Origin of the sequence: Streptomyces sp. LUP47B (assembly GCF_001746295.1) — a bacterium.
GTDB lineage: Bacteria > Actinomycetota > Actinomycetes > Streptomycetales > Streptomycetaceae > Streptomyces.
In genome coordinates this window covers 114,317-171,987 of record NZ_MJAH01000012.1, presented here as the reverse complement: position 1 = coordinate 171,987, position 57,671 = coordinate 114,317, and the positions used below count along the sequence as shown (strand labels likewise).

Genomic DNA, 57,671 nt, shown 5'->3' with positions numbered 1-57,671 from the left:
CTTCCTCCAGCGCTGGCTGGTCCAGGGGATCGCGCAGACCGGCATCAAGGGCTGACGCCTCTCTCAGGACCTGGAGACCGATGTCTTTCCGCACGACCAGCGCTTTCGACTACGTCGAGGACGTCTCACCCGGCAGCGGGGCCCTTCCGCCCCGCGCCTGGTACGCCTCCTCCGACGCGAAGGCCCTGCCCCTCGACGGCGCCTGGCGCCTTAGGCTCTCGGCGACCGCCGACGCCGAGGACGACTCCTTCGCCGAGGAGGGATACGACGCCGACGGCTGGGCCGAGGTCACGGTCCCCGGGCACTGGGTCCTCCAAGGAGACGGGGCCTTCGGGCTGCCCATCTACACCAACCACCTGTACCCCTTCCCGGTGGACCCGCCGCACGTCCCGACCGAGAACCCGACCGGTGACCACCTGCGCGTCTTCGACCTGCCGGAGGACTGGCCCGCCGACGGCGGTGCCGTCATCCGGTTCGACGGTGTCGAGTCCTGCGCCCGGGTGTGGCTCAACGGCACGGACATCGGCGAGTTCAAGGGTTCCCGCCTCGCGCACGAGTTCGCCGTCGGTCATCTGCTGAAGCCGAAGGGCAACGTCCTCGCGGTCCGGGTGCACCAGTGGTCGGCCGGGTCCTACCTGGAGGACCAGGACCAGTGGTGGCTGCCCGGGATCTTCCGCGAGGTGACCCTGCTGCACCGCCCGGCGGGCGCCGTCCTCGACTTCTTCCTCCACGCCTCCTACGACCACCTCACGGGCGAGGGCACCCTGCGTGTCGACTCCGACGTCGACGGACGGGTGCTCGTGCCCGCCCTCGACATCGATGTCGCCACCGGAGAGTCCGCCACCACGCTGGTAGCCCCATGGAGCGCCGAGAGCCCCCGGCTCTACGACGGCGAGCTGGTCACCGAGGGCGAGCGGGTCCCGCTCAGGATCGGCTTCCGTACGGTCGTCCTCGAGGACGGTCTGATCAAGGTCAACGGCAAGGCGGTCCTGTTCAAGGGCGTCAACCGGCACGAGTGGCACCCGGAGAAGGGCCGCACGCTCGACCTGGAGACCATGCGCGAGGACGTGCTGCTGATGAAGCGGCACAACATCAACGCGGTGCGCACCTCGCACTACCCGCCGCACCCGGCCTTCCTGGACCTGTGCGACGAGTACGGCCTGTGGGTCATCGACGAGTGCGACCTGGAGACCCACGGCTTCACCGAGCAGGAGTGGCGGGACAACCCCGTCGACGACGACCGCTGGACCCCGGCCCTCCTGGACCGCGCGGCCCGCATGGTCGAGCGCGACAAGAACCACCCCTCGATCGTCTTCTGGTCGCTGGGCAACGAGGCCGGCACCGGCCGCGGCCTGACCGCGATGGCCGAGTGGATCCACGGCCGGGACTCCTCGCGCCTGGTGCACTACGAGGGCGACTGGAACTGCCGGGACACCGACGTGTACTCGCGGATGTACGCCAACCACGCCGAGGTCGAGCAGATCGGCAAGGATCTCGACGGCGGCACCCACAAGCGCCGCGGACTCCCCTTCATCCAGTGCGAGTACGGCCACGCCATGGGCAACGGCCCCGGTGGCATCGCCGACTACCAGGAGCTCTTCGAGAAGTACGATCGTCTCCAGGGCGGCTTCATCTGGGAGTGGATCGACCACGGCGTCAAGCACGCCGAGCTCGGTTACGCCTACGGCGGCGACTTCGGCGAGGAGCTGCACGACGGCAACTTCGTCTGCGACGGCCTGATCTTCCCGGACCGCACGCCGTCCCCCGGTCTGATCGAGTACAAGAAGGTCATCGAGCCGGTCCGCATCGACGGCGCCGACGGCACCGTACGGATCACCAACTCGTACGACTTCGCCGACCTGTCCCAGCTCGCCTTCGAGTGGTCGTACCAGGTGGACGGCGAGACGGTCGAGGCCGGCACGCTCTCGGTGCCCGCGCTGGCACCCGGTGATTCGGCGGACCTGAAGCTGCCGGAGCCGCCCGCGCACGAGGCCGCGGAGGCGCAGTGGACGGTGCGGGCGCTGCTGGCGTCCGACACGGCCTGGGCGCCGAAGGACCACGTCGTCGCGTGGGGCCAGTTCCCGGCGACCGCGCCCGTACGGCCCTCCGTCGCGCCCACCGACCGGCCGGTGCGCGGCGAGCGGCTGATCACTCTGGGCCCGGCCACCTTCGACGCCCGTACCGGTGCCCTCAAGGCCATCGGTGAGTTCGCCGTCGAGGCTCCGCGGCTGGACGTGTGGCGGGCGACGACCGACAACGACGAGGGCACGGAGTGGGACTCCGGCATCCGCTACAGCACGCTGTGGCGGACCCTGGGTCTGCACCGGATGCGGCACCGGCTCGACTCGGTGGAGCTCGGCGAGGACGCGCTGACCGTCCGCACCCGGGTGGCGCCCGCGGCCCGTGAGGTGGGCCTGGGTGTGGACTACCGCTGGACCTCGGACGGCTCGCGGCTCCGCCTGACGGTGTCCGTCGGACCCGAGGGCGAGTGGACCCAGCCGCTGCCCCGGCTCGGCGTCCGGCTCGGACTCCCCGAGGCCGACCAGGTGAAGTGGTTCGGCGGCGGCCCCGGCGAGGCCTACCCGGACACCAGGAAGGCGTCCATGGTCGGGCGCTGGCAGGCGAGCGTGGACGAACTGCAGACGCCGTATCTGCGCCCGCAGGAGAACGGCGCCCGCGCCGACGTCCGCTGGGTGGAGCTCGGCGGTCTGCGGATCGAGGGTGACCCGGAGTTCTCCTTCACCGCCCGGCGCTGGACGACCGAGCAGCTGGACGCGGCGAAGCATCTGACGGATCTGCGGGCCGGTGACACGGTGTGGGTCAACCTCGACCACGGCCACCACGGCATCGGGACCGCGTCCTGCGGTCCGGGCCCGCTGCCGCAGTACCGCCTGCGGGCCGAGCCCGCGGAGTTCTCGTTCGTCTTCTCGGTGCTCCCCCGATGACCTCCTGGTGATTGATTAGTCCAATTCACCAGTGGATTAATCCATTGCCAATGTGATCGGGATTCTGCGACGGTCATGGTGTACCCGCGGCCGGTCGGCCCTCCAAGCCGACCGGCCGTAACTCTTGTTCCCAACAAGGGAGTTCACAGCGTGCCCGGAAGCATCGAGGTTCGCGGCCTGTCCCGCACCTTCCACACCACCGTCCGTCGCCCCGGCCTCGCCGGCACCCTTCGCTCCCTGGTCAACCCGGAGCGGGTCGCCAAGCACGCCGTCTCGGACATCACCTTCGACGTGGCGCCCGGCGAACTCCTCGCCCTGCTCGGCCCGAACGGCGCCGGCAAGTCCACCACCATCAAGGTGCTCACCGGCATCCTCACGCCCACCTCCGGCGAGGCCCGGGTGGCGGGCGTGGTCCCGTACCAGGATCGCGAACGCAACGCCCGTAACATCGGCGCGGTGTTCGGGCAGCGCACCCAGCTGTGGTGGGACCTGCCGGTGCGCGAGTCGTTCTCGATCCTCAGGGACATCTACGAGGTGCCGAAGGCCGAACACGCCGCGCGCCTCAAGGAGTTCGACGACATCCTGGAACTGTCCACGTTCTGGGACACCCGGGTGCGCCATCTCTCCCTCGGCCAACGGGTGCGCTGCGACCTTGCCGCCGCGCTGCTGCACGACCCGCCGGTCGTCTTCCTCGACGAGCCGACCATCGGCATGGACGTGGTGGTCAAGGAGCAGGTGCGGGAGTTCCTGCGCCACCAGGTGGAGGAGCGCGGCCGTACGGTCCTGCTGACCACCCACGACATGACCGAGGTGGAGCGGCTCGCGGAGCGGGTCGTCCTGATCAACCACGGCCGGCTCGTCCTCGACGGCAGCCTCGACGAGATCCGCCGCAAGTTCGGCTCCACCTGGCAGGTCCGCGCGACCCTCGCCGACGCGCACACGGACGTCGTCCCGCTGCCGGGGATCGCGGTGCTGCGCAAGGAGGGCCCGCAGGTCGTGTTCGGCCCCGAGAGCCCCGACGGACCGGACTCCCCCACCGTGCACCAGGCCCTGAAGGCGGTCATCGAGCGGTACGAGGTGACGGGCGTCGCCATCGACGAGGCCGACCTCGAAGACGTGATGCGGGCGGCCTACGTCCACGTCGGGGCGGTCTGACATGGCCGTCCTGCACGCCTGGCGCGCCGCCCGCGTCACCCCGCTCGGTGAGCTGCACGCGCCGCCCCGGATGACGGCCGTCCTGGTCCGCCTGGCCGTCCAGGTGGTCCTGGTGGCCTCCCTGTGGCACGGTCTGTACGCACACACCGGCACGACCGCGGGCCTCACCGAGGGCCAGGCGGTCACGTATGCCGTGCTGGCCGTACTCGCCTCCCGGCTCAGGGAGTTGGACCAGTACGCGGGCCGGGACACCGTGCTCCAGCACATGCACTTCGGCACGATCGTCTACTGGTATCTGCGCCCGCTGCCGCCCCAGCGCTACCACGCGCTGCGCGCCCTCGGCGAGCAGGTGTACGGCTTCGCGTGGGCGCTCGGCGGCTATCTGGTCTGCCTGGCGGCCGGGGTGGTGGACCCGCCCAAATCGGCGGCCGTGGCAGGGGTGTTCGCGCTGAGCCTGCTCCTGGGCCAGTGCGTCCTGTACTTCGTGCTGCTCGCCCTGGACCAGCTGTGCTTCTGGACGGTCCGCAACAACGCGGCGATGCTGATCCTGATCTTCGCCCAGAACCTGCTGTCCGGTGTGTACGCGCCGCTGTGGTTCTTCCCGGACTGGTTCATCACGCTGAGCGGATTCCTGCCGTTCCAGGCCACGTTGAGCGTGCCGCTCTCGATCTACATCGGGCGCATCCCGCTCTCCGACGCCTTCGGGCAGCTGGCGATCCAGGCGTTCTGGGTCGTGGCGCTCTTCCTGTTCACCCGTTTCCTGTGGCGGCGGGCCGCCCGCCGCGTCATCTCCCAAGGAGGCTGAGGCCAGTGAACGGCATGCGGATCGCGTGGCGCGTCACGCGTCTCAACTTCCGTGCCCAGCTGGAGTACCGCACCGAGTTCCTGCTGATGATCGCGATCGGCGCGATCTGGCAGGTGTCGGTGATCGTGTTCGCCACGGTGCTGCTGACCCGGTTCACCGGGATGGGCGGCTGGGACAGCTCGGAGGTCCTGCTGATCCCGGCGACGCGGATGCTCGCGCACGGACTGTTCGTCCTGCTGCTCGGCCGGGTGCACGGCGCGGGCCGGCAGATCCAGGAGGGCAGGATCGACATCTATCTGACCCGCCCGATGCCGGTGTACCGCCAACTCCAGCTGGCCTTCTTCCCCACCAACGCGATCGGCGACCTGACGGTCGCGGTGGGCCTGATGATCGGCGCGCTGAGCCGCAGCCAGCTGGACTGGACACCGGGCCGGGTCTCTTACCTGATCGCCGCGATCATCGGCGGCATGTTCCTGGAGGCGGCCCTCTTCACGGCGATCACCTGCGCGGCACTGCGCTTCCCCGCCGCCGACTACTGGAGCCGCTGGCTGGAGGAACTCCTCGGCACCTTCGGCAGCTATCCCCTGAACGTCCTCCCGAAGGCGGTCGGCGGCCTCCTCACCTTCGGCCTCCCCCTCGCCTTCGTCGCCTACTTCCCGGCAGCGGTCCTGACCGGCCACGGCCACGACACCGGCGTCCCGTACTGGCTGGCGGCGGTGTCGCCGCTGCTGGGCCTGGTGGCGTACCTGGGGTCGCGGGTGCTGTGGCGGTGGAGTCTTCGGCATTACGCGGGGGTCAACGGGTGACGTCGGCCCCTGACCGGCGGACGCGGTCTCAGGCCCGCCGGACGGGGGTGAACAGAGCCGTGACGGCGATCAGTACGCAGCACGCGCCGGCGGCCACGCCGACCGGGGCCGTGCCCTGGTGTTCGGCGGCCCAGGTCAGGACGGCCGCGCCGATCGGGGCCGCTGAGTAGTGGAGGGTCCAGAAGGCGGCGGTGACCCGACCCAGGAGCGGTTCCGGGGTGACCTCCTGGCGCAGGGACATGGAGCAGGTGCCCGCCACGGCGACGCAGGCCAGGAAGGCGGCGCTCAGGGCCGCGACGACAGGCACGTCCCGCGCCCAGCCCATGCCTGCGAAAGCGAGCCCGCACACCGCGACCGCGGCCGACCAGGTCACACCAAAGCCGAGTCGGCGGCGGGCCCGGGCCACCAGCAGGGCGCCGGTGATCGTTCCGAGGGCGCCGACGGCCATGACGGTGCCGACCACGTCGTCGCCGTGGCCCAGGTCGTGCTTGAGGTGGTAGATGATCAGGTCGTTCAGGCCGAAGGTGAGGAAGCTGAAGACGAACAGCAGCGCGGTGAGCGTACGCAGGACGGGATGGCCGCGCAGGAAGCGCACTCCGGTGCGCAAGTCCCGCCACAGGCCGGTGCGTTCACCGTCGGCTCCGACGGGCCGCGCCCGGAACCGCACGAAGGCCGTGCACAGCGCCGACACCCCGAAGCTCGCGGCGTTCACCCCGACGGCGGCGGCCGGTCCGGTCCAGGCGGCCACCATGCCCGCGCACAGCGGGCCCAGTACGCCGGCCGCCGCCGCGGTCGCGTTCAACCGCCCGTTGGCCTCGGTCAGTTGCGCGGTCCCGACGAGACTCCGTACGACGGTGACGTAGCCGACGGCGAACAGTGTGCCGACGGCCTCGCACAGCGGCAGGACCGCGTACAGCAGCCAGACCTGCGGCCCGAACAGCCACACCACCGGGATCACGCCGTACAGCACCAGGCGCACGAGGTCGCAGCCGATGAGCAGCCGGCGCCGGTCGACCCGGTCCACCACGACCCCGGCGAACACCGCCGCCACGACCGCGGCGGCCCCGCCCACCGCCGTCAGCAGCCCCATCCGCGCGAGGGAGCCCGTGGCCTCCAGCACCAGCAGGGGCAGGGCGATCAGGGCGAAGGAGTCACCGAGGACGGAGAGGGTCTGGGCGGCCCAGAAGACGCCGAAGTCCCGTTGCCGCCACAGCGGGGGCGGCTGGTCGCCGGACTTCGGGGAAGCCGTACCGGCATCGGACTCTCCGTCCCGCCGCGCCTCGTACGCCATGCCCCTCCCCGGGTCCCGGACAACCTGGGCAACCTTAGGGCCGCGGACACCGGCACGGAAACGAGTTTCGGCGTCCGCGTCCCGTGCCCTGACATAGCAGGATGTGGTGCGACGGGAGCCCGCCTGGTCCGTCCGCCAGAAAGAATGTCTTCTTTCGTGCAAGGACTTTCACGGTCATGTCAGTGATCTGTGCTGGGCGCCGGTGCCGTAGACGAGCGCACGATCAGCTCGGGCGAGAAGAAGAGTTCCGTTTCGGATACGTCCCGGCCCCGGATGAGGCCGATGAGCATCTGGACGACCGCCGCCGCGATGCGTTCGGTGGGCTGTCTGACGCTGGTGAGCGGCGGGTCGAAGAACTCCAATGGCAGGGCATCGTCGTAGCCCACGACCGACAGGTCGGCGGGGATCTGCAGTCCTGTCCAGCGGGCGGAGCGGATGGCGCCCAGGGCCATTTCGTCGCTGGCTGCCACGATCGCCGTGACCGCAGGGTCCTCACACAGCCGGGAGGCGGCTGAGACGCCTCCCTCGACGCTGTATTCGTGCCGCACGACCGGGGCGTCGGGGCCCGTGGCACCGCGCGACTTCATCGCCGCCAGGAAGCCGTCGACGCGACGGTCACTGGGGCGGTTTCCCTTGGGTCCGGCGATCAGTCCGATCCGTCTGTGGCCGAGCCGCCACAGGTGATCGACCGAGATTTCGGCGGCCAGCCGGTCGTCGGTGGACAGGACGGGAGCGTTGCTGCCGCCGGCTGCGCCGTTGATGCACACGTAGGGCACGGCCCGGCTTTCCAGGAGTCGGTAGACACCGGGATCGGCGTTCTCCAGCGTGTTGCTGGCGGACACGAAGATCGACCCCACGGCGCCGGCGTCCAGCATGGCCGAGGCGAAGTCGAGCTCCTGGGCTCCGCCGACGGGAGCGGAACAGACCACGCCGCGCAGGCCGTGCATGCCCAGTCCCACCACGATCCGGTCGGCCATCTGCGCGAAGAACGGATCGACCAGGCCGGGAGTGACGAGCATGACCAGGCTGCCGGCGTGCGCGCGGACGTACCCGACCGTACGCATGGCCTCTTCGACGGCCTTGCGCGTGCCGGTCGCGACCGTTCCGCGGTTGTTGATGACCCTGCTGACGGTCGCCTCGCTGACGCCCGCCGCCTGGGCCACGTCTGCAATACCGATCCGCGCCATCCACTTCCTCCACCAGCATCAACGTTCGTCCGCGCGGCGATTGTCCACCGCGTCGAGCCCTCACCTGCATGCAGGCAGGCTGCGGGGGTTCTGCCGTGCGGGGTGCGCCGACGCCGACCGCAGCACATATTTCCAGCATGCTCGATCAGTGAAAGTTCTTGCACTCAACACGACACAAGATTACCGTCCTCGCCATGAGTGCAGTGCGCTGTCCGGGCCTTGCCGAGGGCATCCGCTTCCGCTGCTCCGACCCGCACCTGGAGCAGAGCTCCGACTGGGTCGTCTCCTCGACGGCGCCGACTGGTTCCGTACCTGGTGGTCGATCTACCTGCCGCTGTCCAAGCCCATCGTCATCGCCTCCGCCGTCCGGCAGTTCATGGCGTCCTGGAACAACTTCCTGGCACCCGCGATCTGCATCTCCAACGACCAGCTGAAGACGCTGCCGCTCGCGCCGGCAGGCTTCTCGTCCGTCAACGGAACCAACGCCCCCCTGCTTCTGGCCACTTCGATCGTCGTCGTGCTGCCCTGCATCCTCATCTTCTTCCTGGCGCAGCGGCACATCGTCGGCGGCATCTCCTTCACAGGATCCAAATGACACGCACGCTCCCCGCCGAGGACACGCCCTGGCTGCCCGGCGTCCCCCGGCATCAGACCGCCCGACGCCTGCCCCTGCCCGACGGCGCCGCGCAGGGCCTTCGCGCCCACACCGTCAGCGCGGACGAAACAGCCATGGTTTTCGCCGACTGTCTGCTCGAGGACGAAGACTCCACCCTGCGGATCCGCCTGCGGGGCAGCGGCCCGACGACTGCCACCCTCCTGATGCCCGCACCCGACGCGGTCGCCCTGTGGCTGCCCGGCAGTTCCCGCGACCAGTCCACACTGCCCCCCTCATGGGCGGACGCCCTGCCCATCACCCCGTTGACCGGCTCGGCGCTCGGCTGCCTGCTGGGCCGCAACGACCGCCCCCTGGTCACCTTCGGAGCCCGTTCAGGCAACGGACACCTGTCCATGCGGGCCGGAATCGTCGAAGAGACGGCCGAGTTGCTGCTCTCCTTCGAGGCCGACCTGGCCGACGGTCCGCTGGAGATCGTCCTCAATGCGACAAGCGACCCCTTCGAGACCGCCGTCGCCGGCGTCGGCCACGCCCTCGGCCTGACCCGTCCCCCGGTGAACGCTTCCGAGTACGCCCCGGTGCTGAGTACGTGGTACGCCTTCCATCAAGGCCTCGACGCACAACGCCTTCTCCACGAAGCCCGAACCGCGGCGGACATGGGCTTCGGCACCCTGATCATCGACGACGGCTGGCAGAACGACGACTGCGACCGCGGATACGGCACCTGCGGAGACTGGACACCCCACCCAGCCAAAATCGCCGATCCCGCCGCGCTCGTCCGCTCCGTCGCAGAGATGGGGATGCGCACCCTCTGGTGGATCGGCACCCCCTTCCTCGGACACCGATCCGATGCCTACACCACCGGCCTTCCCGTCCTGTACGAGGAGCCGGACATGGAGGCAGCCGTACTCGACCCCCGCTCGCAACGCGCCCGCCACCACCTGACCCACCGGCTCACACAGCTCATCCGCACCACCGGTGCCGCCGGGCTGAAGCTCGACTTCCTGGAGCGGTACGCCAAAGACACCGCCGCGGCACCTCCCGACGACGCGGTGGACACATCCGTCCCGGCAGCAGCACTGAGTCTCCTGGACGACATCCGCAACGCCCTGACGCCGTACGTCCCTGCACCGGCGTTCGAGTTCCGGGAACCCTACATCTCCGCCGAGACCGTGGAGCGCGCCACCATGCTGCGCGTATCGGACTGCCCCCTGAGCCCCGTCATCAACCGCGTGGGCATCGTGGACCTGCGCCTGACAACGAACGGGATCGCCATCCACAGCGACCCCATCATGTGGGGCGACGCGGACAGCCCGGAGCGCGTCGCACAGCACCTGCACAGCAGCCTGTTCGGTGTGCCACAAGTCTCCGTGGCACTCACCCGCCAGACCACCCGACAACTGGCCGCGCTTCGTTCCTGGATGCGTCTATGGACGGAACACAAGGACGTGCTCCTCCACGGCACGCTGCGCGTGACCGGGATCGCCGGCAACTACTCCACCGTCGAAGCGAGCCGAGACGGTGTCACCATCACCGCCCAGTACGCTCCCGCCTTCTCCGACGCCCCGCCCTCGGCTCACGCCTGGACCGTGGTCAACGCCCACGAGGGTGAAGTCGCCGTCCGCTCCGCCCGGGCCCGCACCGCACGGTTCTCCATCAGCGACTGCACGGGCAACACGACCGAACAAGGCACAGCCACGCTGGCCGGTCTGTCCGTCTTCGACGTGCCGGCCGGCGGGATCGTGCAGTTCTCATTCCTGTCGTAGCACCGCCCCTGGCCTTGGCCTCAGCGACGAGGCGACCGGCCGACCACGAGATCACCCGACCGAGGCGCCGACCTCGAACTCACGCCCGCCAACCTGCGGCCCCAGGCCTGGCCCGGTGCTTCGACGTAACGGTGGGTCAACAGGCACACGGGCAACAACGCCGCGAAGAAGGCCACTTCGAGCACGACACTGTCCTGCCGCCGTCGGCCGATCGTGCCGTCGATCACCGCCAGCAGGACCGGATGCACCAGATAGACCGAGTAGCTGATCGTTCCCAGTCCGGTCAGCACCGGCGGTACGCGTCGACCGCGCGCCGCCAGTCCCACGCCGAAGGTGAGCACAGCCAGCAGGAACGCGACGATCCAGCCGCGCCGCACGAAGTGGTCGTCGCTGCCGGACCAGTACGCGCTCCCCACGGCACAGACGACCACCAGGACGGCGGCGCCGGCTGTACGGCGCCAGGTGCTCTGCCCGTTCTCGGCACGGTGGACGGCGGTGCCGAGGAACATCACGGCGAGGATCACCAGGCCCTCCCACAGCGGGACCGTGCCGTTGAACGGGACCAGGACGAGCGCCGGCACCCCGCCCAGCACACCCCCGAACACCCGGAGCCCGGGTGAGCCGGCGCTCGCACAACAGATGGCGACCCCCATGGTGATCGAAGCGCACACGATCAGCGGGCCGTGGGGCGGTACAGCTCTGGGATGCCGGGACCGGCGATCGCGAGGCCTCACTGCCGCTCGACACGGACCGGGCTCCCACAGGAATGCAGCCCCCGTCCCGATTGGCCACCTTGCGGCCGTGGGGTTCGACCCGACCGGCCGCGCCCTGGCTGCCAGGTCCGTCAAGAGGGGGGCGATCGAGGTCCGGGACGTCGCCACGGGCCGACTTCGCCTGAGCCGTGCCCTGGGCGCCGACGACACGGCGCTCTTCAGTCCCGACGGGACACGGCTCGCCGTCGTCGATTGGCAGGGGACGGTACACCTCTTGAGCGCCCCGCTACCTGCACGACAAGGCCACGAAAACCGGCTGTCGGCGGGCGGCGCCATAGGAGGAGTCAGTCGGGCGCATGCCCCCACTCGGAGCGCCGACCCACAGTCTTGTACGCCCCGCCCTCCTTCGTCCGCGTCAGTGATCGGCGCAGCACGGTGTCGGGTCCGGCACCTCGAAGGGGACGAGAGTGCCGTGCGCGGCGGGCATCGCGGTCAGCACGAGGGCGCTGTCCTGCCATTGGGGGCGTACGTGGCTCCTCGTCACTATCCGTGCGTTGGGGTCGGGTTGGCCGGGGGCGCCGAGGACCGCCACACGGTCGATCGCCGAGCGGGCGAGCAGTTCCATGATCGTCAGTGTGCCGGTGAGGGACTCGACGCCCGGGTAGATCACCGCGCGGCCGATCGCGTCCGGGGCGCCGTCGGACACCTCGTGCCCTCGTGCCGTCAGCCGCTCCCGGGCGGTGCGCAGGAGCGGCGACGGCGGCAGGGCGAGGGAGACGGCCACCCGCGGACGGTCCCCGCGCACGAGGTGCGTGCAGCCGAACACGTCGTTGGGAAGGGCGAGTTCGGCAACCAGCTCGTGGAGCAGGTGATCGGCCGCGCGCAGGTCGCGGATGCCCGCGTCCACGGTGAGGACGTACGGAGTCACGAGGGCAGGACCCACACCGGGTTGGAGTAGAACCACAGATCGCGCCACGGGTCGGCATCGCCGAGGACGTCGATGGCCGGGCCCGCCGGGTCGACCGCCGCACCCATCGGACCGACGCCGGACCGGTTGCCGTCGGTGCCGCGCAGACGGACGTACAACGGGCGGTCCACTCGGCCGAGTTCGTACGTCAGGCGGACTGTGCCGGCCGTCTTGTCGATGTCGTACGACTTCACGACCTTCGCCGTCGGAGCGGTGAACGTGTCCTGGTCGGAGACCGGGCCGGTCACATCGCCCCGGATGACGTCCACGCGGGCCAACGTGGGGGTGAACCCAGCCCAGTTGGGGCCGCCGGCGAGGGCCACGTCGACGCTGAGCGTGACAGCCGCACCCTTCTTGACGTGCAGCGCGCCGCCGAGCGTGGCCCAGCGACTGCCACCCGAGACGCGTACGTCGAGGCCGCTGATCAGCTGACCGTGGTCGACCCAGACGCGGCCGGCGCGAATGCCGTCCATGACCGCGGCGTACGAGAAGCCGTCCGCACCGACGTGTGTACGGCTGTACTGGCCGGGCCAGTAGTCGCCCTGGGTGATGTCGATCCGCCCGCCGTAGACCGGGTCCTGGTAGCGGCCGTCGGTGTTGAAGTCACCGCCGGGGCCGCGTACCGCGGTGTCCGCGTACACCTGGTGGGAGTCGGAGTTGGCGGTGATCCACCAGGGCTTGCCCTCGGCGAGGAGGCTGTCCCACAGGCCGCCGACGGTGGCGGTCATCCAGTCGAAGCCGCCCCACGTGCGGTAGCTCTCCAGCGGGTAGCCCGCGAAGGAGTTGGCGCCGGGGCTGTTGTCGTAGATGCCGCGGGCGCGGGCCATGCCGAGCGGGGCGGGCAGGCCGGCGGCCTGGTGGCCGGGTGCGCCCTCGAAGCCGACGGCGATCTGGAGCCCGGGGTCAGTGGCGTCGCGCCAGGCGCGGATCTCGTGCGGGGAGTCGACACCGCGCCGCGCCGGGTGGTTGGCGAGCATCAGCGCGTCCCTGACCTTGCGGCGGCGGACCTGATCGCCGAGGAAGGCGAGTCCGGCGACGGCGAGGGCCTCGTTGGCGGGCGTCGAGTCGGAGGCGTTCTTCACGCTGCCGTCGTAGTCGGTCTCGAACTGCTTGAGGACGGACACCTCGTTCCGGCCGGGGTGCACGAAGACGGTGCCGTGCTCGGCACCCGGGATGTTCCACTCCAGGCCCTGGAAGACGAGTGTGTCCTCGTAGGCGTCCCGGGCCGCCCTGATGTCCGGGTTCACCTTGTCCACACCGATCTTGGCGTGCGTCGCGCTCCCGTGATCGGTGATGACCAGCCAGTCCATGCCGTGCCGGGCGCCTTGGCGGACCTGGTCGACGACGCGGTACTTTCCGTCGCTGCTGTACTGCGTGTGGATGTGATGGTCACCGGCCAGCCAGAGGAAGCCGCCCGTGCGACGGCCGTTGGTGGCCGCGTAGGCCGGCGTGGCCGCCGTCGTGCCGAGGACGCTCCCGGCGGTCAGCCCCGCCCCGAGGAGTCCGGCGCGGCGCAACAGCGAGCGGCGCGACTGCTGTTCCGGGTTGAGGGCGTCGTCCGGAACGGACGGGTCGAAGGCGGCGGGCAGGGGTGCGGTGGACGTGTGTCCGTGGTCGTGCTCGTGGTCGTCGTGTCTGTGATGGTGATGCCCGTGCCCCATGAACGCCTCCTGGATGCCACGCCTGCTACGGCACCTCTGCGCCGCCTGTGGAGGATCGAGGCGAGACATGAACTCGGAACGTCCTGAAGGTGATCAGAGTCCGACCCGGGCACGGCGGCTCACATCGCGAGGGATGACGAGTGCGGCCCGCAGCGTCACCGGGCCGTGCCGTGAGGCGGTCACGGAGCTCGTCAACCGGCCGTCACATTGCTCGTGATCAACCGAAGCAGCTGCTTCACCACGGCATCCTGCTCCGGCGTCAGCCCCATCGCGTCCCCCATCGCGGACGGGCACCGACCGAGCCCTCTCCCGCCGCCGCCGAGGCCGCCATCGCCCAGGCGGTCAGCACACTCCGCACGGCTTTCGCGGCTTCCTGATCTCCCGACCGCCGCCGCACACCAAGGCCCCGGACTCGAAAGTCCGGGGTCTTTTCCTATGGAGCCCAGTACCATGCCTAGGAACCCTAGGTTTACGGAGCACGCATGACCCCCCGCGCAGGTCTCACCGCCGACCGCCTCACCGAGGCCGCCGCCGACCTCGCCGACGAGATCGGCTTCGAGAACATCACCCTGGCCGCCCTCGCCAAACGCTTCGGCGTGAAGGACGCGAGTCTCTACTCGCATGTCAGGAGCCTCCAGGACCTGCGCACCCGGCTCGCCCTGCTCGCCGGCGGGGAGTTGATCGACCGGATCGCCGTCGCGGTGGCGGGGCGGGCCGGGAAGGACGCGCTGGCCGCCTTCGCCGGCGCCTACCGGGCGTACGCGCTGGAGCGGCCGGGGCGGTACGCGGCCACACAGATCCGGATCGACCAGTCGCTGATCGCCGGCACCCCCGCGCTCCACCGGACCGCCGAGATCACCTACGGCATGCTCCGGGCCTACGGCCTCGCCGAACCCGATCTCACCGACGCGGTACGCCTGTTGCGCGCCACCTTCCACGGTTTCTGCGCCCTGGAGTCGGCGGGCGGCTTCGGCGCCCCCCGCGACGTACAGACGTCCTGGGACAGGGCGGTCGACGCCCTGCACGTGGCACTCGAGAACTGGCCCCAGAAGGAGAGCACCGATGACTGACCCGCACTACGACATCACCGGCCACGGCCCCTTACTGCTGCTGCTCCCCGGCGGCGCCGGACACCCGATGGGCCTCGGCCCGATGACGGAGTCGCTCGCCGCCCACTTCACCGTCGTCACCTACGACCACCTCGGCCTCGCCCACGGCCGCCTCGGCGAACCCGTCGAGGACCAGCGGGTCCAGGACTGGAGCGACGGTGCGCGGCGGGTGCTCGACGCAACGCTTCCGGAGGGCGGGACGGCGTACGTCCTCGGCACCAGCGCCGGGGCCATCGCCGCGCTCGATCTGCTCGCCCGGCACGCGGAGCGGCTGCGGCACGTGGTCGCGCACGAGCCGCCGTGTGTGGGGGTGCTTCCGGACGGGGCGCGGCAGCAGGCCGCGTTCCGGGAGATCTGCGACGTCTACCGGGCCAAGGGGCTCGCGGCGGCGGGCGCCCTGATGACCGCCGTACTGGAGGACCGGGCGGTGGGGGAGCTTCCGGAGGGCCAACCCCTCAGTCGCGAGATGGAGTTGGTGAACCCGATGGCGCTCGCCCTCGCGCATGTCCTCGGTCCCTTCACGGCGTACGTCCCCGAAGCGGACCCCTCGCAGGCCCGCCTCACCGTCGCCGCCGGGACCGACTCCCGCGGTCACCTCCTCCACCGAACCGCCGAGTTCCTCGCGAAGGCGCAACAGGCCGACTTCGTCGAGTTTCCCGGTGGTCACCTCGGCATACTCCAGCACCCGTCGGACTTCGCCGACCTGCTCACGCGGACGTTGCTCGGGACCGGCGTCCGGTCATGACAGGTCGCCGAGCGCGTCGGCATAGTACGTGGATTCACTGAGGTGCAGGGCGAGTTCGCGGAAGGTCCAGCCCGCACCGGGTGAGTGGTCGAGCTGGTGCTCGGTGAGGGCGTCGAGGCGGTTGGCCCAGATGCGGGCGAGCCGGGTGAGACGGCTGCGGGCCTCGTCCAGATCCTCCTGGGTGAAGGGCGCGAGGTCGGCCGCGGTGGTCGTCGTGGAGGCGTGCCAGTGGTCGGGCTGCGGGGTCTCGCCCGCGAGCCGCGCCTCCAGCTCGGCGAGGTGGTCGATGAGATGGTCGGCGACCCGGCGGATCGCCTTGTGCGGGGTGTGGACACGGTCGTCGGCATGGACGGGCCTGCCGTCCCAGGCGGTCCAGGTCTCGGCGAGGACCAGCACGTGGTGGACCATGCCGGTCACGGCATGGTCGGGCGTCTGCTGCGGGTGTTCGGTCATGCGGGCACGCTAGGCGGGTGTCGCTTCGGTGCCGGCCGAAGTGTGGTGCCCCCGACGGGCACGGGGCCGGCCTCGGTCCTCCCCGACGCCACGCCGACCTGGGCGTACGTCCTGGTCTTACCGTCGTACGCGAAGCCGCTGACGGGCGCGTCACCGACCTCGACGGGCTTGCGGATCGCCCGCCTCAAGCCCTGAGCGGTGCGAGCCGCTCGACCATGCGCCGCATGACCTCCGGCGGCAGTGCCGGGTTCCGGGCGGCGGTCTCCGCGGAGCCGTTGCCCTGCCGAAGCAACCGGACCAGGAGGCGGGCCGGCAGGTGGGGGTGGCGAGCGGCCGCGCTACGGATGTGTTCGTGCGGGTCCTCCAGCAGTCGTGCCGCGGCCGTTGGAGAGAGCCGCGGGTCGGAGACGGCCCGGCGGCGCACTTCCTCACTCCTGTCCCGGCTGAACCGTTCGACCAGCTCGGGCGTGGACTCCGGGTCGTCGAGGGCCAGTCGGCGCATGCGGGGGTTCGGGTCGTCGGCGTACCGCAGGAGGTCGTGGCGGGGGAAGTTGGGGTGGCCGCGCGGCCGGTCCGGGCTGGTGAGGCTGCCGTCCCACCACTGCCACACCCGCATGAGCATGTCGGCGGGCGCGTCGTCGCAGGACTCGGCGAGGAAGAGCTGGACGACACGGTCCTCGTCGTCGGCGAGACGGGCCACGGCGTCCGGGGGGAGATGCCGTGCGCGGGCGACGCTTCTGCGGACCAGGGGGTGGGAGGAGGCCGCCAGGCGGCGCATGGCGTCCCGGTCGTCGTGCAGGGCGACGACCCAGTCGAGCGGGAAATAGTGGCCGCCCGGATCGAAGTCGTAGAGGATTCGGGCCCGTTGTTCCTCGGTGAGGTCGGCTCGCGTCGAGATCTCGAACCGCACGCCGGCGTCGGGATCCTCACCGAGGAGACCGATCAGGTCTTGGGCGAGCCCCGGGTTGCGGGCCAGGGAGCGGCGCTCGGCCGACTCCCCGTGCCGTGCCACGTGCTCGGCGAGCTCGCGCTCCAGGAGGCAGGTCCCCAGTGCGTCCGTCTTGACGTCCAGTGTTTCGAACACCGACCGGGGCATCGGGTGCTCCTGATGGTGCATCAGTAGCGCCCGCGCCCGCGCCAAGTCGTGGGAATCGGCCAGGAGCGCGCCCCGCGCCCGGGCGTCGAGGTGCGGCCAGGCCGCCGTGCAGGCCGCGTAGCGCACGCGGCCGTCGGGGTCGGCGGCCAGGGCGACCGACAGGGAGGCGGGCAGACCCTTGAGGCGGGCGGTCTCGGAGCGGACGCGCGGGGACGGGTCGGCAGCGAGTCCCCGGCACGCGTCCTCAGGAAGTTCTGCCGAGCAGTCGGCGGCCAGCATGGTGAGGATCCACCGCTGTCGTTCATCCCGCTCCGCGAGGATCGCGCGGCCCCACTGCTCGGGCGTGATGTTCGGCTGAAGCTCGAGCGCCCGCATCCGCAGCTCCCGGTCCGGGTGGTCCAGGAGGGCGTCCACGGCGTCCGCCGGCAGCACGCGGTACAGCGCGTACGACGACCGCCCCACCAGAAGGGGCCACAGATCCCTCGGGGTTTCGGGATTGAGCGAGAGTCCGTCCGCCCATGCGTCCAGCAGCTTCCCGAGGGGCTTCGGCCCCTCGAACAAGGACACCCACGCGGCCGCCCGCTCCTCCGGTGTCTCCGCTCCGGCCGCCCGCGCGGCCTCCTCGTGGCGCTCCCTCAGCCGGTCGACCGCGACGAGCCAGACCGCGTACTCCTCGGTGGTGGCGCCCACCATCGTCTCCCCGTCCAGGGACAGCGTGAGGAACTCCGGCTGCCCGGGTCGCGGCCCCAGGACTCCGGCGAGATCCCAGCCGTCGGTGAGCCGGACCCGCATCCAACTCCGGTCCTGGTTACCGGAGAAGTCGATGAGGAACACCCCGTCGCCACCGAGGATCCCCGCATCGGTCGCCAACCGGTGCCATTGAGCGTTGAGTTCGGCGACCAGATCCGGCCGGTCGTCCGGGACCGCCACGGTCGGCTCGGTCTCCGACCCGATGACATGCCGCCACAGGACCGGAGGCGGCGACACCTCCTCGACCCGCCGCTCCCCCACGACCTCCAGCCCGGCCCGGCCCAGCAGTTCGACCAGTTCGTCTGCGCCACTCATGATCCTCATACTGCCCGAGACGGCTCAGTCCCCGGCGGTGATTTCCACTCCGGAGCCGTGCAGCCGAACCCGTGCCTCGGTGCCCCCGCTCCACGCCACCGTCAACTCACCGGTCCCTACTGCCCGTACGGTCACCGTCTCCTCCAACGGCACCGCATCCGCGTCGCCGGTGAGCCGGGCCAGCGCGACGAACAGCGTGTCCCCCTCACCCGTCACCCCGCTCAGTTCCGCGTCGAGGCCCACGGCGGGCAGCAGTTCGGCCCGCACACCATCCCGCACGCCCTCCCGCGCGGCCCACCCCGTCACCCGCACCGACGTTCCCGGCTCGGCCCCGGCCACGAGGAAGGCGCGTACCTCCACGGCTTCCCGCGCGAGCACGACGCTGGAGACCCGCGTACCCCCGGCCGCCGTGTGCCGGGAGGCCGCCCACCCCTCCCCCACCCCAAGCGGCTCGATCTCCGTACGGCTCGGATCGCCGTCCACGATCACGCTGTTGTCGTGCGACGTCGAGGGCTCCGTCACCGTGGAGTAGGCGAGGCGGGTGTAGTACGGGTCGTAGCGGACGTCCTCGCTGCCGTGGTTGTGGAGGCGGACGAGGCCGTCGGAACTCGTGGACTGCAGGAGCCAGTTGGGGGCGGTGATCGAGGTGACCGCGTCGGTGCGTTCGGCCGGGCCCGGCTCCTCCACCGCCGTCCACACCTCGTGGTCGGCCGGGAGGAGCAGGCCGAGGAAGCCCTTGCTCGCCCAGTACGGGGACGCCGGACCCGAGTAGCCCTGCAGGACGGCGGGGTCGGGGCCGTGCCAGCCGAGGGTGAGCAGGCCGCGGGAGTCCACCGCGCCCCGGTCCAGGAAGTACTTGAGGGCTCCGGAGGCCAGCCGCCGGGTCTCGCCGGGGGCCAGCGGGGTGTGGCCCGTCAGCGCGCCCAGCCAGAGCGGGGCGGTCGTCGCGAAGCGGTACGTCAGGGAGCGGCCCTGGTGCATCGGGGCACCGTCGGCGCCGAACAGGCGGGCGTAGTCCTCGAGATGGCGGGAGAGGCGGTCGCCGTACAGCGCCGTCAACCCGTCGTCCTGGGCCAGCCAGGCGTGCAGCACCGGGTAGAGGTGCATGGCCCAGCCGTTGTAGTAGTCGAACTTGCGGCCGTCGCCGTCGGTGTACCAGCCTTCGCCGACGTACCACTGCTCGATGCGCTCCAGGCCGCGGTCGATCGCCTTGCGGGAGGCCTCCGGCTCGTACCCGATGGACGACAGGAAGCCGGCGACCGTGACCGGGAACAGCTCCCAGTTGCAAGGCCAGGCCTCGGCGGTGAGGGCGTCGCCCAGCCAGGCCGCGGCGCGTTGCCGTACGGCGTCGTCCAGCCGGTCCCAGAGCAGCGGCTTCGTGATCCGCAGCGCGAACGCGATCGACGCCGCCTCCACCAACGGCTGGCCACGGTCCTCGATGCGGGGCCACACTCCCGAGACTCCGGCGGCGAGCCCGTCCGCGTACCGCTCCAGTGCGGGCCCGTCCTGACGGAGGGCCGCCAGCAGCAGCGTACGGGCGTAGCCCTCCAGCCCGTCGGAGAGGCGGCCGGACCAGCTCTGCCGGTCGCCGGGGAGGTGGTAGAGGGCGCGGTCCTCGGTGGCGTACGGCTCCACCGCGGCGAGCAGGGCGTCGGCGGCGGCCTCCCAGTGGGCGCGCGTGTAGCCGGTGTACGGACTGAGGGTGCGGTCCTCGGGGGGCAACTGCATCGGTTCTCTTTCTTCGACTCGCAGGCTCGCAGGCTCGCAGGCCGGGAGGCTCGCGGCTCACGTCACAGACCTGGGGCGCCCCGGTTCCGGTCGGGACGCCCCAGGCGTCTATCCCACCCGCACCAGCCCTGCGGGCACCAGCCTCTGCGCGACAAGTTCGTCGCGGACCAGGCCCGCGTACACGGTGGCGCCGTGTACGGAGGTGTGGGTGTTGTCCCTTTTCTCGTTGTAGAGATAGATCGCCTTCGAGCCCTCCACTCCCAAGGACTCCACCAGCGACTTCGTTTTTGCCGTCAGATCGATCAGCGGCACGTCCGCTGCCGCGGCCACCGAGCGGATCACCGCGGGATGGTCCACTCCGAGGCCGTTGACCAGCAGGGCCGTCCCGTTGTTCAGCGTGCCGTCCGAGTTGAACCAGCGTCGCACGATGGGCGTCACGAGGACAGGGTTCCCGCCTTTCTCCCTCACACCCGCGACCAGTGTCTCCAGGTTCGCCCGGTACGTCGCCTCGTCGGTCGTCTTGTCGTTGTGGGCGAGCTGGACGAGGACGAGGTCGCCGGGACGGATCAGCGGCTGGACCGTGGCCCACAGACGTGGCTCGGACAGATACGTCACCGTGCTCTCGCCGGAGTCGGCGTAGTTGGCCACGGACACGCCCTTGCGCAGGTACTGGGGCAGTTGCTGGCCCCAGCCGGAGTACGGGTCGCTGGGCTGGTCGCAGACCGTGGAGTCGCCGACCAGGAAGATCTGGCGGGTGTGCCGGGCGGGGGTGACCTTGATGCCGGCGAGCGCGGGGGCCGAGCCGCCCAGCGCGAGGTCCAGGCCGGGCGTGCCGTCCGGGCCGGTGGGCTCGCCCTCCGGGGTGCGGACGTTCACGGTGAAGCTGCGGGAGGCCCGTTCGCCGGCCGCGACCGCCGTCTCCGGCAGCAGTGAACGCCGGGTCTCGCCGCTGATCGCGGTGTGCGACTCCGCGTCGCCACCGAGCAGCACCTTCACGTCGTACGTGCCCGGCGGAACGTCGAAGTGGCAGCCGGCCGCGGTGCAGTTCTCGAGGCCCGGCGGACGTCCGGTGTGCGCCTGCGCGGGTACGGCCGTCAGGCCCGAGGCCAGCGCCACCGCGGCCAGCAGGGCCAGGTTGAAACGTCTCATTCGTGGTTCCTCCGTCAGGGGGACAACACCTGGCGCCGGACCGTACCGCCATCTGCAAGCGCTTTCTAGACCTTGGACCGTTTTCACAAGATTGCCAACTTCCAGCAAGCGAAAGCCCTTTCGCGAAATCGATTCAACTGTCACTCTCCAAAGCACCCGCACCACCCCCACACCTCCCGGAGGAGGCACCCCCACATGTCCGAATCCACCGTGAACAGACCGGTCGGACGCCGTACCTTCGTCCTCGGCACCGCGGCCGCCGCAGGGACGGCCGCGCTCGCCGGGCCGCTCGCCGAGACCGCGTCCGCAGCGACCTTCGGCTGGAGCGACGACGGCTCCAACTACGTCGTCGACACCGGCGCGAGCCTCGTCTTCAAGGTCAGCAAGACCAACGGCGATCTGACCTCGCTGGTCTACAAGGGCACGCAGTACCAGGGCTACGGCGGCAAGAACTCGCACATCGAGTCCGGCCTCGGCACGTCCACCGTGAGCATCAAGCAGTCCGGCACGACGATCCTGATCTCGGTCGCGTACGGCACGCTGAAGCACTACTACGCGGCCCGCAGCGGCGAGAACAACGTCTACCTGTGGACCAACAAGGCCGACGACTCGGTCTCGGCGACCCGCTACATCCTGCGCGTCAACGCGGGCAAGTTCCTCAACGACGAGCCCGACTCGTACACCTACGCGCCCACCACCATCGAGGCCTCCGACGTCTTTGCGAAGTCCGACGGCCAGACCCGCTCCAAGCACTACGCGAAGGCGCGGGTCATCGACTACAACTACGTCGGCTGGACCACCGGCAGCGTCGGCCTGTACATCGTGCGCTCCAATCACGAGAAGGCCTCCGGCGGCCCGTTCTACCGCTCTCTGCTGCGCCACCAGAGCGCGGACGGCGGCGGCCTGTACGAGATCCTGTACTACGGCGAGAACCAGACGGAGGCCCAGCGCTTCGGCCTCCAGGGCCCCTACGTCATCGCCTTCACCGACGGCGGAGCCCCCTCCTCCGCGCTGTACCCGGGGACCCTCACCACCTCGTGGGCGGACTCCCTCGGCATCTCCGGCTACGTGCCCGCGAGCGGCCGGGGCAAGGTCGCCGGCGTCGGCATCACCGGGCGGAACACGGCGTACGCGTACACGGTCGGACTCGCCAACTCCGCCGCCCAGTACTGGAGTTCGGCGCGGTCGTCGGACGGCTACTTCTCCATCGGGGGCGTGCTGCCGGGGACGTACACGCTGACCGTCTTCAAGGGTGAACTCGCCGTCCACACCGGCTCGGTGAGCGTCAGCGCGGGCGGCACGACCACCCTCAACTCCATCGCGATCCCGACCTCGAACGATCCGGGCAACGCGAGCGCGATCTGGCGCATCAACAACTGGGACGGCACGCCCGGCGGCTTCAAGAACGCCGACCTGATGACGTACGCCCACCCGTCCGACGTCCGCGCCTCCTCCTGGACCGGCAACGTCGTCATCGGCAGCGGCACCGAGACCTCGGCCTTCCCCTGCTATCTGTGGAAGGACGTCAACAGCGGGATCATCGTCTACTTCAAGCTGACGGCCGCCCAGGCCATCGCCGCGCACACCCTGCGCATCGGTGTGACGACGGCCTACGCCAACGGCCGCCCGCAGGTCGTCGTCAACGACACCTGGACCTCCGCCGTCCCCTCCCCGCCCACCCAGCCGAGCACCCGGTCGCTGACCGTGGGCTCGTACCGGGGCAACAACTACACGTTCACCTACAGCGTGCCGGCGTCCGCCTGGCTGACGGACACCAGCGCCTACAACACGCTGAAGATCTACGTGGCGAGCGGTTCGGGGTCGACGTCCTTCCTCAGTGCCGGCACATCGATCGACGCGATCGATCTGCTGGCCTGACGTCAGGTCCCGCGCGTCCACTGCTGGTTGGTCGCTCCGTTGCAGGTGTACGTGATGATCGCGGCGGAGTTGGCGGTGGACGCGCCGTTCACGTCCAGGCACTCGCCGGTGGCGCGGGCCTTGATGTTCACGTACGAGCCCGAGGTGACCACCGACCACTGCTGGGTGTTCGCGCTCCCGCAGTTCTCCTGGGTGACGTTCGTGGCGTTCTCCTGGAGGCACAGGGAGCTGCCGCGGCCGACCAGCTGGTAGTAGCCGGTGCCGAGATCCTTGAACCACCACTTCTGGTTGGCACCGCTGTTGCAGGTGTACTGGCTGATGGCGACGCCCTGCCACAGCGACTGACTGGCCACGTCCGCGCACTTGCCGCTGTTGCGGGAGACCAGCGTGTTGTACGTGGCACTGGTGCCGCTGATCGTCCCGGCCGCCGCGTCGATCGTGATCTGGGGATACCAGGACATGGACATCGTGGTGGAGGTGGGGAAGGTCAACGGCAGCCACACGTACCGGGAGTCGTTGACGGTCCCGCCGAAGGAGTTGCCCCAGCGGTCGCCCATGTAGAGGTACGAGGTGCCCGAAGTCCCCTGTACCGGAAGGACGTACGCGGTCTGCGAGTTGTAGGTCGTGGAGTCACCGACGTTCGCCATCGAGGTCCACGGTCCGGCGAGGGAGGTGGCGGTGGCGTACTGCTGCTGGTTGGCGCTCCAGCCGGTGGCGCCGGACGTCAGCATGAAGTAGACGCCGCCCCGCTTGAACAGGGCCGGGGCCTCGCGGTGTCCACCGACCCACGGGTTGGCGACCAGGCTGTCGATGCCGGTGTAGTCGGCGGTGAGCTTGTAGATGTGCAGGTCGTAGTTCTCGTTGGCCGCCGAGACCATGTAGCCGGTGCCGTCGGTGTCGACGAACGTGGTGATGTCGCGGGACATGTTGTCGCCCAGCGGCCGGAAGCTGCCCTGGTAGGTGTAGCTCCCGTCGACCGTGGAGGAGACGGCGACGGCGGCGCGGGCCTCGCTGTAGTCGCTGCCGTTCTCCTTGTGCATCCACATCACGAACTTGCCGGTGGACGCGTTGTAGACGACCTTGGGCCGCTCGATATAGGCGGTCCCCAACTCCGAGGCGCTGGACTGGGTCAGGACGTGGTTCCTGAACTCCCAGTTCTTCAGGTCGGTGGAGCGGTAGGCGTCCACGTACCGGAAGGTGTTGTCGGAATTGCGGTCCTCGCCGAACCAGTAGTAGTAGGAGCCGACCTTGATGACCCCGCCGCCGTGGGCGTGCAGGGCGTTGCCCGAGGTGTCCGTGAACTGGACGCCGTTGGGGATGGTCAGCGCGGCGGCCTGGGCCGGTCCGGCGGTCACCAGGGCGCCGGCCAGGGCCAGACACAGGGCGAGCAGGACCGCGTAAGCACGTCTCATGACGCAACCTCCGTGTCGGTGGCGGTGTCCGCCACCGGTATGCCGAAGTTCGGGGTGCCGTCCGTGTGCCAGCCGAGCTTCTGGACGCGGGTGTGGCGGTTGGGGTCGTTCAGCGGGTCGCCGACGATCTCCTTGTACTGGCGGGCGTGATAGACGAGGACGTCACTGCGACCGTCCTCGGCGACGGTGAAGCAGTTGTGGCCGGGGCCGTACTGCCTGGTGGTGTCGTTGCTGGTGAACACGGGGGTCGGCGACTTGGACCAGCTCGCCGGGTTCATGAGGTCGGCGTCCGCGTCGACCGTGAGCAGGCCCATGCAGTAGTGCCAGTCGGTGGCGCTGGCCGAGTACGACATGAAGAGCCGGCCGTTGCGGGCGATGACCGAGGGGCCCTCGTTGACCTTGTAGCCGATGCACTCCCAGTCGTACTCCGGGGTGGAGAGCCTGATCTGAGGACCTGTCAGGGCCCAGGGGTTCGCCATCCTCGACAGGAAGATGCCGGTGTTGTTGTCCAGGCCGGGCTCGTGCTGGGCCCAGGCGAGGTAGCGGCTGCCGCGGTGGGTGAAGGTGGTGGCGTCCAGGGAGAAGGTCTCCCAAGCCGTCCTGATCTGGCCCCGCTCCACCCAAGTCCCCTTGAAGGGATTGGCGTTGGCGTTCTCCAGGACCCAGATGCGGATGTCCCACACACTCTCGGCGGGCGCCGAGGCGAAGTAGATGTACCACTTGCCGCCGACGCGGTGGAGCTCCGGCGCCCAGATGTGGGCGCCCATGACACCGGTCGGGTGCTTGGTCCAGATGACGGACTCGTCGGCGGTCGCGAGGCCGTTCAGGGTGCGGGAGCGGCGCAGGATGATGCGGTCGTACTCGGGGGCGGTGGCGGTGAAGTAGTAGAAGCCGTCGGAGTGACGGTGGATGTACGGGTCCGCGCGGTTGCGGACGAGCGGGTTCACGAGGGGGGCGGCCTTCTTCGGGCGCGGTGCGGCTTCGGCGACCGTGGGGGTGGCTGCCAGGGCGCCCGCGGCCAGGGCACCTTTCAGCAGCAGTCGACGGTGGGGGACGTCGGGGGCGCGGCTCATACGGACTGCCTCTCGGAGGGGGGTGTCCTGAGAGAGATGTTCGATATTGAGAACATCTGTTGTTATTGCGAACAGCCGAAAGGTAAGGCTGGGGAACCAGGAGGTCAACGGGTCTGACGGGATCAGAAGAAGGCGCTTTCTGTTTCGGATTTCTGTTATCGGCCCGCGCCTCGCCCGTCTCCCGTCATGTGCGCAGCCACTTCCACAAGACAGCAGCCGCGGCCGGAGCCCTGGCGGCGACGGCCGCCTTCCTGGTCACCGCTCCCCCGGCGGCGGCCGCCGGTTCCCGTGACGTCACGGCCGACGTCCTCGCGGACCGAGATGTCACCCTGACCGGCGACACCGTCGTCACCGTGCCCGCGGGGACGACTACGTACGACGGGGTGTTCCGCGGCGAGGGCACGCTCACTGTTCGCGGCGGCGGGACGCTGATCCTGACCAGGGACAGCGACTTCACGCTGCCCGCTTCACGCCAACGGCAGTCGGTGCGGACGCCGGGCGGCAACCACCCGTACGTCACCACGACCCGCCCGGACCCGCCCGCGATCACGGTCGAGCGCGGAGCGACCCTCCAGTACGGCAACGGCGGCACGACGGGCCTGATCGGCCACTTCCCTTACGGCACCCCGGCGTTCCGGCTGAACCAGGACAACATCCGGGTCGACGGCACCCTGCGGCTGTCCCTGACGAGCGCCTACAACCTGGGCACCGTCAGCGGCTCCGGCCTCATCACCCAGCCACGCTTCCTCTGGGGCACCTGGGACCTGACGTCAGGACCGTTCTCCGGGGTCATCGACAACGGCACACAGGCCAACGCCGGGCGGCCCGAGTACGCGACCTCGCTGCCGGGCGTGCGCAAGGTGCTCAACCAGGGCACCTGGACCGTGGACACCCCACTCGGCCAGACCGTCACCCAGCGGATGGACTTCTACCAGCGCGAGTACGGCAGCGACATCAACGTCCAGTCCCGGCCGGGCAGCAAGGTGGTCCTCACCGGCCAGTACAGCTGGTCGAACCAGGGAGGCGACACCGACCCCTCGCTGAGCGATCCCGTCCTGAACTGGACGCCGGCCATAAAGAACGTCAACAAGCGCGGCACCAACATCAAGGGCGCGAACGTCCAGTGGGGCGACGGGACGACCAGCAGGATCTTCATGCCGGGCACGGCGAAGACGGTTTACATCAACCTGCTGGCGGCGCGCTCCCGTTCCCTGCTGACCTTCGACTACAACGGGCCGGTGACCCTGGGCGCCCCCATCGGCGGCGGCCGTTTCCACGACACCCTGTCCGCGCCCGGCGCGGGTGCCATCGTCATCAAGGGGACGAAGGGCAACGACGTCACCTTCGCGGCCGTCCAGTACTACGACGGCTCCACGACCGTCGAGAAGGGCGCCGTGCTCCGCCTCGGCAGCGGCAGGCCGGAGGGCGACGGCGGGCTCTACACCGGGGGCGGGCTCTACCAGGTCGTGAACAACGGCTCGCTGATCCTCGACAACACGGCCAAGCCTCTGACCCTGCCCCGTATCAGCGGCAGCGGCTCCCTCACCCAGGCGGGCAGGGCGACGACGACACTCACCGGAACCGCGGTGACGTACACGGGGACGACGACGGTCCGCAAGGGCACGCTCGCCCTTCGGGGCGGAGCAACTCTCGCCCGCAGCAAAGGAATCCGTCTCACCTCGACGGCCGCACGGCTGGACGCGGGCACGGCCGGCCTTCGCGTGGTCTCCTCGCTGTCCGGCAAGGGCACGGTGAAGGGCGCGGTCACCAACGAGGGTGTGGTCACGGGCGGACTCACGGTTTCCGGCGGCTACACGCAGACCGCGAAGGGCGAACTGGTCCTGAGAGACGGTCCGTTGAAGGTGTCGGGCCCGGTACGGCTCGCCGGTGAGCTCGACTTCTCGGCAGCCGGCACCGACCCCGCCCGCCGGATCACCGTGCTGGACAACAAGGGCACCTCGAAGACGACGGGCGCCTTCAAGGGCCTGACGGAGGGCACCCGGCTCAAGCTCGCCGACACGACGTACCGGATCACCTATCGGGGCGGCGACGGCAACGACGTCACTCTGACCGCGGTCACGGCGAGCGCCTCGCCGAGCGTCCGTGCCGACACCGCGTCGAAGGCAGCGGCAGCGGCACCTCGCACAACGGGAGCGGAGACGGAGGGGCTGGGATGGTGGCCGTACATCCTGGCGCTGGGTCTGCTGGGCGGACTGGTGGTGCCGCCGACCGTGCGCAGGCGCGGCAAGCGACGTGAGGGCGGACGGCACGCGGCGCACTGATCGGCGCCAAAAATGCCCACATGCCGTGTTCGCGTACCGGACGGCTGCGGCCCTCTTGCTTCCCTTCGGCTAGCGTCGGGGCATGACCAGCGACACCCCGGAAGTCCCCGACGCTCTCCCCCGCTCCCTCGCCGACACCCTCGCGGCGGGCCCTGTCGTCCTCGACGGCGGGATGTCCAACCAGCTGGAGTCCGCCGGGCACGATCTGAGCGACGAGCTGTGGTCGGCGCGGCTGCTCGCGGAGCGGCCCGAGGCGATCACCGAGGCGCATCTCGCCTACTACGAGGCGGGCGCGGACGTGGCGATCACGTCCAGCTACCAGGCCACCTTCGAGGGGTTCGCCAAGCGCGGGATCGAGCGCGGACGGGCGACGGAACTGCTTGCCCTGAGCGTGGGGCTGGCGCGCGAGGCGACGCGGCAGGCGTGGGCGAAGGGGATCCGGCGGCCGCTGTACGTGGCGGCCTCGGTCGGGCCGTACGGCGCGATGCTCGCGGACGGCTCGGAGTACCGGGGCCGGTACGGCCTGAGCGTGGCCGAGCTGGAGGCCTTCCACCGGCCCCGGCTCGAGGTGCTCGCGGCGGCCGGGCCCGACGTCCTTGCCCTGGAGACCATCCCTGACAGCGACGAGGCGCAGGCGCTGCTGCGCGCGATCCGTGGTCTCGGTGTCCCGGCCTGGCTCTCCTACTCCGTCGCCGGCGACCGCACCCGGGCCGGCCAGCCCCTGGAGGAGGCGTTCGCCCTGGCCGCCGACGTGGACGAGGTCCTCGCGGTCGGCGTCAACTGCTGTGTCCCGGAGGACGTGAACCACGCGATCGAGACGGCCGCGCGGGTCACCGGCAAGCCGGTCGTGGTCTACCCCAACAGTGGCGAGTCCTGGAATGCGGAGGCGCGCCGCTGGGAGGGACGGTCCTCGTTCACGTCGGAGGAGGTCACGGGGTGGCGGGAGTCGGGGGCGCGGCTTGTCGGGGGGTGCTGCCGGGTGGGGCCGGGGGCGATCTCGGGCATCGCGGGGGCGCTGCGCTAGCGGGAGCGGTGCGCCTACTCGCCTTCGGGGTTCTGCTGTCTCGCGGCTGCTGCGTTCGTCGTGGTTGCTCGCGCCCCCGCGTCGGAGCCGCATATCGATACAGCCCCGCGCCCCCTGGGCGGCGCTTCGCGCGCCCTTCCGCTCCCGCCCCTTATTGCTATCCCTCTCCCCCTGCTAGCCTCCGCTCGGGAACCGGTTTCCGTGGGTGTTGCCGCTGTTCCCAGGGGGTGAGGCAGGGATGACCAGGAAGAGTGAGGACGCGAGCCGGAGCACGATCCGGGATGTCGCCGCGCGGGCCGGGGTGTCCGCGTCGACGGTGTCGCGGGTGCTCGGCGGGGTGTATCCGGTGAGCGCGGCGACGCGCACGCGCGTGATGCGGGCCGTGCGTGAGATGGACTACGTCGCCGACGCGCGCGCGAAGGCGATCGCGGGCGTCGGCACCCCGACGCTCGCGTTCGTGCTGGAGGACATCACCGGCCCGTCGTTCGCCCTGATGGCCCATGGCGTGGAACGTGAGGCGAACCGGCTGGGCCATCTGTGTCTGGTGTGCAGCACGGAGGGCGACGTCGAGCACGAACTGGAGTTCGTGGAGATGATGCGGGCCCAGCGCGCCGCCGCCGTGATCCTGGTGGGGGGCGCCGCCGACACCGTCGAGTACCGCGAGCGCACCCGCCGGATGGCCGACTCCCTGGCGTCGGCGGGCTCCCGGCTCGTGCTGTGCGGCCGGCCGCCGCTCGGGCCCGGGGCCCCGGTCACGGTCATCGAGTACGACAACGAGGGCGGCGCCTACGCGCTGGTCGCCCACGTCCTGTCACAGGGCCACCGGCGGGTCCTGTTCCTCGGCGGCAAGGCGGACCACACCACCGCGCAGGGCCGTGAGCGCGGCTATCTCGCCGCCCACCGCGCGCGCGGCATGGATCCCGATCCCGCGCTGGTCCTGAACGGCGACTTCACCCGCGACTCCGGTCACCGGCTGATGCGCCGGGCCCTGAAGGAGGGTCTGGAGTTCACGGCCGTGGTCGCGGCGACGGACATGGTCGCGGCGGGCGCCCTGACCGCCCTCCACGAGGCCGGCCTCGACGTCCCCGGTGACGTCTCCCTGGCCGGCTACGACGACATCCCCTTCGCCCGCGACCTCCACCCGGCGCTCACCACCGTCCACGTCCCCTACGAGGAACTGGGCCGCCTCGCCGTACGCACCGCGCTCGGCCGTACGGCGGAGGACCCGGCGGAGCACCTCCTGCTGGGCACCCACGTGGTGGTCCGGGACTCGGTCACGGCGACCGGCACCTGAGGGACGGGGGCCGGCGCGCTCAGTGCCGCCGGGCCAGTCCGGTGCGTCGCAGCCGCCGTACGACCGACCGGAGCTCCGCGGTCCGGGCCGGCCAGCCCTCCGCCGGTTCCTTCACGGGGGCCGTCTCCGGCGTGGTGGTGTCCGCCGTCCACACCGCGAAATCCTCGTCCCGAGGGCCGGACTCCACGTACGGATCGCCCTTGCCGAAGATCTGGACCGGGTGGGTGTCGTCCCAGGGCCGCCAACCGGGGTCGCCGTCGACGGCGAACCGCACCCACGCCCCGTGCATGGCGTCGGCGAGCTCGGTCGGGGCGCCCTCGCCGGCGAGCTTGGCGGACTCGGGAGCGGCACCGGTGTCGAAGACGAAGCCCAGTTCCAGGGCGTGGCAGGCACCGAGGTCCGGGCGGTGGGAGGGCCAGGCGAACTCGTAGACGTACGACGACCCAGGGCGGGCCTCGGCGAGGCGGTGCAGGGGGAGGCGCAGCAGGTGGTCGGTGACCATCTGGCCGACGATCTCGGCGGTACCGGCGTCGGGATGCAGCGCGCGGTAGCCGCGGACCACCTCGGAGCCGCAGTGGCAGCGGGCCATGGCACCGGCGAGGGCGACCGGACCGAGCCGGTCGACGCGCTCCAGGAGGCCGCCGGGGACGAGCCACAGGCGGTACTCGTCGCTGGTCCAGCCCAGCATCAGCTCGACTCCACGGGCCGCCGAGTCCTCGACCAGCGCCTCCAGTGGATCACGCGGTACGAGGTCGTCGTCGATCACGATCCCGAAGGCGGGGCCGCCCAGGACCGGGCTGCTCCGGCGGCCCACCTCGGCCTGGGTGCGCAGCAGTAGCTCGCGGTCGACCTCGGCGAAGGCCGCGGCGGTCGCGGGGATCTTCAGCCGGGTGGCCATCCGGCGCACCATCCGCCGCACCTTGTCGCGGTCGCTCGCCTCGGGCGGCCCGCTCTGCAGGACCGCACGCCGGAACAGGCCCTGGGCCTGCGGGGCGGCGAGGAGCGCGCCGATACTGATCGCGCCGGCCGACTGCCCCGCCACGGTGATACGGCCGGGGTCGCCGCCGAAGGCTCCGATCGCCTCGTGCACCCACTGCAGGGCGGCGAGCTGGTCGCGCAGGCCGGGGTTGGCGGGGGCGTCCGGGAAGAGGCCGTAGCCCTCCACGCCGAGCCGGTAGTTGACCGAGACGAACACGACGCCGTCCCGGGCGAAGGCATGCCCGTCGTACACGGGCACCGCGGAAGATCCCCTGGTCAGGGCCCCACCGTGCAGCCACACCAGCACCGGGAGGCGGGCCCCCGGGCCGGGCTCCGGCGTCCACACGTTGAGGTTGAGGCAGTCGTCGCCGGGCACGAACGGGTCGGACAGGTACTGCCCGAAGGCGTCGGAGTACGGCGGTTTCGGCGCCGTCGGCCCGAAGTCGGCCGCCTCGCGCACACCGTCCCAGGGCTCGGGCGGCACGGGCGGCCGGAAGCGGCGGGGGCCGAAGGGCGGGGCGGCGTAGGGGATGCCCCGAAAGACAGCGACCCCGTGCTCGTGCCGGCCCCGTACGGCCCCGTACGGCGTGCTGACCACGGGATCTGTCCGGACTGCTGTCATATGTCCACCAGCCTCCTCACCGCGCTACTGCACCGTGAACAACAGAGCACCACATTTCGGCTCGGTATTCCGGTGCAGAGCGCGGTTCGGCCGCTACTTGGCGTACATCAGGGTGCCGAAGCCCAGCTGGTCGAAGCCGCCGCTGGTGGTGCCGTAGTCACCGCCTCCGCCCTCGGGGGCGACGAGGTCGTAGTACATCTGCGAGATGTACTTGTCGTCGAGGCCCAGGCGCCGGTTGTAGTGAAAGTGGAGCTGGGCCCAGACCGGGCGGATCTGGCCCCGGGAGGCGGAGGAGACCACGGTCTGGGACGAGGCGGCGCAGTTCTGTCCTGTGCCCCAGTTGTAGGTGGTGAAGGGGACGTCCTGGCCGAGGTTGTACTTCGCGACGTACTGGGCTGCCTTCATGAAGCGGCGGCTGTCGTACGAGTAGAGGTCGTCGCCCTGGTTCCAGGCCATCTCGCAGATGGCGCCCATCTGGCCCATGCCCATGACGGTGTGGCCCTGGTCGCGGCCGGACTCCTGCCACTGGCCCAGCGCGTAGCCGGCGGAGTCGGTGTACAGGTACGGGACGGCGTGGGCGATCGAGCCGTTGCCGGCGCCTGACTTGAAGTAGGTGACCGCCTGGTCGTACTTGGCGCTGTCCTCGTTGAGGATGCCGATGGCCAGGACGGAGGCCATGTTGCACAGGTCCCAGTTGGCCCAGTAGTTGGTGATGCAGGCGTCGTTGTGGTTGGTCAGGAAGCTGTTGTTGAGCGGGTAGAAGACCTTGGCGAGCATGTCCTGGGCGGCGGCGAGGTCGAAGCCGCTGTAGCCGCGCATGAGTTCGCAGGCGTTGGCGAACTGCCAGCCGTAGATGCCGGCCGCGAGGAACCGGTCCGCGTTGCCGGTGACCGAAGTGAGCGTCCTCGACCAGGCGTTGAGGATGTTCGCTGCGCAGACGGCGTTGGCCTCGGTGCCTCCGACCTGCCAGCGCAGCGCGTTCTGGTAGGCGGCCGCGATGTCGTTGAAGAGCAGGGAGTAGTTCTCGCCGGTGCCTCCGCGGATGACGGTAGCCGTGGCCCGGTTGGTCCAGGTGGACTGGGAGTGGGAGTTGGCGACCAGCTTGTTCCAGCCGGAGAGCCAGGGGTCGGTGCCCGCGGCGACCCTGACCTTGGCCCGGTTGATGTCGCCGGCGTTGTGCAGCATGCCGGGGTGGGTCCAGGTCGAGGGTGCCGCGTCGGCCGTGGTGGCCATGCTCGTGGCGAGGGCGCCGCCGCCCAGGGCGAGGGCGGCGCCGAGACCGCCCGCGGTCCTCAGCAGACCGCGGCGGCTCAACTCGGTGTGCGGGAGGTGCTGGTGGGGGGAAGTGCGGCTCATTCTGTGCATCTCCGTTCCGTGGGGGGAATCAGATGGGGATGATGCTCACCTCGTCGAACTCGGAGGTGACGAGGGCCAGCGGACTGCGGGAGCAGGCCACCAGGCCGACGTGGAAGGGGGCGTCGCCGAAGCCGGGGATCTCGCCGACGGCGAGGTCGGTCCAAGTGGCGCCGTCGTCGCCGGAGACGGATGCGGTGAAGACGGTCCCGGTGCGCTTCAGCCGCAGCAGTGCGGGGAGTCGGACGGCTCCGCTGCCGGAGAAGGCGGAGGCGCCGGCGACGGTCTTGCGCAGCATCAGCTGAGCGGTGGTGCCGCCGGTGACGATCACTCCGGCCGCCTGGTCGAACGGTGACAGCGACTTCGCCATCAGCAGCCCGACGCGGTCGGCGGTGACTCCGGTGCGGGAGACCAGCCGGGCGGTGACCAGGCAGTCACCGGTGACGGGCCGCCGTACGAACTGCCCTGTCATCCCCTGGTTGTTGACGGTCAGATCCACACCCGCGCCCCGCACCACGAAGGTCCCGTCCTCGTGGGCGGTGCTGCCGGGGGTGAGGATCGCGGCCACGCCCAGCGTCCCGAAGTCGCGGTCGTCCAGGACCACGTCGCCGAGGTCGCCGTACGTCCAGGGGGCAGGCGGGGGTGTGCCGACGGTGAGGGTGAGGGTCGCGGTGCCGTCGCCCGCCGCGTTCCCGGCGCTGGTGGTGACGGTGAACTCGCCGGTCTCACGCGGGGTTCCGTGGATCAGGCCGGTGCGTCTGTCGACGCGGAGGCCGTCGGGAAGACCGGTCGCGGTGAACCGTACGGGCTCGTGGGAGGCCCGCAGAACATGCAGGAAGGGGACTCCCTTGTTCGTGAACGCCGTGCTCGCGGAAATGAGTTCGGGGAGGGAGGGGGTCGGCATCACCGCGGAGGAGGGTTCCGAGAGCGGTCCGCGCCCGGCCGTGTTCGTCTTCGCGACGGCGTAGTGGTACGCCGTCCCCGGCGTACCGGTGGCGTCCGCGTACCGGATGCGGGTGCCGGACCCGACCGGGCCGATGCCGGTCGCGAGGGTGGCGTACGGGCCGTCGGAGTCCGTGGCGCGCAGGACCTTGTAGCGGGCGGAGAGGTCCGGGTCGGTCCAGGCCAGTTCGACGGCGTCGGCGCCGGTCGTCGCCCTCAGGTCCCCTGCCGTGCGGGCGGGCTCGGGAACGGACCAGACCTCGCCGGCCGAGGCGGAGACCACGGAGACGTTGTCGAAGGCGCCGGTGCCGGTCTCGGCGTAGTCCGCGTCGACTCCGAGGCAGGAGGTGAGGAGCAGGCCCGCGTACGCGGTGCGGCCCAACGCAACCTCGGTGGAGCCGACTTCGGTCCAACGGATGCCGTCCGGGGAGATCGCCCCGGTGCAGCGGCGGCCCTTGCGGGTCACCCGCACCCAGTAGGGCATGCGCAGCCGGTAACCGTCGCCCGCGCCCTCGACGTACGGGGCCTCCAGCGGGGTCGCAGACTCGGGCAGGGCACCGAGGCTCGAGATCGGGAAGGAGGCGCTCGTGGTGATCGCCGTCTGCTGCGAGGGCGGGACCGGTGTGCTGCCGGTCGCGGAGACATCCGCCCCGTGGGAGGGCCGTACGGTCCACACCCCGCTCCAGGTGTGCAGCGGCAGCCCCTGGATCACCATGGCCGCGTGGGCCGCGTCCGCGTCGAGGGAGTCCCGGAGGCTGACGCCGATCTTGGAGTACTGCGAGCTCAGCGGCCACACGATCCGCGCGGTGACCGAGCCGTCGCCGCGCAGCGGCAGATGGACGAGCCGGTGGGTGTCGGCGGTGCCGCTCGCCTCGAGCACGAACCGCTCACCGTCGAAGACGGCCGAACCGGGGATCCTGACGTCCCCGACGTCCTGGGTCGACCAGGGCTCGGGGAGACCGGCGGTGGCGGAGGCGGGGGCCGAATCACCGCTGCGCCCGAGGGAGTTGGTGGCGCTGACGGTGTAGTGGTACGTCTGTCCCGCGCGCACCCGGTCGTCGGTGTACGTCGGCTTGTCGATGCCGGTGGCGAGCTTCTCGTACGGCCCTTCGGGGCGAGTGGCGCGAAGGACGGTGTAACCGGTCGCCCAGGTGGACGGCAGCCAGTTCACGGTGACGTGGGTGCGGTCGCCCGCCGCCGTGACACCCGCGGGTGCGGCCGGCACGGTCTGCGAGGGTGCCGTGGCTCCCGCGTAGGCGAAGGTCCCCCAGCTCGGCAGGTCGTCGTTGCTGCCCTCGATGACCCGGGCGCCCCCGGTGCCGCGGAAGACGGCCGCCTCGGTGTACGGGGTGTCGAGGCCGCGGACACCGGCGTAGTGGGCGTAGGCCATCTCATAGACCGGCGGCAGGGTGCCGCGGCCGATCGCGGAGACGGTCGTCTTGATGTACTTGCCGGTGCGGTCGAGGTCGGGGGTGAAGGGGACGTCGCCGCCGAGGTTGTACCGGGCCGCGTACTCGAAGTTGGCGAGGATCCGGTGGTCGTCGTAGCCCCACAGGTCGATGCCCTGGTTCCAGGCGACCTGGGCGATGTCGCCGGTCAGGCCGACCGCGAGCTGTTCGTGGCCCTGGTCGCGGCCGGCCTCCTGGCCCTGGCCCGCGTCGGTGACGATGCGGTGGCCGACGGAGCCGTTGCCGGCGCCGGCCGCGGCGAAGCGCAGGGCGTCCTCGAAGAGCGTGGGCTCCTCGCAGAACACGCCGATGGCCAGGATGGTCTGAAGGGCCGTCAGGTCCCAGTTGCCGTTGGCGTAGAGCATGTAGCCGGACACGGCCGGATACCAGACGTCCAGGAAGGACCGCTCACAGCGGGCGATGTCCTTCTCCGCCCAGCCGTCGTAGCCGGTGTGGCGGAGCAGTTCGGCCGCGTTGACGAACTTGAAGGCCTGGAGCCCGGCACCGAGCGGGCCGTCGGCGCCCGTGATCGTCGTGAGGGAGGCCGACCAGGCGTTGAGGAGGTCGCGGGCCTTGTCGGCGTTGGCGCGGTTGCCGGTGACCGCCCACATGAGGGCGTTCTGGTAGGCGGCGGCCGAGTCGGCGACGGCCTGGTTCTGGAAATTGGTGGGGCCGCGGCCCCAGGAGGTGATCTGTCCGGTGTTCTGGATCGGATACGTCGACTGGGAGCGCGCGTGGGCGGCGAACGCCAGGTAGCCGTCGTGGACCGGGGACTGCCTGGCGGCGACCGCGGCCTTCATACGGGCGAGGTCGTCGGCGGTGTGCAGGAGGCCGGGGTGCGTGAAGGCGCGGGAGCCGGTGGTGCGCGTGGCGGCCAGGGCGGTGCCGGGAGTGAGCAGTCCGCCCGCGCCCGCCACCAGCAGCAGGGCGGCCGTGCCGCCGAGGAAGCCCCGGCGGCTCGGAGCGAGGTCGGTTCTCTGGGGGCCGGTGCTCATGAGGCGGCGGCCGCCTCGGCCTCGGCGGTGGTGAGGAACTTGAGGTTCGTCACGTGCTCGTTGGAAAACCACTGGATGGTGTCCGTGGTGTAGTACCAGCTCGGCTTCTTCATCGAGTCGGCGACGACGAGGCCGTTGATCACCAGGTTCTCGAAGGTGACGTCCTTGATGGCGTGGTGGGCGTCATAGCCGAGGAAGAGCGACGGCTTGGCGTTCGTGCCCGTGTAGCTGAGGTTCTTGACGTAGACGTTCTCGATGCCGCGGCCGACCGAGGTGTTGTACTTCGTGTTGTACATGACCTTCATGTAGATGACCTGGCCCCAGCGGAAGTCCTCGATCCGCACGTCCTCGATACGCACGTTCTTGATCAGGTTGGAGTCGCCGGGGTTGAGGGCGATGCAGCCCTGGTAGTTCATCTGCGGTTCGCGGTGGTCGAGGATGTCGAGGTTCTTGAAGCGCAGGTTCTTCAGTACCTCGGGGTTGTCGGTGTTGCCGTGCGTGCCGACGTTGACGGGGTGGGCGACGTCCGCCCAGAGCGTGGAGTTGCGGACGGTGACGTCGGTGGTGTCGCCGTAGTAGTCCCAGCGGTGGGTGTAGATGGCGATGCAGTCGTCGGAGTTGCGCATGAAGACTCCGTCGATGACGACGTTGTTGGAGCAGAAGACGTCGATGCCGTCGCCCCAGCCCTTGGAGCTGAAGGAGCCGAGACCCTTGATGGTGACGCCGGTGGCCTCGCCCAGCTGGACGGCGTAGCCGTTGGGGTTGAGCGTGGTGACGGCGCCGATGGAGATGTTGCGCGAACTCTCCACCAGGACGCCGCCGCCCGCGGTCCCCGCGAGCACGCCCCGGCCGGCGATCCCGGCGTGCTCCACGTTCCGGAAGATCACGGTGGCCTTGAGGACGGCGCCGCCGTCGAGGTACACGGTCTTGCCGGAGGGGACGAGCAGGGTGCCGTCGGCGGTGGTGTGGACGCCGGGGCCGTAGTAGAGGACGTCCGGGTCGTCCTGCGCGGGCCTCTTCTTCTCGATCGCGCGGGCGAACAGGTGGAGACAGTCGAAGATGTCGTCGTTGACCTGGACGACGAGGTTGCGCGGCTGGTCGAGCGTGAACACCACGGTGTCGCCGCCGACTTCAGGCGTGATGCCGTACGAGTCCGGACGCACCCGGACCTTGGTGGTGCCGCCCTTGAGGTAGGTGACCTCGACCTCGACGGAGCCCTGGAAGTCGAAGTACGCCAGCGAGGAGTTGTAGGTCTTGCTGGACCCGGTGGTGGGGTTGATCTCGCCCAGCTGGGGCCGCCAGATGTCGAGGGTCTGCCACTCGCCGCCGGGGGCGGTACGCACCCGCACCCTGAAACTGGTGTTGGTCGGCATGGCGCTCGGACGGGGGTAGGTGACCAGCTCCGGCGTGACGGCGGCGGTGTCGTCGGCCCGGGCCGCCGTGGCCGTCAGGTGGGTGAGGCCGGCGGCGAGCACGGTGGCGCCGGCCGCCTGGAGAGCCGTACGGCGTGACAACGGCGTGTTCATTCGGAACTCCTTGCGAACAGGGTTACGGAGACGGCTACTTGAGGCCGGTCGTCGACATGCCGGCGACGAAACCGCGCTGGGCGACGAGGAAGATCAGCAGGATCGGCACGACGTACATCACCGAGGCCGCGGCCTGGAGGTTGGTGACGGGGGTGCCGGCCGAGGTCACGTAGGTGGACATGACGGCGACCGCGAGGGTGGTGCGGTCCGTGGACAGCAGGAGCTGGGGGGCGATGTAGTCGCCCCAGGTCCAGGTGAAGGCGATCACGAAGCTCGCGGAGAGGACCGGCCAGGACTGCGGGAGGAAGATCCGCCAGAAGATGGCCGAGTAGCCGCAGCCGTCGACGATCGCGGCCTCCTCCAGTTCCCGGGGCAGCCCCGCGAAGAACTGCCGGAAGAGGAAGACCAGATAGGGGGCGGAGGACAGGCCCCACAGCACCCACGGCCAGTACGTGTCGACCATGCCGAGCTTGGCGAAGATCAGGTAGGTCGGCAGCAGGGTGATCATCTGCGGCAGCATCATCGAGCCGAGCAGGATGCCGAACAGGGTCTTCCTGCCGGGGGCTTCGAGGCGGGCGAACCCGAAGCCGACCCAGGCGGAGCTGAGCGTCACGAGGGTGGCGTAGATCAGCGCGATGATCAGGGAGTTGCGGGCGTAGCCGAGGAAGTCGATGAGGTTGAAGGCGTCGGCGATGTTGTGCCACTGCACCTGGTCGGGCAGCCAGTGCACCGGTGAGGCCGCCAGTTCGGCCGGGGTCTTGAGGCCGGAGACGACCAGCCAGCCGAAGGGGCCCAGGAACAGGCCGGTGATCGCGACGAGGACGGTGTAGAGGACGAGGCGGTTGACGCGCAGACGCGGGGCGCGCTTCGGGATGAGGCTGGTGGCGGTCACTTCTTCGCCTCCGGGTCGACGTTGTAGAACACCACGCCGGACGTGGCCTTGAAGATCAGTCCGGTCGCGACGAGGATCAGGACGAAGAGCACCCACAGCAGCGCGGAGGCGTAGCCGTAGCGGCCGAACGCGAAGTACTCCGCGAACACGTGCATCATGTAGAGGTAGTTGGACTGCGGGAGCGCGGTGATGCCGGCCGGGGTCGGGTCGGGGGCCAGCAGCAGCGGCATGATGGTCTGCACCGAGGCGATGACCCCGGTCACGGTCTGGAAGAGCAGCACCGGCGACAGCAGCGGCACCGTGATGCTGCGGAAGCTGCGCCAGGCGCTCGCGCCGTCGATACGGGCCGCTTCCAGGAGCTCGCGGGGGATGTCCTGGAGCCCGGCCAGCGAGATGATCATGATGTTTCCGGCGGTCCAGAGCACCGTCATGATCAGTACGTAGCGGGCGTAGGGGTCGGCGAGCCAGCCGAGGGCGTCGATGCCGAAGAGGTTCAACACCCCGTTGGCCGCACCGGAGTTCTGGTCGAAGAGCTGCTTGAACGCGATGCCCGCGCCCACCGGAGGCACCACTGCCGGCAGATAGAGCAGGGTGCGGAACAACCCGCGCCCCTTGAGCGGCCGGTTCACCAGTACGGCGAGCCCGAGTCCGGCGATGATCGACAGGGGCACCGAGGTGATCGCGAACAGGCCCGTGCGGCCCAGCGACTGCCAGGTCTGCGCGTCGGAGAACAGTTCGCGGTAGTTGCCGAATCCGACGTAGTGCCAGTTGGGTGAGATGCCGTCGAAGGTGGTGAAGCTCAGCCACAGCGCGTACGCCATCGGCGCGATGGTCAGCAGCGCGAAGCCGATGATCCAGGGCGAGGCGAACATGTAGAACGCCCGGTGCCTGCGGGTGGCGATGGAGGTGCGCGGCCGGGAGGCGGCCGGCCCCGCCGCCGGGGCGGAACGGCGCCGGTCCGTGACCGACGCAATCTGATCGACCGTCATCCCACTTGCTCCTTGCCGCGCTTGAGCTGATCGTTCATGGCCGAGTTCAGGCGGGCCGCGAGGGTGTCGACGGACATGCCGCCGTTCATGGCGGCCGGGGCGATCTGGTTGAAGAGGGCGAGGAGCGAGTCCGCGGTGGCGTACGGCGTGAAGGCGATCACCGAGTAGTGCCGCAGCTCGGCCTCCTGCACCGCCAAAACCCGTTTCTGGTAGTTCTCCTGAGCGGGCATCAGCGGACGCAGCGACTTCAGGGTCGGGATGCCCCAGCCGCCGGAGGCGCGCGCCTTGGCCGGTGCCTCGCCGAAGAACCACTCGAAGACGCGCCAGGCGGCGTCCTTGTGGTGCGACGTGCTCGGGATCCAGAAGCCGGTGCCGGCCTGGCAGGGACTGATCCGTCGGCCGCCCTCGAAGTACGGCGCGGGAGCGAGCCGGGAGAGCGGCGCGAGCTTCTTGTCCGCGTTGATCAGGCCGCCGAGCCAGTAGCCCGAGTTCGACATGGCGAGCCGGTTCGCCTGGAAGGTGGGCCCGTCCCAGGTGTTGGGGTCGGGCTGGATGATGCTGGGCCCGACCTTCGTGCGGCAGTAGTCGATGTACCAGCCGAGCGCCTTGCGGGCCTCGGGGGTGGTGAAGTCGACCCGGGAGTAGTCGTCGGTGAAGAGGTTCCCACCGGCGGACACGGTGAGGCTCGCCAGCAGGCTGGGGGTGAGCACGCCGTTGTAGCTGCCGCCGAACACGGTGGTCTGGCCGTTCTTGCGGCGGGTGAGCCGTTTCGCCTTGTCCAGCCACTCCTCGTACGTGACCGGGTCCAGCTCGGGCGGGTAGTCGACGTCCGCCTGGTCGAACAGCGCGGTGTTGTACCAGAACATCGAGTCCTGGGAGAAGTCCTTCGCCATGCCGTAGCGCGGGCCCTTGCCCTGGGTACGGCCGTCGTAGCGCCAGAGGTCGTTGACCGGGTCCAGGTCGGCCGGTCTGAGGACGGTGCTCTTCGCGAAGTACGGGTCCAGGTCCTCCATCACGCCCCGGGCCGCGTAGTACGGGGCGTCCACCGCGCCGACACCGCGCACCAGGTCGGGCGGGTTGCCGTTGGTCATCATCGCGATCAGCTTGCTGGTGCTGTACAGCACCGTGTTGATCTTGACGCCGATGTCCTTCTGGGCCTGCTTGATCAGCTCAGGTGAGATGTCGTCGGCCTTGGCCATGACCGTGACGGTCTCCCCCGAGCCGCCGACCGCGCTCGACACCCGCATCGCACAGCCGCTCAGCGCTGCCGCCCCCGTCACGGCACCGCCGGCGGAAAGGGAGAGAAAACGGCGGCGGCTCACCGCGGCACCGGCATGTGGGCGCACAGTGCACCACCTCCTGATCTGTCCGTTCCTGGGACACGGTGGCCGGTAGACAACCGGTTGCCGCGTTGGGGCAGAGCTTCGGCCCTGGGCGGAAACGGCGTCAAGAGGCTTGGCGAACTTTCGAAAAGACTGTGTAACCTCGCCGACATGGCCCGTGAGAGAAACCGGTTGTCATTCACGTCTCTTCAGTGATTGACCGTCACCGGAGGCCAGACCTACGGTAGATCTGCTGTAGAAGGCGTTTTCAGAAACTGTTTCTACTCATTGCGTCAGGAGTCACATGCCCAGCCCTCAGCCACCCAGGGCCGTGTTCGCGATGGATCCCGTGCACCTCCCCCTGCTGTTCCCCCCACCCCTGATGACCCGGCTGACCGACGCCGCCGGCCTCGACCCCGCGCTCGTCGTCCAGGACTTCACCGACCCCGTCGCCGCGGACGCCCTGGCCCGCGCCGACGTGCTGATCACCGGCTGGGGCTGCCCCCGCCTGGACACCGGCGTCCTCACCGCCGCGCCCCGGCTGCGGACCGTCCTGCACGCCGCGGGCTCCGTCCGCTCCCTCGTCGGCGACGCCGTGTGGGAGCGTGGGATCACCGTCTCCAGCGCCGTCACGGGCAACGCGCTGCCGGTCGCGGAGTACACGCTCGCGATGATCCTGCTGTGCGGCAAGGACGCGTTCGAACACCGGGAGCGGTTCCGGGCCACCCACGCGTATCCGCCGCCCGCCGAGACCGCGGCCATGGGGAACGTGGGGCGGCGGGTGGGCGTCATCGGGGCGTCCCGGGTGGGGCGGCGGCTGCTGGAGCTGCTGCGGCCGTTCGACTTCACGGTCCTGTTGCACGACCCGTACGTGAGTCCCGCGGAGGCCGCCGCGCTGGGAGCCGAACTCCTGTCACTGGAAGACCTGTTGCGGCACAGCGACATCGTCTCGCTGCATGCGCCCGACATTCCGGAGACCTATCGGATGCTCGACAGAGACCGGCTCGGGTTGATCCGGGACGGGGGCGTGCTCATCAACACCTCCCGGGGAGCGCTGGTGGATCCCGACGCGCTGACCGACGAGTTGGTCTCCGGGCGGCTGCGTGCGGTGCTCGACGTCACGGAGCCCGAGCCGCTGCCCGCCGGGTCGCCGCTGTACCGGCTGCCCAACGTGTTTCTCACCCCGCACATCGCCGGGTCGCTCGGGAACGAGCTGGAGCGACTCGGGCGGATCGTGGTGGAGGAGCTGGAGCGGGTGGTGGCGGGAGTGGGGTTGGAGCATGAGGTGCGGTATGCGGATATGGCTCGGGTGGCTTGAGGGGGGCGGGGCGCTGCGGTCGCGCCGGCTGTGTCACCTGCATCCGGGTCACTTCAGTCACCCCGGCTGTACCACCTGCACCCGGGTCACTGCACTTGCCCGCACCACCTTGGTTCGGTCGCCTACGGGGGCGCCTCAGTCGGTGTCGAGAGGCCGATCGTGCTCGACCCTTCGGGCCTCCGCGCTCCCCCACTCTCGGCTTCGCTCGAGCGGGAGGTGCCCCCATGGCCTCTCGACACCGACGCGCCCCCTGCGGCTCCCTCACGGCCGGTGTCCGGGGTGCAGTGGAACGTGGTGGGCACTTGCCGCCCGTTGGTGCCTAAGCCGTCGGAATCGTGCTGGAGTAACAATGGGATACGGTTTCCGGACCCTGGGTCCTGTGTGGCCGGGCCATTACCGCTAAGGAGCCGCAAGGGTGAGTCAGCGCAAGGCGTCCGGGGACGTCGGACGGGCCACCATCCGGGACGTGGCCGAGCGGGCCGGGGTGTCCGTGGCCAGTGTGTCGCGCGTGTTGTCCGGGAACTATCCGGTCTCCGAGGACCTGCGCCGCAAGGTGATGAAGGTCGTGCGCGACCTGGACTACGTCACCAACGCGCACGCCCGGTCGCTCGCCGGGGGCGGTACACCCACCGTCGCGATCCTCATCAACAACATCACCGGAGCCGCGTTCGCCCATGTGGCCAAGGGAGTTGAAGGCGCCGCGACACTGCGCGGCTGGCTCTCCCTCGTGGGGACCACCGGGGACGATCCCGAGCGCGAGCTCGCCCTCGTCAACCTCATGCGCCAGCAGGGCGTGGCGGCCGTGGTGCTGCTCGGCGGCGCCTACGACTACGACGAGTACCAGCTGCGCATGGCCCGGTTCGCCCGTTCCCTGGACGCCGCCGGGTCGCATCTCGTGCTGGTGGGACGGCCGCCGCTGGAAGGTGCCGTGCCGGCCACGACCGTCGACTACGACAACGAGGGCGGCGCCTACGCGATGGCCAGCCATCTGTTGTCGGCCGGGCACCGGAAGGTGCTCGTACTGCCGGGGCATGCCGAACTCACCACCGCCCAGGGGCGGCTGAGGGGGGCCCGGCGCGCCTTCGAGGCGTACGGCGTGCCGTTCGAGGCCGGCATGGTGCGGCACGGGCCCTACGACTACGAGCACGGGTACGCGGCCGTCGAGGAATGTCTGCGCGACGGACTCGACTTCACCGCCGTCCTCGCCGGGACCGACGTCGTCGCCGCCGGTGCCATGCAGGCCTTGCGCGCGGCCGGGCTGCGGGTGCCCGAGGACGTGTCGATCGTCGGGTACGACGACATCCCGCTCGCCTCCCAGCTCACCCCGCAGCTCACCACCGTCCACGTGCCCTACGAGGAGATGGGACGGGTCGCCCTGCGGGCCGTCGCCGATCGGCGTGAGGGGGGCGGGGCGCGACGCAAGGGAGCCGACGGGGACCATCTGGTGCTGGGCACCCATGTCGTCGTACGGCACTCCGTACGACCACCCGCACAACCCCGCTAGCAACAGAAGAAAGAGATCGTTTCGTAAACGGTTTCCATAGATCGTCAGAGTTGGATCACGCCGTCCCGGTGGGGTGCCCGGTCTTGCGTTCGTTGCGTCCACAGGCCTCTGAACTGGCCGTACGTCGGGGCTCGCGCGGCCGCGGAACGCGCGCACGGGTCTAACCCCACGGACGCACCGGCGTAACAAATTGCCGTCTGCCTCTTGCTAACCGCAGGGCCGTCGGCCTACCGTCCCAGCAACCGGTTACTACAGCTTCCGCTGGGCCGACCCCCCGCAACCGCGAGCCGATGGAACTTCCGGCCGCCGTTTCCGGCCGACACCGAGCCGCCGATCCCCCTCTCTCCTCTCCGAGACGCCCTACTTTCCGAAGGAACACGGTCAGATGAACTTCAGCAGCCCCCGGAGAAGGTTCGCCCGCGTCGCCGTTGCGGGACTCGCGTTGTCAGGTCTGCTCACCGCGTGCGGCGGGTCGGACGATTCCGGCGACTCGCAGTCGTCGGGGCCCGTCACCCTCCCCTTCTGGGGCTGGGCCAACGGCCAGGACGCCGTCGTCAAGGCGTTCAACGCCTCGCACAAGAACATCCAGCTGAAGTACACGAAGGTCACCGACCAGCTGACCATGCAGAAGCAGCTGACCAACGCGGTCAAGGCCGGCAACGCGCCCTGTCTGGTCCAGAACACCGCCGAATACGTCACCAGTTGGGTCGCGCAGGGCGCGCTCGCCGACATCACCCAGTACGTCGAGGGTGAGAAGAGCAAGTTCAACACCGGGTCGTGGGCGAGCGCGCAGGTGCAGGGGAAGTCGTACGGCGTGCCGACCAGTTCGTCACCGAACTTCACCATCTACCGCACCGACATCTTCAAGAAGTACGGCATCAAGGCGCCGACGACCTGGGACGAGTTCATCGCCGCGGGCAAGGAGCTGAAGAAGCACGGCATAAAGATCACCAACTACGCCGGTGAGGACCCGAGCACGCTCGAAGTGCTGGCCATGCAGGCCGGGGCGCACTGGTACTCCATCGACGGCAACTCCTGGAAGGTGGACTTCCAGGACGCGGGCACGCTGAAGGCCGCCAAGGTGATCCAGGAGATCATCGACAACGACCTCAACTCCAAGCTGTCGTTCGCCGACTACGCCGCCGTGCAGCGCAACTACGACAACGGCGGGACCGCCACCCGGCAGATCTCGACCTGGCAGATGGCCGGCATGGTGCAGAACTTCACCAAGTCCTTCGGGGACTGGGGGCTGTCGCCCTGGCCGACGTTCGCCGGCGAGGCCGCCAAGACCCCGGCGGGCACCAACCTGACCGGCAGCGTGACGCTGGTGACCAAGGGGTGCAAGAACCAGGAGCAGGCCGCCGAGGCCGCGCTGTGGATGTCCACGAACACCGGCGCGGTCAAGACGATGGCGAACCCGGAGACGGGCAACGGCGTGATGCCGGCGCTGGCCGACAGTGACGCGTACGTGCCGGAGGCGGTCTCCCAGAAGCTGCTCGGCTCCAACTACCAGGCGGGTCAGCAGATCGTGAACGACAGCCTGAAGACCGTCACCACCGACTGGACCTTCGGGCCCGACTGGACCGCGATGTTCACCGAGATGCAGGCCGGCTGGGCCAAGGTGGTCAGCAAGGAGCAGACGGTGACCCAGCTCCTCGCCCACATGCAGGAGTGGACGGTCAATGACCTGAAGTCCCGCGGCATCAGCGTCAAGGGCTAGAGGCTTAGGGCTGCTACTGATGATTCGCTCTCTGCGCTGGAAGGGTGCCGCCTTCACGGTGCCCTTCCAGCTCGGCTTCGTCTTCCTGTACCTGCTGCCGATCGGGTACGCCGTCTACCAGTCGCTGTACCGGTCGCAGTCCTCCGGACTGGGGCTCGGTGGCACGACCGACGAGTTCTCCGGTCTGGACAACTACCAACAGGGGCTGACCGACTCGGCGTTCATGGGCTCCGTGCTGCGGGTGGTGCTGTTCGCCTGCGTGCAGATCCCGATCATGCTGCTGGTCAGTCTCGTCCTCGCCCTGTTCCTGGACGCGCTCAGCTCCCGGATGGCCGGCCGGTTCCGGATCCTGCTGCTGGTGCCGTACATGATCCCTGGTGTGGTCGCCGCGATCGTGTGGCTGAACCTCTACAGCCCGGACGTGGGCCCGCTGACCCCGCTCGGCGAGATCTTCGGGTTCTCCTGGAACTTCTTCGCGCCGTCGATGGTGTGGCCGTCCATCGGCAACCTGCTGACCTGGCACGGCATCGGCTACAACATGGTCATCATCTACTCGGCACTCCAGGGTGTGCCCCGCGACCTGTTCGAGGCGGCGCGGCTCGACGGGGCCTCCGAGCTGCGGATCGCCCGCAGCATCAAGATCCCGTTCGTGCGGGGGGCGTTGGTGCTGACGGGGATGCTCTCCATCATCCAGATGCTCCAGATCTTCAACGAGCCCGCGCTCTTCCGGAACGTCACCCCGCAGACGGTCAGCGACTCCTTCACCCCGATCATGATCATCTACAACCAGGCGTTCAACGCCGGCAACTACCACTACGCGGCGGCCCTCTCGGTGCTGCTCGCCCTGATCCTCGGCGTCGCCTCCTTCCTGTTCTACCGGTTCACCTCGAAGGAGGCCGACTGATGACCCTCATCGCGGAGCCTGAGAAGACCGCGCCCGTTCGGCGGCTCAACGAGCCCGATCCCGCGGGCCGTTCACGTGGCGGGCAGCGGTTTCTGCTCGTCGGGCTGTCCCTCGCGAGCGTCTACAGCCTCTTTCCGGTGTGGTGGCTGGTCGTCGCCGCCACCAAGGACCGCACCGGGCTCTACCAGTCCAACGGACTGTGGTTCTCCGGCTGGCATCTGTGGGACAACCTGCATCAGCTGTTCACCTACGAGCACGGCATCTTCCTGCGCTGGACGGCGAATTCCTTTCTCTACGCCGGTGTCGGCTCGCTGGGTGGCACGTTGCTGGCGCTGGCAACCGGTTACGGCCTCGCCCGCTTCGACTTCCCGGGCCGCAACCTCGTCTTCGCGTGCGTGGTCGGTTCCTTCCTGATCCCGATCGCGCTGCTCACGTTGCCGCTGTACCTGCTGTTCTCGGAGATCGGCCTGGTGGACACGCCCTGGGCGATGCTGATCCCCTGTCTGATCAACCCGTTCAGTGTGTACCTCGCCAAGGTGTACACCGAGGCCACGATCCCCTTCGAGCTCCTGGAGGCGGCTCGTATCGACGGCGCCGGAGAGCTCAGGATCTTCTTCAGCATCGTGCTGCGGATGATGACCACGGGGGGAGCCACGGTGTTCCTGCTGGCCTTCGTGAACACCTGGAACGCGTTCTTCCTGCCGCTGACCGTGCTGCGCGGCGAGAACAACTGGACGCTCAACATCGGTCTGTACAACTGGTCCGGCAAGCGCCTGGAGTCCGGTGTCGACCTCACCAGTCTGGTCCTGACCGGCGCCCTGCTGTCCATCGTCCCGATGGCGATCATGATGGTCGCGATGCGCCGTTACTGGCGTTCCGGAGTCACTCTGGGAGCCCTCAAGTGACCCTGCTGCACAACCCGGTGATCCGCGGCTTCGCGCCCGATCCGTCGATGGTCCGCGTCGGCGACTGGTACTACGTGGCGACCAGCTCCTTCGAGTGGTTCCCGACGATCCCGCTGCACCGCTCGCGCGACCTCGCGCACTGGGAGTTCGCGGGCCATGTCCAGGGTGCCGTACCGGGCAACTCGCTTGCGGGTGTCCCCGATTCGGGCGGTATCTGGGCACCCTCCCTGAGCTGGGACGGCGAGCGATTCTGGGTGGTCTACTCGATCGTCCGCTCGGTCGGAACGCCGTACTTCGACACGGACACCTATGTCTCCACGGCGACGGAGGCGGCCGGTGCATGGGCGGCACCGCGGCGGATCGCGAGCCATGGCTTCGACCCCGCGCTCTTCCACGACGGGGGCCGGCTGTGGCTGCTCAACCTTCAGAACGACCACCGCCCCGGCGGCCGGCGCTTCGCGGGGATCGTGCTGACCGAGCTGGACCGGGAGACGCCGGCGCCGGTCGGTGACACGCACCTGCTGCTCCAGCACGAACGGCTCGTCGAGGGACCGAAGTTGGTCCACAAGGACGGCTGGTACTACCTCGTCCTCGCCGAGGGCGGCACCGGTTTCGAGCACGGGGTACTGGTGGCCCGCAGCCGGCGGATCACCGGCCCGTACGAGCTGCACGACCGGCCGCTGCTGACGTCCCGCGACGACCCTTCGCTCCCCTTGCAGAAGGCCGGCCACGGCGAACTGGTCCAGCTCCCCGACGGAACCTGGGTGCTGAGTCACCTCGCGGCCCGCCCCCTTCACACGCCGGCCGGCCCCCGCTGCCCCCTCGGCCGCGAGACGGCGATCCAGGCGGTGACCTGGGCCCCAGAGGGCTGGCCGAGGCTGCGGCACGGGGGTCCGCATCCTTCGACCGAGGTCGACGTATCGACCCACCCACGCCTGGAAGGCGTGGCGGCTGCTACGGCGCATCGAGGGCCAGCAGCCGTGCTGGGCACACCGGCCCGTCCAGGGCTGAAGGCCCAGACCGGCACACCGACGCACCCCGGGCCGCGGCCCGAGCCCGACATCGCGGCACAACCACACCCGGCGGCCCAGACCGGCGCACCGACATACCCGCGACCAGAGGACGAGACCACCTCGCCCGCACAACCACACCCGGCAACCGACGCCGCCGCACCAACGCAACCGCGACCGCAGCCCCAGCCCGACACACCGGTGCGTCCACGGCCACAGGCCCAGCCCGTCACACCGGCGCACCCCGGGCCGCAGCCCCAGCCCAACACCCCGGCACAACCACACCCGACGGCCCACACCCCCCTACCACCGCACCCGCGACCGTCGGATCAACCCGCGCTCCCGCGCGACCCCCTGGGCTGGCCCTGGAGCACCCTGCGGGCCGCCCCCGATCGCTCCTGGGCGGACGCCGCCGCCCGTCCTGGCTGGATCCGGCTGCGTGGGCGGCACGGGCCCGAGTCGTGGTGGGCGCACAGTCTGCTGGCGCAGCGGATCACCGAGCACCGGGCGGAGGCCGAGGTCACCGTGGAGGCCCGGCCGACCACGTTCACCCAGGCAGCCGGTCTGGTGCTCTGGTACAACACCGAGTCCTATCTGGCCCTCGACCTGACCTGGGCGGAGCCCGAGGGCGAGGGGCAGCGCGGCCAGCAATGGCGGGGCGGCGGGCGGACAGTGCTCAGCCTGGTCGAGCGGGACGAGGGCGGCACCCGGCAGGTGGCCGTTGTCGATGTCCACACGGAAAGCGCCTTCACGATCGGCGTCACCGTGGAGGACGGTGTGGCCCGTTTCTGGTCCCTGGGCGCGCACGGCGTACGGATCCCCATCGGCCCGGAACTGGACTTCACCCGCCTCTCCGACGACCACGGATCCAAGCTCCGGTTCACGGGCGCGATGGCCGGAATCCACGCTGTCGACCTGGTCGGCGCGGCCTTCACGGCCGACTTCACCGGGTTCCGCCTGAGCTGCGGGTAGCGTTCGAGGTTTCGAAAGTCAGGGGCCCAGGAAGACCAGCGAAGCCCTACCTCTTCCCGACTTCACCCGGCGAACCTAGGGTAGGAAGCGCTTACTGTTTCCGCGCTGGTCGAAAACTTTCATGGCCCTCGGGCGGGCCGGAGAGGTGGTTCCCGATGGTCCGCACGGGGAGTGCGAGCGTGGCGACCGGTCCGACGCTGGCGGTCGTGGCCCGGGAGGCGGGCGTCTCGGTGCCGACCGCCTCCAAGGTGGTCAACGGGCGCGAGGACGTGGCCCCCGAGACCCGCCGCCGGGTCACCGAGGCGCTGGACCGGCTCGGCTACGTCCGCAGACCGAGGTTCGACGCGGCGAAGGCGTCGGGGCTGGTCGACCTGGTCGTGCACTCGCTGGAGACCTCCTGGTCGGGGGCGGTGCTGCACGGAGTGGAGGCGGCCGCCCACGACGCGGGTCTCGAGGTCGTCGTCTCGGCCGGGCCGAACCGCACCCGGGCCGGGCGCCCGGAGCGCGGCTGGCTGGACAAGCTCACCGCGCGCGGCTCCTCCGGGGTGCTGTTCAACCTGGCCGAGCTGACGTCGTCGCAGTACGGCTGGCTGGACCAGCACCGCATCCCGTACGTCCTGATCGACCCGGTCCTGGAGCCGCCGCCGGGCGTCGTCTCGGTGGGCGCGGCGAACTGGCAGGGCGGGGTGACGGCGACCGAGCACCTGCTGGCGCTGGGGCATGACCGCATCGCGGTCGTCGCCGGCCACCAGCGCAAGATGTGCAGCAGCGCGCGCGTGGCGGGCTACCGGTCCGCCCTCGCGGCGGCGGGGATACGGCAGCGGCCCGAGTACGTCCGCCACGCCGGCTTCGACGAGAGCGCGGCCCACCGCCGCACGCTGGAACTGCTGGACCTGCCCGAACCGCCCACCGCGGTCTTCGCCTGCTCCGACCGCATGGCCCTCGGGGTGTACGAGGCCCTGGCCGAACGGGGCCTGCGCGTCCCGGACGACATCAGCGTCGTGGGCTTCGACGACCTGCCCGAGGCCCGCTGGACCACCCCGGCCCTCACCACGGTCCGCCAGCCCCTGTCCGAGATGGCGGCGACGGCCCTGCGCCTCCTGGTCCGCATGATGGACGGCGACCGGCCCGAGAGCACCCGGACCGAGCTGTCGACGCGGCTGGTCGAGCGGGCGAGCACGGCCCCGCCGGCCGGCTGAACAACATCGCAGTGTGTCGCCGTCGTACGGGTGTTCCGTCGGGCGGGTCGCTGTGCGTAGCCTCGGCGCGGTGAACGCGATTCCCGCACGGCTGGACCATCTCGTCCTCGCGACCCCGGACCTGGCGGCGACGGTCGCCGACTTCACCCGGCGCACCGGCGTGACCCCCGCGCCCGGCGGTGTGCACCTCGGTCGCGGCACCCGCAACCATCTCGTGGCCCTGGGCGGCACCGCCTATCTGGAGATCATCGGCCCGGACCCGGAGCAGCCGGAGCCGATGGGGCCACGCCCCTTCGACGTCGACATGCTCGCCACCGCCCGCACGGTGACCTGGGCCATCGGCCCGCCCGACCTGGACACGGCGGTCGCGACCGCCCGGGCCCGCGGTTACGACCCCGGCGAGATCCGCCCGATGAGCCGCCGCACCCCCGACGGGACCCTGCTGACCTGGCGCCTGACCGACGGCGACACCCAGCATCCCTCCGGCCTGGTCCCCTTCCTCATCGACTGGGGCACCTCGCCCCATCCGACGGCCTCGGGCCTTCCCGCCACTCCCCTGCTGTCCCTGACCGCGACCGCCCCGGTCCCGGACGAGATCCGGCCCCTCCTCGCCGCCCTCGACGCCGATCTCCTCCTCACCGAGGGCCCGGTGGGTCTCTCCTTCACGCTGGACACTCCGCGGGGGCCGGTGGTCTTCGGCTGACGTGTCCGATTCCTTCAAGACCGGGCCTCCGGGTGCCGCCTACGGTGGCGGCATGACTCCACGATTCGACGCCATCGGACTGGTGGCCTCCGACATGGCCGCCTCCGTCGCCTTCTACCGACGGCTCGGCTTCCCGTTCCCGGAAGGGGCCGAGACGCAGCCGCACGCGGAGGCCGAACTGCCGGGGGGTGTGCGCCTGATGCTCGACACCGAGGAGACGGTCCGCTCCTTCCACCCTGGATGGCGGGCACCGGCCGGCGGCAGTCGCACCGGGCTCGCGCTGCGGTGCGCCGGCCCGGCCGAGGTCGACGCGGTGTACGAGGAGCTGGTGGGCGAGGGTTTCCACGGTGAGCTCAAGCCGTGGAACGCCGAGTGGGGGCAGCGGTACGCCTCGCTGCACGACCCCGACGGCAACGGCGTCGACCTGTACGCCCCGCTAGCCGACGGCGAGTAGCCGCCCGAGCGGAACGCCCGCCAACTCCTTGACGTCCCGCGCGAGATGGGCCTGGTCCGCGAACCCGCTCCGCACCGCCGTCTCCGCGAACGGCACCCCGGCCCCGGCCAGTACGAGAGCCCGCCGCAGCCGCAGAATCCGGGCCAGCGTCTTGGGCCCGTACCCGAAGGCATCGAGCGACCTCCGGTGCAACTGCCTTACTCCCAGCCCCAGTTCGTCTGCCGTCGCGGCGACGGGGCGGCCCGCGTCGAGGGCGGTCACCAGGGCGTGCAGAACGGGATCAGGAAGGGTGGCACGCTCCAGGGCGATCTCTTCGAGTGCCGTGGCGGGGTCGGGGGCCTTCTCGATACGGCTTCGCAGCCGCCGTACCTCCGTAGCCGGCCAGAGATCGGCCAACTCGACGCGGCGGTCCCGCAGTTCATGGGCGGGCACGCCCAGGAAGGCGGGCGCGGTCCCCGGGTGGAAGCGCACGCCCGCCCAGGTGCTCGGGGTGCCGCCGGCGACGTACGCACGCGTGTCGGGCCCGGCGACGAGCAGCCGCCCTTCGTTCCAGAGCAGGTCCATGCACCCGTCGGGCAGCACACGTCCGGTCCCGTCACCGGTCCAGATGACGGCACCGGCAAGCCGGGACGCCCGTTCCGTGTACACATACCCAGGCTACGATCAGCCCCCGCCGGCCCGCATCCGAAACTCCTGCGGACTGACCCCGTACCCCCTCTTGAACGCACTGGACAGCGCGAACGCGCTGCCGTACCCCACCTGTCGGGCGATCGCCTCGAGCGTCGAAGGGCTCCCCCGCAGCAGATCCGCCGCCAACGCCAGCCGCCATCCGGTCAGATACGTCATCACCGGCTCCCCCACCAGCTCACTGAACCGCCGGGCGAGCGCGGCACGCGAGACGCCGGCCTTGGCCGCAAGGGAGGCCACCGTCCACGGATGCGCGGGATCGTCCTGCAGCAGCCGCAGCACCCGGCCCACGACAGGATCCGCCAGCGCCGCGTACCAGGCGGGAGCCTCCGCCTCGGGCCGGGAGAACCAGGCCCGGAGCGCCGCGATGACCAGCAGGTCCAGCATCCTGTCCAGGACGACCTCCTGGCCCGGCTCGTCGCGCACGATCTCCTCCATGAGGAGCGGGGTCAGCGGGCACTCCCACACGTCGGTGGTGAGCGACAGCAGCGGCGGCAGCGCGTCCAGGAGCCGGTTGCTGATCTCGCCGTCCATCAGATACGTCCCGATGAGGACCACCGTCCCGCCGTCGAGCCGGTCGCCCCAGGTGCGCACCCCGAGGTCCATGGAGCCGTTCAGGGCCCGCCCGTCGGGATAGCGGCACTCCGCGCCGGGCAGGATCAGTGCCTGCGGGGCCGTGCCGGGGTCGTCGGCGCAGGTGTAGGGGTCGGGGCCGCGGGCGATGGCGAGGTCGCCGGGGCGCAGCCGGATCCGCTCGCCCGAGTCGGGCACGACCCAGGCGTCCCCCCGGACCATCAGCATGACCGTCAACGGCGCCCGGTCCTCCACCCGCACCGCCCACGGCGGGTCGAAACACGCACGGATCATGAAGGCGCCACGCGCCCGCGGTCCTTCCAGCAGGCCTGCCAGAGCGTCCATACGGCCAGCGTAGACGCGCGCGCATGGGAATGAGCCGTTCAGCGATGGACCCTTGCGGCGGGCGGCAGTTGACTCGACGGCATGACACAGAACGCGCGGAAGATGACGGTGGTGGTGACCGGTGCCTCGGGTCGTACGGGCAGCCGGGTGGCGCAGTCCGCGGAGGCGGCGGGGCTGACGGTCCGGGCCGCCTCGCGGGCGCAGGGGTTCGACTGGCAGGACCGGTCGACGTGGGCGGGGGTGTTGCGGGGCGCGGACGCGGCGTATCTGGTGTACCCCTCGGACATCGGTGCTCCGGGGGCCGCCGAGGCGATCGGGGCGGTCGCGCGGGAGGCGGTGGGGATCGGCGTACGGCGGCTGGTGCTGCTGTCGTCGCGGGGGCAGGACCGGGCGCGGGACGCGGAGGAGGCGGTGCAGGCGTCGGGGGCCGACTGGACGGTCGTACGGGCCGCGTGGTTCGCACAGAACTTCAGTGAGGGGCCGTTGGTGGAAGGGCTGCGGCTGAGCGGGGAGTTGGTGTTCCCGGCGGGTGAGGTGCGGGAGCCGTTCGTGGATGTGCGGGACATCGGGGACGTGGTGGCGGCCGTGCTGGTGTCGGCGGACCGGTATGTCGGCGAGACGGTCGCCCTGTCGGGACCTCGGCTGCTGACCTTCGGTGAGGCGGTCGCGGAGATCGCTGAGGCGACGGGGCGGGAACTGACGTACCGGGCGGTGTCGCCTCAGCGGTACGGGGAGAACCTGGTCGGGTTCGGGGTGCCGGCGGCGGAGGCGGAGGCGCTGGTGGAGGCGTTCGCTCAGTTGCTGGACGGGCGCAACGCGTATCTGTCGGACGGGGTGCGGGAGGTGCTCGGCCGTGAGGCACGGGACTTCGCCGACTTCGCGAGGGAGGCGGCGGCCGCGGGGACCTGGAAGGTCTGACCCCGGCCCCGTCAGTGGACCCGCCCCCTTCAGGAGCCCTCGGGCTTGTGCGGGGGGTGTGTCGACTTGGCGTGCGTCCGCAGCCGCGACGTCACGTCCTCCGGCGGCAGGAAGCGCGACCATCTCTCCGGGAACTCCGAGGGCATGTCGGGGTCCTCGGGGTCGGCGTCGGTGTCGTCGTGGAGTGCGGCCGTCCGGGCGACGTACTGCGCGACCTGTGCCTCCCGCACCCGCTCGTTCGCCGCGCGCGCCGCCGCCGTCGCCGCGGCGGGCCAGACGCGGTCGATCGCGGCGTTCACCGCGGCGCCCACCAGGACCGCGAAGGCCGACACCCCGATCCACAGGAGCACCGCCACGGCCGCGGCCAGCGAGCCGTAGATCGTCGCGCCCTCGATCGTGCTCTGGAGGTAGATCCGGAGCAGGAAGCTCCCCAGCACCCACATGGCCAGGGCCACCAGCGCGCCGGGGACGTCCTCGATCCACGGTGAGCGCACCGGCACCGACAGGTGGTACAGCGTGGTCAGGAAGGCGATGGACAGGATGATCACGACGGGCCAGTACAGGACCTGAACCAGCGTCTCCGACCAGGGCACGATCCGTACCACCGCGTCCGGCCCCGCGACCATCAGGGGCAGTGCCACGGAGCCGATCAGCAGGGCCGCGATGAACAGCGCGAACGCCACGAGCCGGGTCTTGACGATGCCGCGGACCCCGTCGAGGCCGTACATGACGGTGATGGTGTCGATGAAGACGTTCACCGCGCGGGACCCGGACCACAGGGCGAACAGGAAGCCGACGGAGATGACGTCGGGTCTGCCGCCCTTCATCACGTCGTCGAGGATCGGCTGCGCGATCTGCCGTACGCCCTTGTCGGACAGGACCGTGCGCGCGGCGTCCAGGATGTTGGCCTCGAGGCTGCTGATGCTGTCGGTGCCGGTCCAGTCGTCGACGTAGCCGAGCAGTCCGATGAGGCTGAGCAGCAGCGGCGGCACGGACAGCAGCGAGAAGAACGCGGCCTCGGCGGCGAGCCCCAGGATGCGGTACTCGATGCACGAGTTGACGGTGTCCTTGACCAGCAGCCAGGCGGTCCGGCGCTTCGAGACGTTCCGGTAGAGGGCACGGGCCCGATGGAGCCGGCCGGAGGGCCGCTGAGGGGATTCGCTTGCTGCCTGCACGACCTAAAGGTATCCGCCATGGCGGCGTGCACTCATCCCCCGGTCAGGGTCCGGGGCACGCCCGTGCGGGGAACGCCCGCTCGTGTTCGGTTCCGTCATGTCGCGGAAAACGCCGGGCAACCCCGCGGAAATCGTCAAGGAAATCGAACTTCTTTTCTGTCATGAACCCGGTGGCCGGATTTCGAGGCATTGAAAAGCGGAATGCCGGACGGTATATGCACCGCCCCTCGGGTGAGTTCCCCGGTGACGCCATCGAGCGGCATGAACGGGGCATACCGCCAACGAACGGTCGACCAGCAAGAAACCGCCATTGACTGAAACGCGCTTGACCCGTTCATGAGCCCCTCGAAACAATTCGGATTGCATTCTCAGAGCCCTGACCAAGGCTCCAGCCGACCACCCCGTCCCCACCGCGTGGTCACTTCAGGCACATACCGAACCGCTCCTTCTCTTATTTCATTCCGTGCCTCGGGGCACTTCTCTTTCTTCCGGAACACCGGAAACACGGGGGTTCTTCGTCATGATTTTCCGCTGCGTGCTGAACAGCGGGCGCTATTCCGCCGTACTCCCCTCTGGAGAATTTTCATGCCTGTTCCGTACGCCCCGAAGCATGCCGTGCCGCGAATCGTGGGGGTCGATGTGGCACGGGGCCTCGCCCTGCTCGGTATGTTCTCCGTTCACGCGTTCGGTGCGTTCGACGCGGCAGGCGCGGTCACACCCGCCTGGATGTTCGCGGGCGGCCGTTCCTCGGCGACGTTCGCGGTGACGGCCGGGATCGGTCTGGCCTTCACGACCGGCGGGCGCCGGCCGGTGACCGGGCGGCCCGCGGCCGTCACGGTGGCGGCGCGGGCCGGCGTCATCGCGCTGATCGGGCTGCTGCTGGGCTATGCCTCGCGCGCGGCGGACTTGGACGTGGACGTGATCCTGGCGTTCTACGCGCTGTTGTTCCTGATCGGGATCCCGCTGCTGGGCCTCGGTCCGCGCACCCTGGCGTCCCTGTCCCTGACCCTGGCCCTGGGTGCCCCGTTCGCCGTGCACGCGCTGCGGGGCGTCCTGCCGGCGCCCGCCTTCGACGGCGACCCGACCCTCCAGGACGTGGTCACCGACCCGCTCGGCCTGGTGTCGGACCTGCTGGTCCACGGCGACTACCCGGTGCTCGCGTGGACCGCGTATCTGTGCGCCGGACTCGCTCTCGGCCGGATGGACCTGGCGTCACGGAAGGCCGCACCCCGGCTCCTCGGCGGCGGTCTCGCACTGGTGGCCGGTGTCTGGCTGGTGTCGTCCCTGGTTCTGTTCCGGTACGACGGGCTCGGGCACCTGTGGCGCGCGGAGTTCCCGGGCGCCTCCCGCGCCGAGGCCCTGTGGGACAGCCCCGGGGGCGAGACCTGGTGGGCGCTGCTGTCCCGTGCGCCGCACGCGACCACGCCCTTCGACATGCTCCTCACCCTGGGCTCGGCGACGGCGATCCTCGGCGGCGCCCTGCTGCTGACCAGGAGCGCCCTCCTCGCGCGGGCGCTCACGCCGCTCGCGGCGGCGGGCAGCATGCCCCTGACCCTCTACGTCGCCCACGTGCTCCTTCTCGCCACCGGCGCACTCGCCGACTCCCCCGGGCTCCTCTACGCCGTCATGACGACCGGAGCGCTCCTCTTCGCCCTCTCGTGGCGGCACGTCGGGCGTGGCCCGCTGGAAACGGTCGTCGCAGCCGCGGCCCGGCGGTGTCGCGAGGCCGTAACACCGGCGCCGTCCCAGGAACCGGTGGAGAGCCCGGCCCGACTTAGCAAGCACATCGAATAGTCCAAAAGACCAAAAGTAATGATCTAGGAGCTCAAGTGGTGGTAAATCCCGGCGAGATCACGACAGTCGCCCCGGTGGACGGCACCGCCCAGGTCTTCGCCGAGGTGCTGGCCGGGGTCGTGAAGACGGATCATGTACCTCTCGACAGCCACTTCTTCGACGACCTGGGTGCCAACTCGCTGGTCATGGCGCAGTTCTGCGCCCGG

General features: G+C 70.2%; 45 protein-coding genes and 1 pseudogene (2 of these 46 running past the window's edge). 25 read left to right on the top strand and 21 right to left on the bottom strand.

Annotation, left to right across the window (positions count from 1 at the left end; translation table 11 throughout):
* The 5 genes from BFN33_RS32350 to BFN33_RS32330 all read left to right on the top strand — a co-directional run.
* Positions 1–55, top strand: the 3' end of a protein-coding gene (locus tag BFN33_RS32350; RefSeq protein ID WP_069763722.1) for a carbohydrate ABC transporter permease. It extends 815 nt beyond the left edge of the window; the window shows 55 of its 870 coding nt (coding positions 816–870); its start codon lies off the left edge, out of view; the stop codon is at positions 53–55.
* Between the two features lie 25 nt (positions 56–80).
* A complete protein-coding gene (locus BFN33_RS32345) occupies positions 81–2,945 on the top strand; it encodes a glycoside hydrolase family 2 TIM barrel-domain containing protein (RefSeq protein WP_069763721.1) in 2,865 nt (954 codons plus the stop codon).
* A 150-nt stretch (positions 2,946–3,095) separates the two neighbouring features.
* A complete protein-coding gene (locus BFN33_RS32340; protein ID WP_069763720.1) occupies positions 3,096–4,100 on the top strand; it encodes an ATP-binding cassette domain-containing protein in 1,005 nt (334 codons plus the stop codon).
* 1 nt (position 4,101) lies between these two features.
* Positions 4,102–4,905: an ABC-2 family transporter protein gene (locus BFN33_RS32335; RefSeq protein ID WP_069763719.1), complete on the top strand. Its 804-nt coding sequence runs from the start codon at positions 4,102–4,104 to the stop codon at positions 4,903–4,905.
* 5 nt (positions 4,906–4,910) lie between these two features.
* Positions 4,911–5,711, top strand: coding sequence for an ABC transporter permease (locus BFN33_RS32330; RefSeq protein ID WP_069763718.1), 801 nt, complete (start codon positions 4,911–4,913; stop codon positions 5,709–5,711).
* Positions 5,712–5,739: 28 nt separating this feature from the next.
* On the opposite strand, the gene BFN33_RS32325 is transcribed toward BFN33_RS32330, so the two are convergent.
* Complete coding sequence (locus tag BFN33_RS32325) at positions 5,740–7,002, bottom strand: MFS transporter (RefSeq protein ID WP_069763717.1); 1,263 nt, start codon at positions 7,000–7,002, stop codon at positions 5,740–5,742.
* Between the two features lie 179 nt (positions 7,003–7,181).
* Positions 7,182–8,189: a LacI family DNA-binding transcriptional regulator gene (locus tag BFN33_RS32320; RefSeq protein ID WP_069763716.1), complete on the bottom strand. Its 1,008-nt coding sequence runs from the start codon at positions 8,187–8,189 to the stop codon at positions 7,182–7,184.
* Between the two features lie 148 nt (positions 8,190–8,337).
* On the opposite strand from BFN33_RS32320, the gene BFN33_RS53330 reads away from it, so the two are divergent.
* Complete coding sequence (locus tag BFN33_RS53330) at positions 8,338–8,784, top strand: ABC transporter permease subunit (protein WP_176742513.1); 447 nt, start codon at positions 8,338–8,340, stop codon at positions 8,782–8,784.
* A complete protein-coding gene (locus BFN33_RS32310) occupies positions 8,781–10,568 on the top strand; it encodes an alpha-galactosidase (RefSeq protein WP_069763714.1) in 1,788 nt (595 codons plus the stop codon). The genes BFN33_RS53330 and BFN33_RS32310 overlap by 4 nt, the downstream gene beginning before the upstream one ends.
* 20 nt (positions 10,569–10,588) lie before the next feature.
* Here the strand turns inward: BFN33_RS32310 and BFN33_RS32305 are convergent.
* The 3 genes and pseudogenes from BFN33_RS32305 to BFN33_RS32295 form a co-directional block, all read right to left on the bottom strand.
* Positions 10,589–11,251 (bottom strand): annotated as a pseudogene (locus BFN33_RS32305) (acyltransferase family protein); the annotation flags it as partial.
* A 445-nt stretch (positions 11,252–11,696) separates the two neighbouring features.
* Complete coding sequence (locus BFN33_RS32300) at positions 11,697–12,209, bottom strand: hypothetical protein (protein ID WP_069763713.1); 513 nt, start codon at positions 12,207–12,209, stop codon at positions 11,697–11,699.
* Entirely contained in the window at positions 12,206–13,909 is a 1,704-nt protein-coding gene (locus BFN33_RS32295) for a PHP domain-containing protein (protein WP_069763712.1), read from the bottom strand. The genes BFN33_RS32300 and BFN33_RS32295 overlap by 4 nt, the downstream gene beginning before the upstream one ends.
* A 482-nt stretch (positions 13,910–14,391) precedes the next feature.
* Between BFN33_RS32295 and BFN33_RS32290 the strand changes: the two genes are divergently transcribed.
* Positions 14,392–14,979: a TetR/AcrR family transcriptional regulator gene (locus tag BFN33_RS32290; protein WP_069763711.1), complete on the top strand. Its 588-nt coding sequence runs from the start codon at positions 14,392–14,394 to the stop codon at positions 14,977–14,979.
* Positions 14,972–15,763 carry an alpha/beta fold hydrolase gene (locus tag BFN33_RS32285; protein ID WP_069763710.1) on the top strand — a complete coding sequence of 264 codons (792 nt, stop codon included), beginning with the start codon at positions 14,972–14,974 and terminating at the stop codon, positions 15,761–15,763. The genes BFN33_RS32290 and BFN33_RS32285 overlap by 8 nt, the downstream gene beginning before the upstream one ends.
* Here BFN33_RS32285 and BFN33_RS32280 read toward each other — a convergent pair.
* The 4 genes from BFN33_RS32280 to BFN33_RS32265 all read right to left on the bottom strand — a co-directional run bounded on the left by BFN33_RS32280 (position 15,758) and on the right by BFN33_RS32265 (position 21,254).
* Positions 15,758–16,216, bottom strand: a complete 459-nt coding sequence (locus BFN33_RS32280) for a hypothetical protein (RefSeq protein ID WP_069763709.1) — start codon at positions 16,214–16,216, stop codon at positions 15,758–15,760. The genes BFN33_RS32285 and BFN33_RS32280 overlap by 6 nt on opposite strands.
* Before the next feature lie 184 nt (positions 16,217–16,400).
* Positions 16,401–18,377: a PE-PGRS family protein gene (locus BFN33_RS32275; protein ID WP_069763839.1), complete on the bottom strand. Its 1,977-nt coding sequence runs from the start codon at positions 18,375–18,377 to the stop codon at positions 16,401–16,403.
* 24 nt (positions 18,378–18,401) lie between these two features.
* On the bottom strand, positions 18,402–20,105 hold the full coding sequence (locus BFN33_RS32270; protein ID WP_069763708.1) for a DUF2264 domain-containing protein: 1,704 nt from the start codon (positions 20,103–20,105) through the stop codon (positions 18,402–18,404).
* Between the two features lie 108 nt (positions 20,106–20,213).
* Positions 20,214–21,254: a rhamnogalacturonan acetylesterase gene (locus BFN33_RS32265; RefSeq protein ID WP_069763707.1), complete on the bottom strand. Its 1,041-nt coding sequence runs from the start codon at positions 21,252–21,254 to the stop codon at positions 20,214–20,216.
* A 195-nt stretch (positions 21,255–21,449) separates the two neighbouring features.
* Between BFN33_RS32265 and BFN33_RS32260 the strand changes: the two genes are divergently transcribed.
* Positions 21,450–23,132 carry a rhamnogalacturonan lyase B N-terminal domain-containing protein gene (locus BFN33_RS32260; RefSeq protein ID WP_069763706.1) on the top strand — a complete coding sequence of 561 codons (1,683 nt, stop codon included), beginning with the start codon at positions 21,450–21,452 and terminating at the stop codon, positions 23,130–23,132.
* A 2-nt stretch (positions 23,133–23,134) separates the two neighbouring features.
* Here the strand turns inward: BFN33_RS32260 and BFN33_RS32255 are convergent, their stop codons facing one another.
* On the bottom strand, positions 23,135–24,544 hold the full coding sequence (locus BFN33_RS32255) for an RICIN domain-containing protein (protein ID WP_069763705.1): 1,410 nt from the start codon (positions 24,542–24,544) through the stop codon (positions 23,135–23,137).
* On the bottom strand, positions 24,541–25,617 hold the full coding sequence (locus BFN33_RS32250; protein WP_069763704.1) for a family 43 glycosylhydrolase: 1,077 nt from the start codon (positions 25,615–25,617) through the stop codon (positions 24,541–24,543). The genes BFN33_RS32255 and BFN33_RS32250 overlap by 4 nt, the downstream gene beginning before the upstream one ends.
* Before the next feature lie 188 nt (positions 25,618–25,805).
* On the opposite strand from BFN33_RS32250, the gene BFN33_RS32245 reads away from it, so the two are divergent.
* The 3 genes from BFN33_RS32245 to BFN33_RS32235 all read left to right on the top strand — a co-directional run bounded on the left by BFN33_RS32245 (position 25,806) and on the right by BFN33_RS32235 (position 30,217).
* Positions 25,806–27,899, top strand: a complete 2,094-nt coding sequence (locus BFN33_RS32245) for an autotransporter (protein ID WP_069763703.1) — start codon at positions 25,806–25,808, stop codon at positions 27,897–27,899.
* 82 nt (positions 27,900–27,981) lie between these two features.
* Complete coding sequence (gene mmuM / locus BFN33_RS32240) at positions 27,982–28,923, top strand: homocysteine S-methyltransferase (protein WP_069763702.1); 942 nt, start codon at positions 27,982–27,984, stop codon at positions 28,921–28,923.
* A 238-nt stretch (positions 28,924–29,161) separates the two neighbouring features.
* Positions 29,162–30,217 carry a LacI family DNA-binding transcriptional regulator gene (locus tag BFN33_RS32235; RefSeq protein ID WP_069763701.1) on the top strand — a complete coding sequence of 352 codons (1,056 nt, stop codon included), beginning with the start codon at positions 29,162–29,164 and terminating at the stop codon, positions 30,215–30,217.
* A gap of 19 nt (positions 30,218–30,236) precedes the next feature.
* Here BFN33_RS32235 and BFN33_RS32230 read toward each other — a convergent pair whose 3' ends face one another.
* The 7 genes from BFN33_RS32230 to BFN33_RS32200 form a co-directional block, all read right to left on the bottom strand.
* Positions 30,237–31,817, bottom strand: coding sequence for a carboxylesterase/lipase family protein (locus BFN33_RS32230; RefSeq protein ID WP_079141114.1), 1,581 nt, complete (start codon positions 31,815–31,817; stop codon positions 30,237–30,239).
* 93 nt (positions 31,818–31,910) lie between these two features.
* The gene (locus BFN33_RS32225) at positions 31,911–33,173 is read right to left on the bottom strand and encodes an alginate lyase family protein (RefSeq protein ID WP_069763699.1); all 1,263 of its coding nucleotides are present in this window, start codon (positions 33,171–33,173) and stop codon (positions 31,911–31,913) included.
* A gap of 28 nt (positions 33,174–33,201) precedes the next feature.
* Entirely contained in the window at positions 33,202–36,555 is a 3,354-nt protein-coding gene (locus tag BFN33_RS32220; RefSeq protein ID WP_069763698.1) for an alginate lyase family protein, read from the bottom strand.
* On the bottom strand, positions 36,552–38,081 hold the full coding sequence (locus BFN33_RS32215) for a glycosyl hydrolase family 28 protein (protein WP_069763697.1): 1,530 nt from the start codon (positions 38,079–38,081) through the stop codon (positions 36,552–36,554). Before BFN33_RS32215 ends, BFN33_RS32220 begins: the two co-directional genes overlap by 4 nt.
* A 34-nt stretch (positions 38,082–38,115) precedes the next feature.
* Positions 38,116–38,973 (bottom strand): carbohydrate ABC transporter permease, encoded by an 858-nt coding sequence (locus tag BFN33_RS32210; RefSeq protein WP_069763696.1) that lies wholly within the window; start codon positions 38,971–38,973, stop codon positions 38,116–38,118.
* Complete coding sequence (locus tag BFN33_RS32205; RefSeq protein WP_069763695.1) at positions 38,970–39,962, bottom strand: carbohydrate ABC transporter permease; 993 nt, start codon at positions 39,960–39,962, stop codon at positions 38,970–38,972. Before BFN33_RS32205 ends, BFN33_RS32210 begins: the two co-directional genes overlap by 4 nt.
* On the bottom strand, positions 39,959–41,308 hold the full coding sequence (locus BFN33_RS32200; RefSeq protein ID WP_069763694.1) for an extracellular solute-binding protein: 1,350 nt from the start codon (positions 41,306–41,308) through the stop codon (positions 39,959–39,961). The genes BFN33_RS32205 and BFN33_RS32200 overlap by 4 nt, the downstream gene beginning before the upstream one ends.
* A 280-nt stretch (positions 41,309–41,588) precedes the next feature.
* Between BFN33_RS32200 and BFN33_RS32195 the strand changes: the two genes are divergently transcribed.
* The 9 genes from BFN33_RS32195 (at position 41,589) to BFN33_RS32150 (ending at position 51,973) form a co-directional block, all read left to right on the top strand.
* Positions 41,589–42,602, top strand: coding sequence for a hydroxyacid dehydrogenase (locus BFN33_RS32195; RefSeq protein WP_176742512.1), 1,014 nt, complete (start codon positions 41,589–41,591; stop codon positions 42,600–42,602).
* Between the two features lie 415 nt (positions 42,603–43,017).
* A complete protein-coding gene (locus tag BFN33_RS32190) occupies positions 43,018–44,106 on the top strand; it encodes a LacI family DNA-binding transcriptional regulator (RefSeq protein ID WP_069763692.1) in 1,089 nt (362 codons plus the stop codon).
* 385 nt (positions 44,107–44,491) lie between these two features.
* Positions 44,492–45,826 (top strand): ABC transporter substrate-binding protein, encoded by a 1,335-nt coding sequence (locus BFN33_RS32185; protein ID WP_069763691.1) that lies wholly within the window; start codon positions 44,492–44,494, stop codon positions 45,824–45,826.
* 19 nt (positions 45,827–45,845) lie between these two features.
* The gene (locus BFN33_RS32180) at positions 45,846–46,730 is read left to right on the top strand and encodes a carbohydrate ABC transporter permease (protein WP_069763690.1); all 885 of its coding nucleotides are present in this window, start codon (positions 45,846–45,848) and stop codon (positions 46,728–46,730) included.
* Positions 46,730–47,635, top strand: a complete 906-nt coding sequence (locus tag BFN33_RS32175) for a carbohydrate ABC transporter permease (protein WP_069763689.1) — start codon at positions 46,730–46,732, stop codon at positions 47,633–47,635. The genes BFN33_RS32180 and BFN33_RS32175 overlap by 1 nt, the downstream gene beginning before the upstream one ends.
* Complete coding sequence (locus BFN33_RS54670; protein ID WP_256122915.1) at positions 47,632–49,617, top strand: family 43 glycosylhydrolase; 1,986 nt, start codon at positions 47,632–47,634, stop codon at positions 49,615–49,617. Before BFN33_RS32175 ends, BFN33_RS54670 begins: the two co-directional genes overlap by 4 nt.
* Before the next feature lie 155 nt (positions 49,618–49,772).
* Positions 49,773–50,816, top strand: a complete 1,044-nt coding sequence (locus BFN33_RS32160; RefSeq protein WP_069763688.1) for a LacI family DNA-binding transcriptional regulator — start codon at positions 49,773–49,775, stop codon at positions 50,814–50,816.
* A gap of 70 nt (positions 50,817–50,886) precedes the next feature.
* A complete protein-coding gene (locus tag BFN33_RS32155) occupies positions 50,887–51,519 on the top strand; it encodes a VOC family protein (protein ID WP_069763687.1) in 633 nt (210 codons plus the stop codon).
* A 52-nt stretch (positions 51,520–51,571) separates the two neighbouring features.
* Positions 51,572–51,973 carry a VOC family protein gene (locus BFN33_RS32150; RefSeq protein WP_176742511.1) on the top strand — a complete coding sequence of 134 codons (402 nt, stop codon included), beginning with the start codon at positions 51,572–51,574 and terminating at the stop codon, positions 51,971–51,973.
* On the opposite strand, the gene BFN33_RS32145 is transcribed toward BFN33_RS32150, so the two are convergent.
* Complete coding sequence (locus BFN33_RS32145) at positions 51,956–52,621, bottom strand: helix-turn-helix domain-containing protein (RefSeq protein ID WP_069763685.1); 666 nt, start codon at positions 52,619–52,621, stop codon at positions 51,956–51,958. The genes BFN33_RS32150 and BFN33_RS32145 overlap by 18 nt on opposite strands.
* A 15-nt stretch (positions 52,622–52,636) precedes the next feature.
* Positions 52,637–53,578 (bottom strand): AraC family transcriptional regulator, encoded by a 942-nt coding sequence (locus BFN33_RS32140; protein ID WP_069763684.1) that lies wholly within the window; start codon positions 53,576–53,578, stop codon positions 52,637–52,639.
* Between the two features lie 81 nt (positions 53,579–53,659).
* On the opposite strand from BFN33_RS32140, the gene BFN33_RS32135 reads away from it, so the two are divergent.
* On the top strand, positions 53,660–54,496 hold the full coding sequence (locus BFN33_RS32135; protein ID WP_069763683.1) for an SDR family oxidoreductase: 837 nt from the start codon (positions 53,660–53,662) through the stop codon (positions 54,494–54,496).
* A gap of 29 nt (positions 54,497–54,525) precedes the next feature.
* Here the strand turns inward: BFN33_RS32135 and BFN33_RS32130 are convergent, their stop codons facing one another.
* Positions 54,526–55,671: a YihY/virulence factor BrkB family protein gene (locus BFN33_RS32130; RefSeq protein ID WP_069763682.1), complete on the bottom strand. Its 1,146-nt coding sequence runs from the start codon at positions 55,669–55,671 to the stop codon at positions 54,526–54,528.
* Positions 55,672–56,256: 585 nt separating this feature from the next.
* On the opposite strand from BFN33_RS32130, the gene BFN33_RS32125 reads away from it, so the two are divergent.
* Both BFN33_RS32125 and BFN33_RS32120 read left to right on the top strand, forming a co-directional pair.
* Positions 56,257–57,465, top strand: coding sequence for a heparan-alpha-glucosaminide N-acetyltransferase domain-containing protein (locus tag BFN33_RS32125; protein WP_069763681.1), 1,209 nt, complete (start codon positions 56,257–56,259; stop codon positions 57,463–57,465).
* Positions 57,466–57,500: 35 nt separating this feature from the next.
* Positions 57,501–57,671, top strand: partial view of a Pls/PosA family non-ribosomal peptide synthetase gene (locus tag BFN33_RS32120; protein WP_256122914.1) — the start only. 2,307 nt of this gene lie beyond the right edge of the window; 171 of the gene's 2,478 nt are visible here — the first part of the coding sequence; it begins with the start codon at positions 57,501–57,503; the stop codon falls past the right edge of the window.

What these genes read in the sequence shown, in the direction of transcription:
- BFN33_RS32345 (WP_069763721.1), top strand. Translation starts at nt 81, where the DNA reads ATGTCTTTCCGCACGACCAGCGCTTTCGACTACGTCGAGGACGTCTCA.
- BFN33_RS32335 (WP_069763719.1), top strand. Translation starts at nt 4,102, where the DNA reads ATGGCCGTCCTGCACGCCTGGCGCGCCGCCCGCGTCACCCCGCTCGGT.
- BFN33_RS32325 (WP_069763717.1), bottom strand. Translation starts at nt 7,002, where the DNA reads ATGGCGTACGAGGCGCGGCGGGACGGAGAGTCCGATGCCGGTACGGCT.
- BFN33_RS32320 (WP_069763716.1), bottom strand. Translation starts at nt 8,189, where the DNA reads ATGGCGCGGATCGGTATTGCAGACGTGGCCCAGGCGGCGGGCGTCAGC.
- BFN33_RS32310 (WP_069763714.1), top strand. Translation starts at nt 8,781, where the DNA reads ATGACACGCACGCTCCCCGCCGAGGACACGCCCTGGCTGCCCGGCGTC.
- BFN33_RS32295 (WP_069763712.1), bottom strand. Translation starts at nt 13,909, where the DNA reads ATGGGGCACGGGCATCACCATCACAGACACGACGACCACGAGCACGAC.
- BFN33_RS32290 (WP_069763711.1), top strand. Translation starts at nt 14,392, where the DNA reads ATGACCCCCCGCGCAGGTCTCACCGCCGACCGCCTCACCGAGGCCGCC.
- BFN33_RS32285 (WP_069763710.1), top strand. Translation starts at nt 14,972, where the DNA reads ATGACTGACCCGCACTACGACATCACCGGCCACGGCCCCTTACTGCTG.
- BFN33_RS32280 (WP_069763709.1), bottom strand. Translation starts at nt 16,216, where the DNA reads ATGACCGAACACCCGCAGCAGACGCCCGACCATGCCGTGACCGGCATG.
- BFN33_RS32275 (WP_069763839.1), bottom strand. Translation starts at nt 18,377, where the DNA reads ATGAGTGGCGCAGACGAACTGGTCGAACTGCTGGGCCGGGCCGGGCTG.
- BFN33_RS32270 (WP_069763708.1), bottom strand. Translation starts at nt 20,105, where the DNA reads ATGCAGTTGCCCCCCGAGGACCGCACCCTCAGTCCGTACACCGGCTAC.
- BFN33_RS32265 (WP_069763707.1), bottom strand. Translation starts at nt 21,254, where the DNA reads ATGAGACGTTTCAACCTGGCCCTGCTGGCCGCGGTGGCGCTGGCCTCG.
- BFN33_RS32260 (WP_069763706.1), top strand. Translation starts at nt 21,450, where the DNA reads ATGTCCGAATCCACCGTGAACAGACCGGTCGGACGCCGTACCTTCGTC.
- BFN33_RS32255 (WP_069763705.1), bottom strand. Translation starts at nt 24,544, where the DNA reads ATGAGACGTGCTTACGCGGTCCTGCTCGCCCTGTGTCTGGCCCTGGCC.
- BFN33_RS32250 (WP_069763704.1), bottom strand. Translation starts at nt 25,617, where the DNA reads ATGAGCCGCGCCCCCGACGTCCCCCACCGTCGACTGCTGCTGAAAGGT.
- mmuM (WP_069763702.1), top strand. Translation starts at nt 27,982, where the DNA reads ATGACCAGCGACACCCCGGAAGTCCCCGACGCTCTCCCCCGCTCCCTC.
- BFN33_RS32235 (WP_069763701.1), top strand. Translation starts at nt 29,162, where the DNA reads ATGACCAGGAAGAGTGAGGACGCGAGCCGGAGCACGATCCGGGATGTC.
- BFN33_RS32230 (WP_079141114.1), bottom strand. Translation starts at nt 31,817, where the DNA reads ATGACAGCAGTCCGGACAGATCCCGTGGTCAGCACGCCGTACGGGGCC.
- BFN33_RS32225 (WP_069763699.1), bottom strand. Translation starts at nt 33,173, where the DNA reads ATGAGCCGCACTTCCCCCCACCAGCACCTCCCGCACACCGAGTTGAGC.
- BFN33_RS32220 (WP_069763698.1), bottom strand. Translation starts at nt 36,555, where the DNA reads ATGAGCACCGGCCCCCAGAGAACCGACCTCGCTCCGAGCCGCCGGGGC.
- BFN33_RS32215 (WP_069763697.1), bottom strand. Translation starts at nt 38,081, where the DNA reads ATGAACACGCCGTTGTCACGCCGTACGGCTCTCCAGGCGGCCGGCGCC.
- BFN33_RS32205 (WP_069763695.1), bottom strand. Translation starts at nt 39,962, where the DNA reads ATGACGGTCGATCAGATTGCGTCGGTCACGGACCGGCGCCGTTCCGCC.
- BFN33_RS32195 (WP_176742512.1), top strand. Translation starts at nt 41,589, where the DNA reads ATGCCCAGCCCTCAGCCACCCAGGGCCGTGTTCGCGATGGATCCCGTG.
- BFN33_RS32185 (WP_069763691.1), top strand. Translation starts at nt 44,492, where the DNA reads ATGAACTTCAGCAGCCCCCGGAGAAGGTTCGCCCGCGTCGCCGTTGCG.
- BFN33_RS32180 (WP_069763690.1), top strand. Translation starts at nt 45,846, where the DNA reads ATGATTCGCTCTCTGCGCTGGAAGGGTGCCGCCTTCACGGTGCCCTTC.
- BFN33_RS32175 (WP_069763689.1), top strand. Translation starts at nt 46,730, where the DNA reads ATGACCCTCATCGCGGAGCCTGAGAAGACCGCGCCCGTTCGGCGGCTC.
- BFN33_RS32160 (WP_069763688.1), top strand. Translation starts at nt 49,773, where the DNA reads ATGGTCCGCACGGGGAGTGCGAGCGTGGCGACCGGTCCGACGCTGGCG.
- BFN33_RS32150 (WP_176742511.1), top strand. Translation starts at nt 51,572, where the DNA reads ATGACTCCACGATTCGACGCCATCGGACTGGTGGCCTCCGACATGGCC.
- BFN33_RS32140 (WP_069763684.1), bottom strand. Translation starts at nt 53,578, where the DNA reads ATGGACGCTCTGGCAGGCCTGCTGGAAGGACCGCGGGCGCGTGGCGCC.
- BFN33_RS32135 (WP_069763683.1), top strand. Translation starts at nt 53,660, where the DNA reads ATGACACAGAACGCGCGGAAGATGACGGTGGTGGTGACCGGTGCCTCG.
- BFN33_RS32125 (WP_069763681.1), top strand. Translation starts at nt 56,257, where the DNA reads ATGCCTGTTCCGTACGCCCCGAAGCATGCCGTGCCGCGAATCGTGGGG.